The sequence below is a fragment of the Curtobacterium sp. PhB191 genome, from assembly GCF_004346515.1.
In the GTDB taxonomy this organism is placed as follows: domain Bacteria; phylum Actinomycetota; class Actinomycetes; order Actinomycetales; family Microbacteriaceae; genus Curtobacterium.
In genome coordinates, this window is record NZ_SMBV01000005.1 from 173,014 (window position 1) to 230,684 (window position 57,671).

Annotated in this window: 48 protein-coding genes and 1 other RNA gene (2 of these 49 only partly in view); 25 read left to right on the plus strand and 24 right to left on the minus strand. The window is 71.2% G+C overall.

Annotated elements, in window-relative coordinates; all coding sequences use genetic code 11:
- The 5 genes from EDF48_RS10145 to EDF48_RS10165 all read right to left on the minus strand — a co-directional run.
- Positions 1-333, minus strand: the 5' portion of a protein-coding gene (locus EDF48_RS10145; RefSeq protein WP_123294233.1) for a GNAT family N-acetyltransferase. Its footprint begins 270 nt before the window's first position; 333 of the gene's 603 nt are visible here — the first part of the coding sequence; it begins with the start codon at positions 331-333; the stop codon falls past the left edge of the window.
- 9 nt (positions 334-342) lie between these two features.
- Positions 343-1,026, minus strand: coding sequence for a uracil-DNA glycosylase (locus EDF48_RS10150; RefSeq protein ID WP_131879744.1), 684 nt, complete (start codon positions 1,024-1,026; stop codon positions 343-345).
- A gap of 5 nt (positions 1,027-1,031) precedes the next feature.
- A complete protein-coding gene (locus EDF48_RS10155; protein WP_131879746.1) occupies positions 1,032-1,751 on the minus strand; it encodes a Type 1 glutamine amidotransferase-like domain-containing protein in 720 nt (239 codons plus the stop codon).
- Entirely contained in the window at positions 1,748-2,281 is a 534-nt protein-coding gene (locus EDF48_RS10160; protein WP_173168683.1) for a phosphoribosyltransferase, read from the minus strand. Before EDF48_RS10160 ends, EDF48_RS10155 begins: the two co-directional genes overlap by 4 nt.
- A gap of 69 nt (positions 2,282-2,350) precedes the next feature.
- A complete protein-coding gene (locus EDF48_RS10165) occupies positions 2,351-3,124 on the minus strand; it encodes an SDR family oxidoreductase (protein ID WP_131879748.1) in 774 nt (257 codons plus the stop codon).
- A gap of 144 nt (positions 3,125-3,268) precedes the next feature.
- Between EDF48_RS10165 and EDF48_RS10170 the strand changes: the two genes are divergently transcribed.
- The 6 genes from EDF48_RS10170 (at position 3,269) to EDF48_RS10200 (ending at position 10,921) form a co-directional block, all read left to right on the plus strand.
- Entirely contained in the window at positions 3,269-4,357 is a 1,089-nt protein-coding gene (locus EDF48_RS10170) for an acyltransferase family protein (RefSeq protein WP_123294229.1), read from the plus strand.
- A gap of 279 nt (positions 4,358-4,636) precedes the next feature.
- A complete protein-coding gene (locus tag EDF48_RS10180) occupies positions 4,637-5,968 on the plus strand; it encodes a bifunctional o-acetylhomoserine/o-acetylserine sulfhydrylase (RefSeq protein ID WP_111086406.1) in 1,332 nt (443 codons plus the stop codon).
- A gap of 271 nt (positions 5,969-6,239) precedes the next feature.
- Positions 6,240-7,442 (plus strand): homoserine O-acetyltransferase, encoded by a 1,203-nt coding sequence (locus EDF48_RS10185; RefSeq protein WP_131879750.1) that lies wholly within the window; start codon positions 6,240-6,242, stop codon positions 7,440-7,442.
- 240 nt (positions 7,443-7,682) lie between these two features.
- Positions 7,683-8,840 carry an ATP-binding protein gene (locus EDF48_RS10190; protein WP_131879752.1) on the plus strand — a complete coding sequence of 386 codons (1,158 nt, stop codon included), beginning with the start codon at positions 7,683-7,685 and terminating at the stop codon, positions 8,838-8,840.
- A complete protein-coding gene (locus tag EDF48_RS10195; RefSeq protein ID WP_123339799.1) occupies positions 8,837-10,162 on the plus strand; it encodes a hypothetical protein in 1,326 nt (441 codons plus the stop codon). The genes EDF48_RS10190 and EDF48_RS10195 overlap by 4 nt, the downstream gene beginning before the upstream one ends.
- Positions 10,163-10,249: 87 nt before the next feature.
- Positions 10,250-10,921, plus strand: coding sequence for a response regulator transcription factor (locus EDF48_RS10200; RefSeq protein ID WP_111086410.1), 672 nt, complete (start codon positions 10,250-10,252; stop codon positions 10,919-10,921).
- A gap of 331 nt (positions 10,922-11,252) precedes the next feature.
- Here EDF48_RS10200 and EDF48_RS10205 read toward each other — a convergent pair whose 3' ends face one another.
- Positions 11,253-12,518 carry an MFS transporter gene (locus tag EDF48_RS10205; RefSeq protein WP_131879754.1) on the minus strand — a complete coding sequence of 422 codons (1,266 nt, stop codon included), beginning with the start codon at positions 12,516-12,518 and terminating at the stop codon, positions 11,253-11,255.
- 306 nt (positions 12,519-12,824) lie between these two features.
- The gene (locus tag EDF48_RS10210) at positions 12,825-13,010 is read right to left on the minus strand and encodes a hypothetical protein (RefSeq protein WP_131879756.1); all 186 of its coding nucleotides are present in this window, start codon (positions 13,008-13,010) and stop codon (positions 12,825-12,827) included.
- A 124-nt stretch (positions 13,011-13,134) separates the two neighbouring features.
- Here EDF48_RS10210 and EDF48_RS10215 point away from each other — a divergent pair, with 124 nt between their 5' ends.
- The gene (locus EDF48_RS10215; protein WP_131879758.1) at positions 13,135-13,329 is read left to right on the plus strand and encodes a hypothetical protein; all 195 of its coding nucleotides are present in this window, start codon (positions 13,135-13,137) and stop codon (positions 13,327-13,329) included.
- Between the two features lie 36 nt (positions 13,330-13,365).
- Here the strand turns inward: EDF48_RS10215 and EDF48_RS10220 are convergent, their stop codons facing one another.
- Both EDF48_RS10220 and EDF48_RS10225 read right to left on the minus strand, forming a co-directional pair.
- On the minus strand, positions 13,366-13,674 hold the full coding sequence (locus tag EDF48_RS10220) for a thiamine-binding protein (RefSeq protein ID WP_123294222.1): 309 nt from the start codon (positions 13,672-13,674) through the stop codon (positions 13,366-13,368).
- On the minus strand, positions 13,671-14,936 hold the full coding sequence (locus tag EDF48_RS10225) for a glycosyltransferase 87 family protein (protein ID WP_131879760.1): 1,266 nt from the start codon (positions 14,934-14,936) through the stop codon (positions 13,671-13,673). Before EDF48_RS10225 ends, EDF48_RS10220 begins: the two co-directional genes overlap by 4 nt.
- A 105-nt stretch (positions 14,937-15,041) precedes the next feature.
- On the opposite strand from EDF48_RS10225, the gene EDF48_RS10230 reads away from it, so the two are divergent.
- Positions 15,042-15,752, plus strand: a complete 711-nt coding sequence (locus EDF48_RS10230) for a YceI family protein (RefSeq protein WP_243698084.1) — start codon at positions 15,042-15,044, stop codon at positions 15,750-15,752.
- Between the two features lie 265 nt (positions 15,753-16,017).
- On the opposite strand, the gene EDF48_RS10235 is transcribed toward EDF48_RS10230, so the two are convergent.
- Positions 16,018-16,878 (minus strand): ADP/ATP-dependent (S)-NAD(P)H-hydrate dehydratase, encoded by an 861-nt coding sequence (locus EDF48_RS10235; RefSeq protein WP_131879762.1) that lies wholly within the window; start codon positions 16,876-16,878, stop codon positions 16,018-16,020.
- Positions 16,879-16,902: 24 nt separating this feature from the next.
- On the opposite strand from EDF48_RS10235, the gene EDF48_RS10240 reads away from it, so the two are divergent.
- The 4 genes from EDF48_RS10240 to EDF48_RS10255 all read left to right on the plus strand — a co-directional run bounded on the left by EDF48_RS10240 (position 16,903) and on the right by EDF48_RS10255 (position 21,214).
- Complete coding sequence (locus tag EDF48_RS10240; protein ID WP_131879764.1) at positions 16,903-17,535, plus strand: HAD family phosphatase; 633 nt, start codon at positions 16,903-16,905, stop codon at positions 17,533-17,535.
- 10 nt (positions 17,536-17,545) lie between these two features.
- On the plus strand, positions 17,546-18,628 hold the full coding sequence (locus EDF48_RS10245; RefSeq protein ID WP_131879766.1) for an NADH:flavin oxidoreductase/NADH oxidase: 1,083 nt from the start codon (positions 17,546-17,548) through the stop codon (positions 18,626-18,628).
- 157 nt (positions 18,629-18,785) lie between these two features.
- On the plus strand, positions 18,786-20,180 hold the full coding sequence (locus tag EDF48_RS10250) for a hemolysin family protein (protein WP_131879768.1): 1,395 nt from the start codon (positions 18,786-18,788) through the stop codon (positions 20,178-20,180).
- A complete protein-coding gene (locus EDF48_RS10255) occupies positions 20,177-21,214 on the plus strand; it encodes a hemolysin family protein (RefSeq protein ID WP_131879770.1) in 1,038 nt (345 codons plus the stop codon). The genes EDF48_RS10250 and EDF48_RS10255 overlap by 4 nt, the downstream gene beginning before the upstream one ends.
- Positions 21,215-21,571: 357 nt before the next feature.
- Here the strand turns inward: EDF48_RS10255 and EDF48_RS10260 are convergent, their stop codons facing one another.
- On the minus strand, positions 21,572-23,011 hold the full coding sequence (locus EDF48_RS10260; RefSeq protein WP_131846431.1) for a GuaB1 family IMP dehydrogenase-related protein: 1,440 nt from the start codon (positions 23,009-23,011) through the stop codon (positions 21,572-21,574).
- A gap of 166 nt (positions 23,012-23,177) precedes the next feature.
- Between EDF48_RS10260 and EDF48_RS10265 the strand changes: the two genes are divergently transcribed.
- A complete protein-coding gene (locus EDF48_RS10265; RefSeq protein ID WP_207913246.1) occupies positions 23,178-26,936 on the plus strand; it encodes a multifunctional oxoglutarate decarboxylase/oxoglutarate dehydrogenase thiamine pyrophosphate-binding subunit/dihydrolipoyllysine-residue succinyltransferase subunit in 3,759 nt (1,252 codons plus the stop codon).
- Positions 26,937-27,013: 77 nt separating this feature from the next.
- Here EDF48_RS10265 and EDF48_RS10270 read toward each other — a convergent pair whose 3' ends face one another.
- Genes EDF48_RS10270 through EDF48_RS10280 form a run of 3 tightly spaced genes read right to left on the minus strand, consistent with a single transcriptional unit; the run spans position 27,014 to position 28,512 of the window.
- Positions 27,014-27,454, minus strand: a complete 441-nt coding sequence (locus EDF48_RS10270) for a GNAT family N-acetyltransferase (RefSeq protein WP_111086422.1) — start codon at positions 27,452-27,454, stop codon at positions 27,014-27,016.
- Positions 27,455-27,505: 51 nt separating this feature from the next.
- Positions 27,506-27,748: a zf-HC2 domain-containing protein gene (locus EDF48_RS10275; protein ID WP_111086426.1), complete on the minus strand. Its 243-nt coding sequence runs from the start codon at positions 27,746-27,748 to the stop codon at positions 27,506-27,508.
- The gene (locus tag EDF48_RS10280; protein WP_131879772.1) at positions 27,745-28,512 is read right to left on the minus strand and encodes a sigma-70 family RNA polymerase sigma factor; all 768 of its coding nucleotides are present in this window, start codon (positions 28,510-28,512) and stop codon (positions 27,745-27,747) included. The genes EDF48_RS10275 and EDF48_RS10280 overlap by 4 nt, the downstream gene beginning before the upstream one ends.
- A gap of 111 nt (positions 28,513-28,623) precedes the next feature.
- Between EDF48_RS10280 and aroA the strand changes: the two genes are divergently transcribed.
- From aroA to hisN, 4 genes are all read left to right on the plus strand, one after another.
- Positions 28,624-30,003, plus strand: a complete 1,380-nt coding sequence (gene aroA, locus EDF48_RS10285) for a 3-phosphoshikimate 1-carboxyvinyltransferase (protein ID WP_131879774.1) — start codon at positions 28,624-28,626, stop codon at positions 30,001-30,003.
- A 3-nt stretch (positions 30,004-30,006) separates the two neighbouring features.
- Entirely contained in the window at positions 30,007-31,074 is a 1,068-nt protein-coding gene (gene rsgA, locus EDF48_RS10290; RefSeq protein WP_131879776.1) for a ribosome small subunit-dependent GTPase A, read from the plus strand.
- Positions 31,075-31,421: 347 nt separating this feature from the next.
- Positions 31,422-32,594 (plus strand): hypothetical protein, encoded by a 1,173-nt coding sequence (locus EDF48_RS10295; RefSeq protein ID WP_131879779.1) that lies wholly within the window; start codon positions 31,422-31,424, stop codon positions 32,592-32,594.
- A gap of 18 nt (positions 32,595-32,612) precedes the next feature.
- The gene (hisN, locus tag EDF48_RS10300) at positions 32,613-33,395 is read left to right on the plus strand and encodes a histidinol-phosphatase (protein WP_131879781.1); all 783 of its coding nucleotides are present in this window, start codon (positions 32,613-32,615) and stop codon (positions 33,393-33,395) included.
- A gap of 59 nt (positions 33,396-33,454) precedes the next feature.
- Here hisN and EDF48_RS10305 read toward each other — a convergent pair whose 3' ends face one another.
- Entirely contained in the window at positions 33,455-34,945 is a 1,491-nt protein-coding gene (locus EDF48_RS10305; protein ID WP_131879783.1) for an MFS transporter, read from the minus strand.
- Between the two features lie 487 nt (positions 34,946-35,432).
- On the opposite strand from EDF48_RS10305, the gene EDF48_RS10310 reads away from it, so the two are divergent.
- From EDF48_RS10310 to EDF48_RS10320, 4 genes are all read left to right on the plus strand, one after another.
- Positions 35,433-38,129 carry a LuxR family transcriptional regulator gene (locus tag EDF48_RS10310; RefSeq protein ID WP_131879785.1) on the plus strand — a complete coding sequence of 899 codons (2,697 nt, stop codon included), beginning with the start codon at positions 35,433-35,435 and terminating at the stop codon, positions 38,127-38,129.
- A gap of 412 nt (positions 38,130-38,541) precedes the next feature.
- Positions 38,542-40,356: a glutamine--fructose-6-phosphate transaminase (isomerizing) gene (gene glmS, locus EDF48_RS10315; protein WP_123294776.1), complete on the plus strand. Its 1,815-nt coding sequence runs from the start codon at positions 38,542-38,544 to the stop codon at positions 40,354-40,356.
- Positions 40,356-40,469 carry a Rax2 family protein gene (locus tag EDF48_RS19435; RefSeq protein WP_240347339.1) on the plus strand — a complete coding sequence of 38 codons (114 nt, stop codon included), beginning with the start codon at positions 40,356-40,358 and terminating at the stop codon, positions 40,467-40,469. Before glmS ends, EDF48_RS19435 begins: the two co-directional genes overlap by 1 nt.
- A gap of 168 nt (positions 40,470-40,637) precedes the next feature.
- Positions 40,638-41,351, plus strand: a complete 714-nt coding sequence (locus tag EDF48_RS10320) for a M50 family metallopeptidase (protein WP_165900965.1) — start codon at positions 40,638-40,640, stop codon at positions 41,349-41,351.
- Between the two features lie 90 nt (positions 41,352-41,441).
- Here EDF48_RS10320 and EDF48_RS10325 read toward each other — a convergent pair whose 3' ends face one another.
- The gene (locus EDF48_RS10325; protein ID WP_131879789.1) at positions 41,442-42,704 is read right to left on the minus strand and encodes an amidohydrolase family protein; all 1,263 of its coding nucleotides are present in this window, start codon (positions 42,702-42,704) and stop codon (positions 41,442-41,444) included.
- Between the two features lie 135 nt (positions 42,705-42,839).
- Here EDF48_RS10325 and EDF48_RS10330 point away from each other — a divergent pair, with 135 nt between their 5' ends.
- A complete protein-coding gene (locus EDF48_RS10330; RefSeq protein ID WP_131879791.1) occupies positions 42,840-44,237 on the plus strand; it encodes a PLP-dependent transferase in 1,398 nt (465 codons plus the stop codon).
- Between the two features lie 3 nt (positions 44,238-44,240).
- Positions 44,241-45,548 (plus strand): LLM class flavin-dependent oxidoreductase, encoded by a 1,308-nt coding sequence (locus EDF48_RS10335; protein ID WP_131879793.1) that lies wholly within the window; start codon positions 44,241-44,243, stop codon positions 45,546-45,548.
- On the opposite strand, the gene EDF48_RS10340 is transcribed toward EDF48_RS10335, so the two are convergent.
- The 8 genes from EDF48_RS10340 to EDF48_RS10375 form a co-directional block, all read right to left on the minus strand.
- Entirely contained in the window at positions 45,545-47,212 is a 1,668-nt protein-coding gene (locus tag EDF48_RS10340) for an APC family permease (RefSeq protein WP_207913247.1), read from the minus strand. The two genes, EDF48_RS10335 and EDF48_RS10340, sit on opposite strands and share 4 nt — an antisense overlap.
- A 129-nt stretch (positions 47,213-47,341) precedes the next feature.
- Positions 47,342-48,139: a hypothetical protein gene (locus EDF48_RS10345; protein WP_131879795.1), complete on the minus strand. Its 798-nt coding sequence runs from the start codon at positions 48,137-48,139 to the stop codon at positions 47,342-47,344.
- 160 nt (positions 48,140-48,299) lie between these two features.
- Positions 48,300-48,676: a transfer-messenger RNA gene (gene ssrA, locus EDF48_RS10350) on the minus strand.
- A 101-nt stretch (positions 48,677-48,777) separates the two neighbouring features.
- Complete coding sequence (gene smpB / locus EDF48_RS10355; RefSeq protein WP_123294782.1) at positions 48,778-49,254, minus strand: SsrA-binding protein SmpB; 477 nt, start codon at positions 49,252-49,254, stop codon at positions 48,778-48,780.
- 89 nt (positions 49,255-49,343) lie between these two features.
- A complete protein-coding gene (ftsX, locus tag EDF48_RS10360; RefSeq protein ID WP_111086440.1) occupies positions 49,344-50,258 on the minus strand; it encodes a permease-like cell division protein FtsX in 915 nt (304 codons plus the stop codon).
- Complete coding sequence (gene ftsE, locus EDF48_RS10365; protein ID WP_111086441.1) at positions 50,255-51,010, minus strand: cell division ATP-binding protein FtsE; 756 nt, start codon at positions 51,008-51,010, stop codon at positions 50,255-50,257. The genes ftsX and ftsE overlap by 4 nt, the downstream gene beginning before the upstream one ends.
- A 61-nt stretch (positions 51,011-51,071) precedes the next feature.
- Positions 51,072-52,181: a peptide chain release factor 2 gene (gene prfB, locus EDF48_RS10370; protein ID WP_111086442.1), complete on the minus strand. Its 1,110-nt coding sequence runs from the start codon at positions 52,179-52,181 to the stop codon at positions 51,072-51,074.
- A 60-nt stretch (positions 52,182-52,241) separates the two neighbouring features.
- The gene (locus EDF48_RS10375; protein WP_131879797.1) at positions 52,242-53,423 is read right to left on the minus strand and encodes a cysteine desulfurase family protein; all 1,182 of its coding nucleotides are present in this window, start codon (positions 53,421-53,423) and stop codon (positions 52,242-52,244) included.
- Between the two features lie 59 nt (positions 53,424-53,482).
- Between EDF48_RS10375 and EDF48_RS10380 the strand changes: the two genes are divergently transcribed.
- Both EDF48_RS10380 and EDF48_RS10385 read left to right on the plus strand, forming a co-directional pair.
- Positions 53,483-55,567, plus strand: a complete 2,085-nt coding sequence (locus EDF48_RS10380; protein WP_131879798.1) for an alpha-amylase family glycosyl hydrolase — start codon at positions 53,483-53,485, stop codon at positions 55,565-55,567.
- A gap of 171 nt (positions 55,568-55,738) precedes the next feature.
- Positions 55,739-57,671: the 5' portion of an alpha-1,4-glucan--maltose-1-phosphate maltosyltransferase gene (locus EDF48_RS10385; protein ID WP_173168709.1), read on the plus strand. Its footprint extends 68 nt past the window's final position; the window shows 1,933 of its 2,001 coding nt (coding positions 1-1,933); its start codon is at positions 55,739-55,741; its stop codon lies beyond the right edge, outside the window.

A 57,671-nucleotide genomic window follows, 5' to 3' on the forward strand; every position in this document is an offset into this window, starting at 1 on the left:
GTCCTCGACCACCCGGTTCGACCGGTCGCGCGGGTTCCAGGCGTCCACGAGCGCGTAGCCGAGGATCTGCCCGGCGGGGTTCTCGGCCACCAGGAAGGGCAGCTTGCGCTTCCGGATGTCGTCGTAGCGCTGCTTCCACCGGGCGAAGGTGAACGCCGACGGGTCGAAGGTCACCGACGAGTTGCGGACGTAGTGCGTGTGGATCTCACGGACGTCGGGCAGGTCGCTCGCCTCGGCTGCACGGATCCGGTACTCGAACGCGGTCTCGCTCGCCGGCCGGGCACGCAGGTGTCGCGGCAGGACCCGCCGTCGCTGGTATTCCTCCTCGAGCACGTGCCGAGCCTACTGAGCGGACAGCGACCAGTCGACCGGTGCCGCGCCCTGTTCCTGCAGCAGCGCGTTGACCTGCGAGAACGGCCGGCTGCCGAAGAAGCCCCGCGACGCACTCAACGGGCTCGGGTGCGCCGACGCCACCACCGGGGTGTCGCCGAGCAGCGGCCGGACGGACGCGGCCTGCGCGCCCCAGAGCACGGCGACGAGCGGGGTCCCCCGGGCGACGAGTGCGCGGACCGCCTGGTCGGTGACGGCTTCCCAGCCCTTGCCGCGGTGACTGCCGGCGTCGCCCGCACGGACCGTGAGCACACGGTTGAGCAGCAGCACGCCCTGGTCCGACCACGCGCGCAGGTCACCGTGCGCCGGTGGGGTCACGCCGACGTCGGCGCTGAGCTCCTTGTAGATGTTCGCCAGGCTGCGCGGCACCGGACGAACTGCCGGGTCGACGGCGAACGACAGCCCGATCGGGTTGCCCGGCGTCGGGTAGGGGTCCTGCCCCACCACGAGCACCTTCACGGCGTCGAACGGCGTGGTGAAGGCCCGGAGCACGTCGGCGCCGGCCGGCAGGTAGGTGCGGCCAGCCGCGGTCTCGTCACGCAGCCAGGCACCCATGCGGTGCACGTCGGCCTCCACCGGAGCGAGCGCCGACGCCCAGCCCGGGTCGACCAGGTCGGCGAGCGGTCGTGGTTCCACGACGGCTACGCGCCCATCGTGGCGACGGCCACCGACTCCTCGCCGGCCATGACCCGCCAGACGCTGCCGGTGCCCCGGACCTCGAGCGCGCCCTCGCCGACGACGAGGGCGGTGTCCTCGTCGATCGCCAGGCCGGCGGTGACGAACTCGGCCTCGGCGCTCGCGATCAGGCGGGCGAGGGTGCCGGCCTGCACCGCGTGGACGTCGATGGTCAGGTCGACCAGGCCGAGCCCTTCGCGGAGTTCGACCTCGTCGAGGCCTTCAGAGGCTGCCTCGGGGCAGATCTCGACGCCGCCGATGCGCCAGCCACCCACGAGCGCGCGGTCGGCGGCGATCATCGCACCGGCCGAGTAGCCCAGGTAGGGCAGGCCATCGGCGACGAGCAACCGGAGCTGGTCGACGAGTGGGGCGATCGCGCCCAGGTAGTCGGGGGTGACGCCGCCGCCGACGACGAGCGCGTCGACGTCGCTCATGACGGTCGTGTCGAACACCTGGCCGGCCGCGACCTCGGTGACGACGACCTCGGCCGTGCGGGCACCACCGAGCACCTCGGCGATGTCGGCGGTCGACGACGGACTGCCGCCGTCCGGGCCGGCGACGGAGAGCAGGGCGATGCGCGGGACCGTCCGGCCGACGGCGGCCGAGCGTGCGGTGGCCTCGGCGAGGAAGGGCGCTGCGGCGTCCGAGGCGGCGAAGAGTCCGCCGCCGACGAGGTGGATGCTCACGACTCGGCCGTCACCGGTGCGAGGGCGCTCCACGGGAACGTGATCCAGCCGTCGACCCGGCGCCACACGTGGTCGGGCTCGAGGACGGTGCCGGGCTTCGAGTACAGGCAGGCGCTGCGGACGTCGGCACCGGCGTTCCGGATGATGTCGACCACCAGGCGCAGGGTCCGACCGGAGTCCGACACGTCGTCGACGACGAGCACGCGCTTGCCGGCGAGGCTCGGGGCGTCGAGCGCGGGTGCGAGCACGACGGGCTCGTCCAGGCGCTGCTCGACGTCGGTGTAGAACTCGACGTTGATCGAGCCGCACTCCTTGGTGCCGAGCGCGTAGGCCACGGCACCGGCGATGATCAGCCCGCCGCGGGCGACGGCGACGACGACCTCGGGCTCGAAGCCGGAGGACAGCACGTCCTTCGCGAGCAGGCGTGCGGCGTCACCGAACTCCAGCCATCCGAGCACCTCGGGCCCGCTCGTCACGGTCACGGTCGACTGAGCCGGGGCCGTGGGCTCGGGTTCGCTGCTGATCGGCATCCGTCCACGGTACCGGCAGGGACCCCGCGCCCGCGACCCGTGGCCACCGCCCGGGCGCTGCGCAGGCGATCAGCGCGGCGAGAGCGTCCCGCGCGCGAGCTTGTGCTGCGCCGACTGCGCGACCGGTCGGATCGTGACGAGGTCGAGGTTCACGTGCGGCGGCAGTTCCACCGCGTGCACGATCGCCTCGGCGACGTCGTCGGCCACGAGCGGGTCCGGCACGTCGTCGTAGACCGCAGCGGCCTTCTGCTCGTCGCCTCGGAAGCGGGTGAGCGCGAACTCGTCGGTCTTCACCAGGCCGGGGGCGATCTCGACGACGCGGATCGGTTCGCCGTTCAGCTCGAGCCGGAGCGCGCCGACCAGGGCGTGCTCGGCGAACTTCGCGGCGTTGTAGCCGCCGCCGTTCTCGTACGCCACGAAGCCGGCCGTGCTCGTCACCGTGACGATGTCCGCTCCCCCGGTGTCGCGTGCACGGTCCCGCAGGTGCGGCAGCAACGCGGCGACGACGCGCTTCGTGCCGATCACGTTCACCTCGAACATGGCCCGCCAGTCGTCGACGTCGGACTCCTCGACGCTGGCCGAGCCGAACGCGCCACCGGCGTTGTTGACGAGGACGTCGGCGCCGCCGAGCTCGGCGACGCGGGCGGCGAGCGCCTCGACGTCGGCAGCACTCGTGATGTCCGCCACCAGGACCTCGGCCCCGGTCTCCGCGGCGAGCGCCTCGAGCTTCGACGCCCGGCGGGCGACGGCGAGCACGTCCCAGCCCCGCGAGCGGAACAGCCGGACGGTGGCCGCTCCGATGCCCGAGCTCGCTCCGGTGACGACTGCGCGCCGTGCTGCCATGTGATCTGCCTCCTGCGTCGGTGTCGGGGCAACGGATCGCCCCGGTGTCGGGACGACGGTTCGCTCCGCTGTCGGGGCGACTGCTCGCTCCGGGTCCCCACCGTACCGACCCTCTCAGGTCACGATCCGGTAACGTGACCGACGATGACGACGGATGCCGCCCCTCCCGCACCCTCGGCCCCGGCGACGCAGCTCGAACCCGGCCGGGCACCGCGCCGTATCCCGATGTGGGACACCGCGCGGTTCGTCGCGGTGACCCTCGTGGTGATCGGCCACGCGATCCAGCGCCAGACGACGGCGAGCGAGCACGCCCTGGCGCTCTACACGTTCATCTACGCGTTCCACATGCCCGCGTTCGGTGTGATCAGCGGCTACTTCTCGTCGGCCGACACCCCGACTGCGAAGCGCATGCGCCGGACGATCACCGACATCGTCGTGCCGTACATCATCATGCAGACGATCTGGACGGTGGTGCAGGGCATCGTCGAGGGCGGCAAGGACTTCAACCCGACGCAGCCGACCTGGACCCTGTGGTTCCTGCTGGCCCTCGGTATCTTCAAGCTGATCCTGCCGTACCTGGCGCAGCTGCGGTGGCCGTTGTTCTGGGCCGTCGTGTTCAGCATCGGCGTCGGCTACTTCGACAACGTCGACTCCACGCTGTCGTTGTCCCGCGCGATCAGCCTGCTGCCGTTCTTCCTGCTCGGGTGGCAGGTCAAGCAGTGGGGGCTCTTCGACCGCTGGTACGAGGCCTCGCGCCGCACCGTGGTCCGGGTGCGCGTCGCCGCCGGCGTGGTGTTCGCCGCGTGGGCCGTGTCGTGCGCGGTGTGGATCCCGCAGTTCAAGGAGTTCGACCTGCACCACTGGTTCTTCTACGACGACTCGTACTCGGGTCTCGGCGAGGACGCCTGGTGGGCGGGTGCCGTCCGGTTCGGGCTGATGCTGCTCGCGACACTGCTGACCGCGTCGTTCCTGGTGCTCATCCCCCGCCGGAACATCTGGCTCACGCAGTTCGGTGCGGCGACGATGTACGTGTACCTGCTGCACACCTTCGTGCTCTACCCGATCCGCGAGTCCGGCGTGCTCGCCGGTCCGCACTCCGCGTGGCCGTTCGTGCTCCTGATGGTCGCGATCGCCTGCGCGGTCAGCCTCTTCCTGGCGCAGCCCTTCGTGCGGCGCGGGATGCGCTGGCTGCTCGAACCGAACGTCGGTTGGCTGTTCCGTCGCGACAATTGACATTTCCGCGCAAGCAGTCGTCTTCGCTGCGCTCAGTCGGCAGCGCGCGACGTCGCGGCAGGCCGCGACCGATCCCCGTGGTCGCCGCCGTCAGACGAGCGCGCAGGCTCGACCGGGAGGCCCGTGGTGCGTCGGGCGTGCGCGTTACGCCCCGAGGCGGGTGCGCTGGTACCAGCGCGACCACCTGCGTACCGTGACACCCGACGCACAGACGCGCCGCGCCTCCAGGCCGAGCGCAAGGCGACCCGACGACCAGCCGCACCGGACAGGAGCACCAAGATGACCGAGCACGACGCCGCGCAGTGGCGGTTCGAGACCACGCAGGTCCACGCCGGCGCACAGCCGGACCCGACCACGGGCGCCCGCGCCACCCCGATCTACAAGACGACCTCGTACGTCTTCGCGAACTCGGACGAGGCCCGCGACCTGTTCGCCCTCGCCAAGCCGGGCAACATCTACTCCCGCATCATGAACCCGACGAACGACGTCGTGGAGCAGCGCATCGCGGCACTCGAGGGCGGCAGCGGCGCACTCCTCGTGGCGTCCGGCCAGGCGGCGGAGACCTACGCCGTGCTGAACATCGCGGGTGCTGGTGACCACATCGTGTCGTCGTCGTCGATCTACGGCGGCACGTACAACCTGTTCAAGTACACGCTGGCGAAGCTCGGCATCGAGACCACGTTCGTCGAGGACCAGGACGACCTCGAGGAGTGGCGCCGCGCCGTCCGCCCGAACACGAAGCTCTTCTTCGCCGAGACCATCGGCAACCCGCGGATCAACGTCCTCGACATCACCGGCGTCAGCGACGTCGCGCACGAGTCCGGCGTCCCGCTGATCGTCGACAACACGATCGCGACGCCGTACCTGATCCGTCCGTTCGAGCACGGGGCCGACATCGTCGTGCACTCGGCGACGAAGTTCCTCGGCGGCCACGGCACGGTCATCGGCGGCATCATCGTCGACGGCGGGAAGTTCGCCTGGTCCCAGCACCCGGACAAGTTCCCGGAGTTCAACACGCCCGACCCGTCGTACCACGGCGCGGTCTTCGCCGAGGCCGTCGGCAACGAGCTCGCCTACATCGTGAAGGCCCGCGTGCAGCTGCTCCGCGACCTCGGCGCGTCGAACTCGGCGGACACCGCGTTCGCACTCCTGCAGGGCATCGAGACGCTGTCGCTCCGCATCGAGCGCCACGTGTCGAACGCCCAGGAGATCGCCGAGTGGCTCGACCAGCACCCGGACGTCGCGACCGTCGCCTACGCCGGCCTGCCGACGTCGCCGTGGTACGCCGCGGCGAACCGGTACGCGCCGAAGGGCGTCGGCGCCGTGCTGTCGTTCGAACTCAAGGGCGGGGTGCCCGCGGGCAAGGCGTTCGTCGACAACCTGCAGCTGTTCTCGCACCTGGCGAACATCGGCGACGTGCGCTCGCTCGTGATCCACCCGGCGTCGACCACGCACTCGCAGCTCACGCCCGAGCAGCAGCTCACCACCGGGGTCACGCCGGGCCTGGTGCGCCTGTCCGTCGGCATCGAGAACATCGAGGACCTGAAGGCCGACCTCGAGGCCGGGCTCGCCGCGGCCCGTGCGGTCTCGCAGGAGGGGCAGCGCGCCTAGCGTTCCTCCCGCCCGGGCACCGAGGCACGGCGCGCTCGATGCCTGTGCATGTTGCGACGTCCCACGAGTCGATCGACTCGTGGGACGTCGCTCGTTTCGCACGCATCCGGTACGTGTGCATGGTGCGACGATCCACGAGTCGAACAACGCGCACGATGTCGGAACATGCGCACGCACGCAAACGGCGAGCGCGGCCCGGGACCCGGCCACGGGGCGGGCGTGACGTAACACGGCGGCGGCGACCCGCGCCTCCCGGCAGACTGGACGCACCATGGACTGGCAGACGACCCCCGAGGACTCCGTGCCGTCCACCCTGGTGCCCGGTGCCGAACTCGGCACCATCGGCAAGCCGCCGGTCACCGGCGCCTGGCGCCCCGGCGACCACCCGGGTGCGCGCCACTTCGCGTCCCTCGGCGAGCAGTGGGTGCGCGGCGGGCGGCTGCCGGCCGTGCGGGTGGCGTACGAGTCGTGGGGCACGCTCAACGCGGCGCGCGACAACGCCGTCCTGCTCTTCCACGCGCTGACCGGCGACTCGCACGTCGCGGGCGCACCCGGTCCGGGGCACCGCACCGCCGGCTGGTGGGGCGACGTCGTCGGACCCGGCCTGGCGATCGACACCGACCGCTGGTTCGTGATCGCGCCCAACATGCTCGGCGGCTGCCAGGGCACGACCGGGCCGTCGTCGGTGGCACCCACCGGGGTCGAGTGGGGCTCGCGGTTCCCGTTCGTCACCGTGCGCGACCAGGTCGAGGTGCAGCGCCAGCTCGCCGACCGACTCGGCATCGACGTGTTCGCGGCCGTCGTCGGCGGGTCGATGGGCGGGATGCACGCCCTCGAGTTCGCGGTGTCGCACCCCGCACGCGTCCAGCGGCTGGCGGTGCTGGCCTCGACGGCGCAGACCACGGCGGACCAGATCGCGGCGAACTCCCTGCAGCGCTCGGCGATCCAGATGGACCCGGCGTTCGCGGGCGGCGACTACTACGAGGCCGACGCCGGCGAAGGCCCGCACCGCGGGCTGGCGCTCGCGCGGCGGATGGCGTTGATGACCTACCGGGCGTCCGACGAGCTGAACAGCCGGTTCGCCCGGTCGTGGCAGAGCGACGTGTCCCCGCTCGGCGACGACGGCCGGTTCTCGGTCGAGAGCTACCTCGACTTCCACGGCAACAAGTTCACCCGGCGCTTCGACGCGTCGTCGTACATCACGCTCACGCACGCGATGGACTCCCACGACGTCGGGGCCGGGCGGGGCGGTGTCGCTGCCGCGCTCGAACTCGTGGTGGCCCGCACGCTCGTCGTGGGGATCTCGAGCGACCGGCTGTTCCCGATCGAGGACCAGCATCGGATCGCCGCCGGGGTCCCGGACACGCTCGACGGGGACACGGCCGCGGTGATCGAGAGCGAGTTCGGGCACGACGGGTTCCTCATCGAGCACGAGCAGGTCGGCGCGCACCTGCGGCGGTTGCTCGACGGCTGAGCGCGACACGGCACGCGGCGGGGCGGCGGCACGCACAGGGGCCGCGGCACGCACCGGGGCGGCGGCGGCACGCGCGGCACCCGCGGCGGCACGCACCGGTGTGACGGCACGCGCGGCACGGCGCGCCGAACACCCCCCAACGGGTGTCGCCCGTGGTTGGATGGCTGCGAGCCCGGACTGAACGAGGCTCGGTTTCCCCGCACGACCCGTCACACCAGCTCGTCACCAACCAGGACATCGATGGAATTCATCGCACAGGAACGCGACCGCTTGCTGCGGGCGACGACCCGTGTCGTGGGCATCGTCTGCGCGCTCATCAGCGTCGTCGGCGTGGTCTCCGCCGCCGCGGTCTCCGCCCTGCCGCTCGTGGGCGCCCTGCTGTGCATCGCCGCGATGGTCGCCGCGTTCGTGTTCTTCGGGCGCAGTGGCAGCGTGTGGTGGACCGCCGCGATCCTCGTCACGGGCCTCGCCTCGCTCGCGCTGCTGTTCTCCGGCGTGGACGAGTCGGTCCGCCCGCTCGTCGCCAGTGCCGTCATGCCGCTCGCGGGCGGCTCGCTGTCCGCCCCGCTGATGGCGCAGCGCGGCCAGCCGTTCGGCCTCGGACTCACGATCGGCACCGGCGCGATCGTCGTCGTCGTGATGGTGTGGGCCACCGGCGGGCTCCTGTCGACGCCCGTCAGCGGCGCCCTGCTCGGCTGGGTGCTCATCGCGGTCGTGGCCGTGTGGATCTCGCGCAGCATCCCCCGCGTCGCCCGACGGATCTACAGCATCGGCACCGCGCACCGCGCCGAACGCCAGGCCAGCGAGACCGAGGCACAGCGGCGGCAGGGGGCGCGGCTGCTGCACGACACGGTCCTCGCGACGCTCACGCTCCTCGCCCACTCCGGCGTCGGGGTCTCCGAGCAGGCCATGCGCGAGCAGGCCGCCGAGGACGCCAGACTCCTGCGCCACCTGCGACTCGGCGCGACCCCGCAGCCGTCGCAGTCCGGCGACTACTCGCTCACCCGCGAAGAGGAGTCGCCGCTCGGCCAGACCCTCGAGTCGGTGAAGCAGCGCTTCGGGCGGATGGGCCTCGAGGTCAGCTGGCACGGCACCGGCCAGGTGCTGCTGCCGTCGCACGTGCTCGACGCCTTCCTGCTGGCGCTGGGCGAGTGCCTCGAGAACGTCCGCCGGCACGCCGGTGTCGGCGAGGCGCACGTCACGATCGTCCACGACAACGACATGGTGCGGGCCATGGTCACGGACTCCGGCGTCGGGTTCGACCTGACCACCGTCAGCGCCGAACGCCTCGGTTTCAAGGAGAGCGTCGTGAGCCGGCTGCGCGAGGTCGGCGGGGACGCCAAGCTGTTCTCCGCGCCGGGCTCCGGCACCACCGTCGTCCTGGAGGCACCGCGATGACCCGGGTCCCCGAGGACACCATCAGCCGCGGCCTGCCCGGCGAGTCGACCGGCCAGCAGCCGCCCCGCACCCGTCGCGAGGCGCGCGAGCGCTACCGCACCAGCGAGCGTCGGCAGGCCCGCGGGCTCCCCTCGACCTCGACCGGCGCACGATCGCTCCGCCAGGCCGCCAAGCCCGGCGCCTCGCTCGGAGCCGGGTACCTCGGCCTCGGCGCAGCGGTGCTCACCGCCATCGAGGCCGTCTCCGGCATCGTGTACTTCCTGGTCCGCTGGTCCGACTTCTCGGACCCGTGGTTGCCCGCGGCCGCCTGGATGCTCTACATCGTCGCTGCAGTCGGTGTCGGCCTGAGCGTGCTGACCTACGGCGAGCGGCTGACCGGGCTGGCCTTCGTGCTGATCTGCGTCGTGCTCGCGTGCGTCGTGACCCTCGACTTCATCGGCATCTGGCCCGAGCACGACATCGCCCACACGGCGTCGGCGTCGATCGCCGCGGGCTTCGCGCTCCTGCCGATCGCCACGCTCCGACCGGCCCGCGAGGTCGCCGCCGCCATCGCGGTCCTCGGCCTGGCGTTCGTCGGCATGAGCGTCGCCTCGACCCCGATCACCAACGACACGCTGCCGGGCATCGTGTCCCTGCTGGCCCTGGTCGTCGTGCCGCCGTCGATCGCCCTGTACGTCGTGCAGCGGTTCCGGCAGCTCGTGCAGCGGGAACTCGACCGGGTGCTCGTGCAGAGCAACGTGCAGGCGCCGCAGTTCGCCGTCGGCATGCTCGCCTCGGACGAGCTCGCCCGACTCGACCTGGCCGCCGAGAAGCTGCTCGACGCCGTCGCGAACGGCACCGATCCCCTGCCGCTGTCGGACGCCTCGAGCTCCGTCGCGGCCTCACTCGCGACCGAGCTCCGCCTGCACCTCATCGAGGGACGGCGCGAGACCTGGCTGTACCACGCGATCACGGAGTCCGACCACCTCGGCCGTTCGGTGAGCGTCGCCGACCCGGGCGCCCTGGCCGGACACCTCTCGCCCGCCCAGCGCGACGGACTGCTGCAGGCCCTGTGGCAGATGGTCGGCGACGGCCGCACCGCCACCCCTGGACTGCCGGTCGTCTCGGTCACGCTCGGCCCGGTCGGGTCCGACGGCCACCCCGTCACCGACGAGCGGATGGACGTGCCGGTCGTGATCGAGTCTCGCGGCGTCCAGCGCCGACGCCTCGGTCCCACCGCCTGGAGTGCCCTGCAGCGCATCGGTCCGTACACCGAGACCGTCCGCGACGGCGCGCTCCACATCGTCGCCCACTGCGTCGTGGACCGACATCCGTCGATGTAGCTGCCGGACACCCGGACAGCCTGCCCGTGCCACGTGCCCCTCCCTCCTAGGATCGGGCACGAACTGCCCCCGAGAAAGGACGCCCGCATGGCGACTCCAGAGGAACCCATCCGACTCGCACTGGTCGACGACCACAGGATGCTCCTCGGCGCGCTCACGGAGTGGATCCGGAGCGCCGCCGACGACATCACGCTGGTGGCCGCGGTCACGACCTGGCCCGAGCTCCTGACGAGCCCGGCGTTCCCGGTGGACGTGGTGCTGCTCGACCTGGACCTCAAGGACTCCATCCCGGTGTCGCTGAAGATCTCGACGCTCAAGACCGCCGGTGTGAAGACCGTCGTGATGAGCACCTACTCGGAGCCGAACGTCGTGCGCGAGGCCCTGGCGGCCGGCGCACTCGGCTACCTGGTGAAGAGCGAGGACGCCGACATGATCGTCGAGGCGATCCGCTCCGCCCAGCGCGGCGAGCAGTACGTCTCCGCCGAGCTCGACCTGGCCATCAACAGCGGCGACGTCGGTGGCGTCCCGAAGCTCAGCGCCCAGGAGCGCCGCGTGATGGCCCTGTACGGCGGTGGCGAGCCCGTGAAGAGCGTCGCGTACCAGCTCGGCATCTCCGAGGAGACCGCGAAGAGCTACCTCAAGCGCATCCGCGAGAAGTACCGCGTCGCAGGCTTCGACGTGGGCACGAAGGTGGCGCTCCGGAAGCGGGCGATCACCGACGGCATCATCGTGCAGGACGGCGGCCCGCTGGGCCTGTAGCGCGCGGCGCACGTGGGCGCTTGCCCGCTTCGTGAGCAGAAATGGTCGGGTCCCGTCACGGGACCCGACCATTTCTGCTCACCATGGGCGGTCTGCCGCACCCACATCGGACGGGAGGCCCGTGGCGGCGTCGCCACGGGCCTCCCGTCCGGTGCGTGGGCGCGCCTACCGCGCGCGGTCAGTGGATGGGGACCGGCCTGCGGTCTGTCCCGCCACAGCGACACGGTGCCGCCGATGCCGGCGCTCCGTTCCACGAAAGCGGCACTCTGCCGCGAACGGTTCGCGGCAGACTGTCGCTTTCGCGAACCGCGCTGGCGGCGCCCGCTCGCGATCAGTGGATGGGGACCGGCGCGGTGATCGGGCCGGTGCTCGGCGACGGGGAGCGCAGCGCGGCACGGCGCGTGGTGCGACGCTCGACCGAGTAGCTGAACATCGTGACGAGGACGCCGAGCAGCGCGAGGACGATGCCGAGCCAGCCCGGTGCGACGAACCCGTAGCCGGCAGCGATGACCGCACCGCCGAGTGCCGCGCCGAGCGAGTTGCCGATGTTGAACGCCGAGTGGTTGAGCGCCGCGGCGATCGTCCGGGCGTCGCCGGCGACGTCCATCAGGCGGGACTGCACCGCCGGCGGGATCGCCGACGAGGTGGCCCCGAGCAGGAAGGCGCCGAGCAGCATGCCCCACAGCCACTGCGCGGTCAGCACCGTGAGCAGCAGCGCGCCGATGAGCGAGAACATGCCGAAGTAGATCGTGCGCTTCACGCTGTGGTCGGCGAGGTGTCCGCCGAGCACACCGCCGACGACCATGCCGATGCCCACGACCACCAGGACGATCGGCACGAACGACTCCGGCATGCCGGTGACGTGCTGCACGAGCGGGGAGATGTACGAGTAGACGGCGAAGAACCCACCGAACCCGACGGCGCCGAGGCCCATCACGATCCAGACCTGCGGCACGCGGAAGGCGCGGAGCTCCCGGCCGATCGTCGCGTGCTCGTCACGGGCGCTCTTCGGCACGAAGGCCGCGACGGCGAGGAACGTGAGCGCGAACAGTGCGGCGACGACGCCGTAGGCGATCCGCCAGCCGGCGAGCTGGCCGACCCAGGTGATCGCGGGGACACCGACGACGTTCGCGACCGACAGTCCGAGCAGCACCATCGCGATGCCCTTGCCGCGCTTGCCCGGGCCCATCATGTCGCCCGCGACGATCGAGGCGATGCCGAAGTAGGCGCCGTGCGGCAGACCCGCCACGAACCGGGCGACGAGCACCAGTCCGAACGACGGCAGCAGCGCACTCGCGATCGTCGCGAGGACGAACCCGACGAGCAGCACGAGGATCAGGCCCTTGCGCGGGAACTTCGCCGACATCGCCGCGATGGTGGGAGCACCGACGACGACCCCGAGGGCGTAGGCGCTGACGAGCCAGCCCGCGTGCGCGATGCCGGCGTCCGGGTCGAGGCCGTACTGCTGCGGCAGCAGCGCCTGCGCGATGTTCGGCAGCAGGCCCATCGCGACGAACTCGGTCGACCCGATGGCGAAGCCGCCGAGGGCGAGCGAGATGAGCGCGGCGGTGCGACGCGCAGGCGTGAGCTGTGACATGGGGCCTGTTCTCGGACGACGTCCTGCACGGGCGGCGTCGGATCGGGGTGTCGGCTGGACGGTGTCGCCTGGGCGACGGTGGTGACGGAGGCGTCCCGCGGTCGTCGCGGTCCACGTGCCGATCGGCATCGCGGCTACGCCCGAGCGGGGTGCCGGTCCGGGTTCAGCAGCGAACGGGACGGTCCGGGTGGCGACGACCATCCGGTCCGAGCAGTGTAGACCGCTCCAAAGGACGAACGGAAGTCGCCGTGCGCGGCCAGCTCGGGTCGCACCGGGCTGGCCCGGTCGTACCCGATGAGAACCGGGTCAGGCCGCCTGACGCTCCGTGTGGGCGGGACGCATCGACGCGGGTGCGAGATCGGGCAGCTCGTCGCGGTGCGTCCAGCCGGCGCCGCACTCGGCGCACGTGGCCCAGGCGTCCTCGCCCTGTTCGTCCGTGTCGATGACGACCGTTCGCAGGTCGCAATCAGGGCACCAGCCGTCGTGGGTCATCACGCGCTCCTCGTCGTCTCGGGGCCACCGGATGTGGCTCGACACGGGCCATGAGACACCCGACCACCGACATCCGCGGGAGGGCGTCGGCGTGTCGCGCGGGCCCTCGTTGTTCAATGAGCACGTGACCCTCGCCGCCACCGTGCTCGCCTCGTGCCGCGCCGGCGCGCCCGTGAACTGCGAGGACGCCACCGACCCGATGGGCATGGTCATCGTGCTCATCGCGGCGCTCGCCGGCATCGCGCTGCTGACGGTGTTCGTGGTGCTCGGACCGGACCCCCGCCGTCGGACCCGGGCACGGCGGCGCGACAAGCGCTGAGCGCTGCAGCCGCAGCGCGCGCCAGCGGGTTCAGCGCTACTCGCCGAGCGCAGCCTCGAGCCGCTCGAGCTTGCCGTCGATCTCGCCGGTGTGCCCCGGTCGGATGTCGGCCTTGAGCACGAGCGACACCCGCGTGCCGTAGACGCCCACGGCCTCGGTGGCGCGCTTGACGACGTCCATGACCTCGTCCCACTCCCCCTCGAGCTCGGTGAACATCGACGACGTGCGGTTCGGCAGGCCGCTCTCACGGACCACCCGCACGGCTGCGGCGACGGCGTCGTGCACGGAGCCGTCCGCCTGTTCGGAGGGACCACCGGACGGAGCAACGGAGAAGGCGACGATCATGCGTCCATCCTGCCCGCGCCCCGGCCCATCCGCACCAGCTCGACCACGGTCCACGCCAGGATCGCCACCTCGAGCACGTTCCGCAGCGTCAGCACCACGAGCATCCACGGCTGCAGCGTGAGCACCTGGTCGTAGTAGGCCGGGTAGATCAGCTGCGTCAGCACGGCGGTGGGGAGCGCGGCGATCGCGATCGGCACGAACCGGCGCACACTCGGCGTCCCGGCGGCCAGTCCCCACACGATCGGCACGGCGAGCCACCCGATGTACTGCGGCGACCCGACCTTGTTGGTGGCGATGAGCGTGGCGACGAACAGCAGCGCGAGCACGGGAGCGAGCTCGGCCCGACGGGCGCCACGGCGTGCGGCCCACAGCGCGAGCACGACACCGGCGACGACCACGAGGGCCATCAGCGGCGTCGAGACCGCGGCAGCGGCGTGCGTGCCGGCCCCGGAGACCTCGAACGTCAGGATCTGCTGGTTGTAGAACACGGCCGCACCGGGAGCCCCGAACGCTGCCGCCCACATGAACGGCGTCGCGAGCGGTGACTCGATCTGCAGCGCCCGACCGGTCTGCTCCCCGATGAACGACAGCAGGTACGGCGCTCCGCCCCAGAGCACGTCGACGAGCACGATGAGCGCGCTGAGCACGAGGGCACCGGCCAGCACACCGCGGCGGTGCCCCTTGCGCAGGAGCAGCAGCACGGCGACGAGGGCGGCCGGCCAGACCTTCGTCCACGCACCGGCGGTGAACAGCGCCGAGGCGACCGCCGGCCGCGAGGCGACGAAGGCCACCCCGACCAGCGCGAACACCGTCGCCACCGTGTCGATGCGACCGAGCGCGATCGGCCCGAGTGCGAGCAGGAACGCGAGCCACCACCACACGACCCGCACGCCACGCGACGACGAGCCGTCCGCACGCGAGCCGAACGCACCGCGCGCCCGGAACCGCCACAGGAACGCACACGCGACGGCGTCGAGCAGCACCATCAGCAGCAGCCACCCAGAGCCGATCGACGCGATCCCACCGAGTGCTGCGGCGGCCATCGGCACGATCGCCAGGATCGGGTAGACCCACTCGCCGTCGATCCCGACCCAGAAGTCCGCGCTCCGCCCGGTCTCGATCCACCGGCTGTAGGTGATGGTGACGTCGCCGAGCGGCAGGTTCGCCGAGATCGCGGTCAGCCACCACAGCGCCGCGTGCACGGCGGCGAACGCCAGGACGAACCCGACGCGTTCGATCCACGGGTTCCCGGTCCTGCGCACCGAACGAACGTACCGGCAGGGAGCGCACCCGAACCCGCAGCGAGCGCACCCGAACCGGCTGAGAATCCCAGGCTCCCCCAACCATGACGTGTCACCGTCTTGCTCGTGACCACCGAAACCCCGCGCGGGCGCCGCAAGGCCGTCATCTGGATCTCCGTCATCGCCGCCGTCGTCGTGCTCGGCGTCATCGGGGCGATCGTCGCGACGAACGTCTACACGAGCAACGAGAACGCGAAGGCGTCGGCGGCACCGTCCGTGGCCGCCAGCCGCGAGGCCTCCACCCTCGACGACTCCGACCTGTCCGGCGCGTGGACGGTCGGCGGCGACTCCGAGGCCGGATACCGCCTGCACGAGGTCCTCAACGGCTCCGACGTCACCGTCACCGGCCGCACCGACAGCGTCTCCGGCAGCGCCACCGTCGACGGCACGAGCATCACGAAGGCGACGATCACGGTGCAGGTCGCCGACATCGCCACCGACTCCGACCAGCGCGACTCCTACTTCCGCGACTCCGCGATGGACACCGCCGCCTTCCCCGAGGCCACGTTCGAACTCACCGAGCCGATCGCCGACGCGGTCCCGAGCGGCTCGGACACGACGAAGGTCACCGCTGCCGGCAAGCTCACGCTGCACGGCGTCACGAAGGACGTCACCGCCGACCTGCAGGTCGGCCTGAACGGCGACGGCGTCGACATCTCCGGCTCGATCCCGGTCACGTTCTCGGACTACGGCGTGCAGGCGCCGAGCCTCGGCTTCGTGAAGGTCGACGACTCCGGCACGGTCGAGTTCCTGGTGCACGCGACCCCCGCGAGCTGACGTCCGCGACGCGCGTCACGCCCGTGACGTGCGCGACAGGCGGACGGGAGGCCCGTGGCGGCCCCGCCACGGGCCTCCCGTCCGTCCCCTGCTCGCGTCCCAGGCCGCGCCCGCGCACGCATGCGTGCGCATGTTGCGACCTTCCACCTGTCGAACCCGCGGTGTCCCGTCGGAACATGCGCACGTACCCATTGCGTGCGCATCTTCCGACAGAACACGCGTCGATCACCTCGTGGATCGTCGGAAGGTGCACGCGCACCGACCGCTACCCGCGCGCGTCGCCGTCGATGACCAGGTCCCGCACGACCCCGGGCAGCTCGGCGATGAGCCCGGTCATCGGGAACGGCCCGCCACCGGAGGCCCGCCGCGCCGCGAGCCCGTGCACCACCGCGGCCGACGCGGCCAGGTGCGCGAGGTCCGACGGCGTCAGGGACGACCCCGCAGCCTCGACGGAGCCCTGCCGCGACGCCACGAGCGCGCCGAGCACCCCGCCGAGCACGTCCCCGGCACCGGCGGCGGCGAGCCACGGCGTCGCCGACGACGCCACCAACCGGACCGACCCGTCGGGCGTGACCACGTGCGTGCGCTCGCCCTTGAGCAGGACGACGCTGCCGGTCTGCGCGGCGGCACGGAGCGCTGCTGCGGCCGGGTCCTGCTCGATCGACTCGCGGGAGACGCCGAGCAACGACGCGAGCTCCCCCGCGTGCGGGGTCAGGACGGCGAGCGGGCCGAGGTCGACGAGCGGGATCGCGCCCGCGTCGACCACGACCGGGACGCCGTCGTCCGAAGCGTGCGTGAAGGCCGAGGCGGTCGTGTCGTCCAGGTCACCGAGCGATGACGCCGAGATTCCTGAGCCGACGAGCCAGGCCTGCACCCGACCGACGCCGGCGACGGACTCGGGGCGACGCGCCAGGACGTGGTCCGACGCCCGCGACGGCCCGACGTACCGGACCATGCCGACACCGGTGTGGATCGCGGCGTCGACCCCGAGCACCGCGGCACCCGGGTACTGGTCGGAGCCGGTCGCGATGCCGAGCACCCCGCGGCGGTACTTGGTGGACTCCCCCGTCGGCGCGGTGACCCACGCGGCGGCATCGGACGGCTGGACGGGCACGAAGTCGTTCACCGGCCCCACGTTACGGTGGAGCGCATGAGCCTGTTCCTGCCTGGTCGCGTGGTGGTCTTCGACTACGGCGAGGTGATCAGCCGGACGCCGCACGCGTCGCGCGACGCCCTCGTCGAGCTGACCGGGGTGCCCGCCGACGAACTGTTCCCCTCCTACCAGGAGCTCCGCCACGACCTCGACCGCGGCGACCTGTCCGTGGTGGCGTACTGGCGGGCGATCGGCGAGCGCGTCGGGCGGACCTGGAGCATCACCGACATCCACCGGTTCTGGGCGGTCGACTTCACCGGGTGGTTCGAGGTCGAACCGGAGACCCTGGCGATCGTCGAGGAGCTGCACGACGCGGGGACCCGGGTGGCGCTGCTGTCGAACGCCGGCTTCGACTTCGGTGACCCGTACCGACGCTCCCCGATGGGCTCGCTGTTCGAGACGGTGGTGGTGAGCGCCGAGGAGCACGTCCTGAAGCCCGACGCATCCATCTACCGCGACACGTGCGCACGTCTGGGAATCGAGCCGCAGCAGATGGTGTTCGTGGACAACAGGGCCGAGAACGCCACCGGCGCGGAAGCGATCGGGGCGGTCGGCCACCACTACACGTCGTCGGCGTCACTGCGGTCGTTCCTGACGGAACTCGCGGCCGAGCCGGCGCCCGTCCCCTGAGGAGTCCCGCGTGACGCACGCCCTGTTCGAGCCGATCACCATCCGCGACCTGACGGTCCGCAACCGCATCTGGGTCTCCCCGATGTGCCAGTACTCGGCCGAGGAGCAGGACGGCGTGCCGACCGCGTGGCACCTCGTCCACCTGGGCGGCTTCGCCAAGGGCGGTGCCGGTGCGGTGGTCGTCGAGGCGACCGGCGTGGTGCCGGAAGGCCGGATCAGCCCGCAGGACCTCGGGCTCTGGAACGACCAGCAGCGCGATGCCTTCAAGCCGATCGTCGACTTCCTGCACGCGCAGGGCGCTGCCGCCGGTGTCCAGCTCGCGCACGCCGGCCGCAAGGCGTCGACGTTCCGCCCGTGGGAGTCCACGCACGGTTCGGTCCCCGTCGACCAGGGCGGCTGGTCCACCGTCGCCCCGTCCGCCGTGGCCTTCGACGGCTACGCGGTCCCGCGCGAGCTGGAGACCGAGGACATCCGGGTCGTCGCACTGGCGTTCGCGCAGTCCGCTCGCCGCGCCGTCGAGGCCGGGTTCGACCTGGTCGAGATCCACGCCGCCCACGGGTACCTGCTGCACCAGTTCCTCTCGCCGTTGAGCAACCACCGCACCGACCAGTACGGCGGGTCGCTCGAGAACCGTGCCCGGGCGCTGCTCGAGGTCCTCGACGCCGTCCGTGCCGAGGTCGGCGAGGGCTTCCCGATCGTCGTGCGGTTCTCGGCGACCGACTGGGTGGACGGTGGGGTCACGCTCGACGAGACAACGCATGTCGCTCGGTGGGCCGCGGAGCACGGCGCGGACCTGGCCGACGTCTCGACCGGCGGCAGCGTCGCGAGCGCGCCGATCCCGGTCGGCCCCGGCTACCAGGTGCCGCACGCCGCGGCGATCAAGCGCGACGCCGGCATCGGCACCATCGCGGTCGGCATGATCTCCGAGGGCTTCCAGGCCGAGCAGATCGTCGCGACCGGCCAGGCCGACGTGGTGATGGTGGGCCGCGAGTTCCTGCGCGACCCGGGCTTCCCGCTGCGCGTGGCCGTCGAGCTCGGCGTGACCGTCGACTACGAGCCGCAGCAGTACCACCGCGCGCGGGTCACGGCGTAGACGCGCGGCCTTCCTGAACGGATTCTCGGTCGGCCCCTCGGGCAGGCAGTACGATTGGCAGCACTGTGGACGATCCCCCGAATAGTTCTTCGCCTCACTCATCCGCCGCTCACTCGGTGAGCTGCACGTCATCCCCGTGCGCGGACGGGGGTGAATCATGAGTCCGATCGACATCGTCATGCTCGTCGGCGGCATCCTGCTGACACTCGGCACCGGGGTCTTCGTCGCGTCCGAGTTCGCGCTGGTCAACCTCGACCGCGCCGACGTCGAAGCGCGTCGTGACCGCGGTGAGCCGGGCCTGGCACCCGTCATCGGGGCGTTGAAGGTCACCTCGACGCACCTGTCCAGTGCGCAGCTCGGCATCACGCTGACCACGCTGCTCACCGGCTACCTGCTCGAGCCGTCCATCGCGAAGCTGCTCGAAGCGCCGTTCCTGGCGATGAACCTGCCCGAGGGCATCGTCGAGACCGTCGGATCGATCATCGCGCTCGTCATCGCGACCCTGCTGTCGATGATCCTCGGCGAGCTCGTGCCGAAGAACTTCGCGCTCGCGCTGCCGCTGCAGACCGCGAAGCTCGTCGTGCCGTTGCAGATCGCCTTCACGACCGTGTTCAAGCCGGCGGTCGCGGTGCTCAACGGCACCGCGAACGCCGTGCTGCGGTCGATCGGCATCGAGCCGCAAGAGGAACTGTCCGGTGCTCGCAGCGCCGAGGAGCTCACCTCGCTGCTCCGCCGTTCGGCGTCCGAGGGGTCGCTCGAGCAGGACACCGCGACGCTCCTCCAGCGGACGATCTCGTTCTCGGAGCTCAGCGCCAGCGACGTCATGACGCCGCGCCCGCGGCTCTCCACCATCCGGGTGTCCGAGTCCGCGCAGGACGTCATCGCCCTCGCCCGCAAGACCGGCTTCAGCCGCTTCCCCGTCATCGAGGAGGACGCGGACGACGTCGTCGGCATCGTGCACGTCAAGCAGGCCGTCGCCGTCCCCCGCGAGAAGCGCCCGGAGGTCCCCGTCGGAGCGCTCATGACCGACGCCGAACGCGTGCCCGAGACGATGCCGGGCGACACCCTGCTCGCCGAGGTCCGCGGCCGCGGCTACCAGATGGTCATCGTGGTCGACGAGTACGGCGGCACCGCCGGGGTCGTCACGCTCGAGGACCTCATCGAGGAGATCGTCGGCGAGGTCTCCGACGAGCACGACCGCGCGCGCATCGACGTGGTCCGTTCCCGCGACTGGCTGACCTTCCCCGGCCTGCTGCGTCCCGACGAGCTCGAGGACCGCGCCGGCGTGAGGGTGCCGGAGGACGGCCCGTACGAGACCGTCGGCGGCTTCCTCATGTCGACGCTCGGCCGCCTGCCCGTCGTCGGTGACGAGGTCCCGCTCGACAGCGGTGTCTTCCGGGTCGAACGTCTGGACGGCCGCCGGATCGACCGCATCCGCTGGACCCCGACGCCCCCGCCGACGGACACCGCGGCGACCGCCATCATCATCCCGGCCACGAAGACCGGCACCAAGACCGCGAAGCGGTCCGAGACGAAGGAGAGCACCCGATGAGCTCCGACTGGTGGGGGATCTTCTGGCTCTTCGTGCTGCTGCTCGGCAACGCGTACTTCGTCGCCGCCGAGTTCGCCGTCATCTCCGCCCGCCGCTCCCAGATCGAACCGCGCGCAGAAGAAGGCTCGAAGGCCGCGCAGATGACCCTGTGGGCGATGGAGCACGCCACCCGCATGCTCGCGACCACGCAGCTCGGCATCACGGTCTGCTCGCTGCTCATCCTGAACGTCTCCGAGCCGGCGATCCACCACCTGCTCGAGGTGCCGCTGCACCTGACGGGCTGGAGCGTCGAGGTCGTCGGCACCGTGGCGTTCGTGGTCACGCTGCTGCTCGTCTCGTTCCTGCACGTGGTGTTCGGCGAGATGGTCCCGAAGAACATCTCGTTCTCGATGCCGGACCGCGCAGCGCTGCTGCTCGTGCCGACGCTCTGGTACATCGGCCACGGCCTGCACTGGGTCATCGTCGGCCTGAACGAGGTCGCGAACGCCGTGCTGCGCCTGTTCCGCGTCGAGCCCAAGGACGAAGCCGTCAGCGCCTTCACGGTGGAAGAGGTGCAGACGATCGTGGAGCAGTCCCGCCGCGAGGGCACCCTGACCGACGACGGCAAGCTCGCCCTGGCGTTCGAGTTCACCGAGAAGAAGGTCCGCGACGTCGCCGTGCCGATGGCCGAGCTCGTCACCCTGCCCGAGGACGCCATCCCGGCGGACGTCGAGCGTGCGGTGGCGCAGCGCGGGTTCTCGCGGTACGTGCTCGTCGGCGAGGACGGCTCCCCCACGGGCTACGTGCACGTGAAGGACGTCATCGACCTGCGGCCGGACGAGTTCGACGACCCGGTGCCGCCGAAGCGCATCCGCCAGCTCATCTCGCTCTACACGGAGATGGACCTGGAGGACGCCCTGGCCACCATGCGGGCTGCGGGCCGCCACGTCGCGCGGGCGTTCGACGCCGATGGCCGGACCCTCGGCGTGCTCTTCCTCGAGGACATCCTCGAGGAGCTCGTCGGCGAGGTCGAGGACGCGACCCGACGCCGGTAGCCGCACCGCCAGTCCCGCCAGTTCCGCCAAAGCGACAGATTCCCGCGAACGTTCCGCAGGGATCTGTCGCTTTCGCGATGGCGGACGGGAGTCCCGCGGCAACGCAGCCACGGGCTTCCCGTCCGCCCCGCGGCCAGCCGCGAGACTCGGCGTGAGCGACCGATCTCACGGCCGGCGCTACAGATTCGGTCGCCCAGCCGAGACTCGGTGCCGCCAGTCCCGCCAAAGCGACAGATTCCCGCGAACGTTCCGCAGGGATCTGTCGCTTTCGCGATGGCGGACGGGAGGCACGTGGCGGTCTCACCACGGGCCTCCCGTCCGTTCGTGGTCGCGACCAGGGCCGCGCCCGCCGGCGCGCTACCAGCTGACGGGGAGCGGCTTGCCCTCTTCGTAGCCGGCGGCGGACTGGATGCCGACCAGGGCACGCTCGGAGAACTCGGCCAGCGACGCGGCGCCCGCGTAGGTGGCGGAGCTCCGGACGCCCGTGGTGATCATGTCGAGCAGGTCCTCGACGCTCGGGCGCTCCGGGTCGAGGTAGATCGTCGACGACGAGATCCCCTCGGCGAAGAGCTCCTTGCGGGCCCGCTCGTACGGGTCGAGCCGCTCGAAGCGCTCGCGGACGGCCTTCGCGGACGCCATCCCCCAGCTCTCCTTGTAGGCCTTGCCGGCGGCGTCGCGACGGAGCACGCCCGGCGCTTCGAGGGTGCCGGCGAACCACGAGCCGATCATCACGGCCGAGGCGCCGGCCGCCAGTGCGAGGGCGACGTCGCGCGGGTAGCGCACCCCGCCGTCGGCCCAGACGTGCGCGCCGAGGGACCGGGCGGCGGCGGCGGTCTCGAGGACGGCGGAGAACTGCGGCCGACCGACGGCGGTCATCATGCGCGTGGTGCACATGGCGCCGGGTCCGACACCGACCTTGATGATGTCCGCGCCCGCGTCGACGAGGTGGGCGACGGCGTCGGCGGTGACGACGTTGCCGGCGACGAGCGGGATGCCGAGCCGGAGCCCCGCGACGGTGCGGAGCGCGCGGAGCATGCTCTCCTGGTGGCCGTGCGCCGTGTCGAGCACGAGCACGTCGACCCCGGCGGCGGCGAGGGCCTGCGCCTTGGCGGCGACGTCGCCGTTGATGCCGATCGCGGCCGCGACGCGCAGGCGACCAGAGACGTCGACGGCCGGCGTGTAGATGTCCGAGCGGATGGCGCTGGTCCGGCTCGTGGTGCCGACGACCTTGCCGTGCCGCACGACGGGCGCGAAGTCGACCTCGGCGCCGCTCAGGACGTCGTAGACGTGGCGGGGCGTGCCGGCGTCCTCGGCGTCGATCGCGGTCGAGGCGCCGTGCAGCAGGTCGCCGAGCGTCGCGTCGGGACCGGCGTCGCCGAGCCGGCTGGCGGGGACGCACCCGAGGTACTCCCCGGCGGCGTCGCGGACCACCACGCCCCGACCGGCGACGGGCAGCAGCTGCTCGAGCGCCTCGGCGACGGTGGTGGACGAGCCCATGTCGTAGGCGGTGTCGTAGTCGACCGGCTGGTCCTTCACCCAGCGGATCGCGGCGTCGAGGTCCTGCAGGTGCATGTCCTGCGGCAGGACGCCGAGGCCCCCGCGCCGGGCCAGGGTCGCGGCGAGGCGCGGACCCGTGACCGAGTTCATGTTGGCGCTCACGATCGGGATCGTCGCACCGCTGCCGTCGTTCGACGCGAGGTCGACGTCGAAGCGGCTCGTCACGCCGGATCGGCTCGGGACGAGGAAGACGTCGGAGTAGGTCAGGTCGTGTGTCGGCCGCGTCTCGTAGAACCTCATGGGCCCCACTGTACGGCTCCGCCCGGAGGCCGGACCGGGCCCCGACTCGCGCCGCGGCTGACACCGAACGGACATGTGCGAGCGGCTAGGCTTGGCACCTGTGCGGGGCAGGGTTGCACCGCACGACACACACGAGCATCTATCGACGGAGAGTGGGCGATCGGCTGTGTCGAGCCATCTGACCGGAACGGACGAGACCGCGGGCGAATTCGGGGCGAACGAGTGGCTCGTCGACGAGCTCTACGAGCAGTTCGTCGCGGACAAGGAGTCGGTCGACAAGTCCTGGTGGCCGGTCCTCGAGAGCTACCACCGCACGCAGGTCGGCGGCGCTCCGGCAGCTGACCAGCAGTCCTCGACGCCCGCGCAGTCGACCACGCAGCAGCCCGCGACCGGCGACGCGCCGGCCCCGCAGCAGGCAGCGCAGGGTGGTCCGATCCAGGCGAAGACCACGTCGCGCCAGCCGACCCCGCCGCCGATCCCGGCCGAGGCCAACGACGCCGCCGACGACCACGAGGAGACCCACGAGGACGTGGCGACCCCGCTCCGGGGCATGGCGAAGACCCTGGCGTCGAACATGGACGCCTCGCTGACCGTCCCGACGGCAACGAGTGTCCGGACGATCCCGGCGAAGCTCATGATCGACAACCGGATCGTCATCAACAACCACCTGCGCCGTGCCCGCGGCGGCAAGATCTCCTTCACCCACCTCATCGGGTGGGCGATGGTGCAGGCACTCAAGGACTTCCCGAGCCAGAACGTGTTCTACGAGGAGCGCGACGGCAAGCCGTTCGTCGTCGCCCCGGCGCACGTGGGCCTCGGCATCGCGATCGACGTCCCGAAGAAGGACGGCACCCGGTCGCTCCTCGTGCCGAGCATCAAGCGTGCGGAGACCCTGACCTTCGGCCAGTTCCTGTCGGCCTACGAGGACCTGGTCAAGCGGGCCCGCGACAACAAGCTGACGCCGGCCGACTTCCAGGGCACCACGATCTCGCTCACGAACCCGGGCGGCATCGGCACCGTGCACTCGGTCCCCCGCCTGACCAAGGGGCAGGGCGCGATCATCGGCGCCGGCGCCCTCGAGTACCCGGCGCAGTTCCAGGGCTCGGCGTCGAAGACCCTCGTCGAGCTCGGCATCGGCAAGACCATCACCCTGACGAGCACCTACGACCACCGGGTGATCCAGGGCGCCGGCTCGGGCGAGTACCTCAAGCACGTGCACGAACGCCTCATCGGCGAGCACGGCTTCTACGACGGCATCTTCGCGGCGCTCCGGATCCCGTACAAGCCGATCCAGTGGGCGAACGACATCAACGTCGACCTGGCACACCGGGTCAACAAGACCGCACGCGTGCAGGAGCTCATCAACAGTTACCGCGTCCGCGGGCACCTGATGGCCGACATCGACCCGCTCGAGTACCGCCAGCGCACGCACCCCGACCTCGAGATCGAGAGCCACGGGCTGACGTTCTGGGACCTCGACCGCGAGTTCGTCACGGGCGGGCTGGCCGGCACGACGAGTGCTCCGCTGCGCGACGTCCTCGGGATCCTGCGCGACGCCTACTGCCGCACCGTCGGCATCGAGTACATGCACATCCAGGACCCGGAGCAGCGCCGCTGGGTGCAGGAACGCATCGAGGTCCCCTACTCGAAGCCGTCGAAGGACGAGCAGCTGCGCGTCCTCGGCAAGCTCAACGAGGCCGAGGCGTTCGAGACCTTCCTGCAGACCAAGTACGTCGGGCAGAAGCGCTTCTCGCTCGAGGGCGGCGAGTCCACCATCGCCTTCCTCGACACGCTCATCCAGCACGCCGCCGGTGTCGGCCTTGCCGAGGTCGCGATCGGCATGGCCCACCGCGGTCGCTTGAACGTCCTGACGAACATCGCCGGCAAGACCTACGGCCAGATCTTCCGTGAGTTCGAGGGCTCGTCCCTGCCGGGCTCGGTGTCCGGTCAGGGTTCCGGCGACGTGAAGTACCACGTCGGCACCGAGGGGCTGTTCCGCACCTCGGACGGCTCGAGCATCCCCGTGACGATCGCGGCGAACCCGTCCCACCTCGAGGCCGTCGACGGCGTGCTCGAGGGCATCGTCCGGGCCAAGCAGGACAAGCAGGGCCCCGGTTCGACCAACGTCCTGCCGGTGCTCGTGCACGGCGACGCGGCGATGGCCGGTCAGGGCGTGGTCGTCGAGACGCTGCAGATGTCCCAGCTCCGCGGCTACCGCACGGGCGGCACCGTGCACCTGGTCATCAACAACCAGGTCGGGTTCACCACCCCGCCCGAGTCGGCGCGCAGCTCGGTGTACTCCACCGACGTCGCGAAGACGATCCAGGCGCCGATCTTCCACGTGAACGGCGACGACCCCGAAGCCGTCGCACGCGTCGCCGACCTGGCGTTCGCGTACCGCGAGGCATTCCACCGTGACGTCGTCATCGACCTCATCTGCTACCGCCGCCGCGGGCACAACGAGGGCGACGACCCCTCGATGACCCAGCCGCTCATGTACAACCTGATCGAGGCGAAGCGGTCCGTCCGCACGCTGTACACCGAGGCCCTCGTCGGCCGCGGGGACATCACGCAGGAAGAGTACGACGAGGCGCACCGCGACTTCCAGGACCGTCTGGAGCGTGCCTTCGCCGAGACGCACGAGGCGCAGACCGGCACCATCCCGGTGATCCAGGTCGACGACGACGGTGCCGTGCAGGGGCTCGAACGCCCGGCGGCGCAGCAGGACGACTCCGAGGTCGAGGTCCGCGAGACCGCAGTGTCGGAAGAGCTCGTCCGCTCCATCGGTGACGCGCACAGCAACCCGCCGGCCGGGTTCTCGATCCACCCGAAGCTGCAGCAGCTGCTGTCGAAGCGCACCGACATGACGCGCAACGGCGGCGTGGACTGGGCGATGGCCGAGCTCATGGCGATCGGTTCGCTGCTGGTGGAGGGCAAGCCCGTCCGGTTCGCCGGCCAGGACGCCCGCCGCGGCACCTTCGTCCAGCGCCAGGCGGTGTTCCACGACCGGTCGAACGGCCAGGAGTGGCTGCCGCTGTCGAACCTCACCGAGGACCAGGCCCGGTTCACCATCTACGACTCGCTGCTCAGCGAGTACGCGGCGATGGCGTTCGAGTACGGCTACTCGGTCGAGCGGCCCGAGGCACTCGTGCTGTGGGAGGCGCAGTTCGGCGACTTCGCGAACGGCGCCCAGACCGTCATCGACGAGTTCATCTCGTCCGCCGAGCAGAAGTGGGGGCAGCGCTCCGGCCTCGTCCTGCTGCTGCCGCACGGCTACGAGGGCCAGGGACCGGACCACTCGTCCGCCCGCATCGAGCGCTACCTGCAGCTGTGCGCCGAGGACAACATGGTCGTCGCCCGCCCGTCCACTCCGGCGTCGTACTTCCACCTGCTGCGCCGCCAGGCGTGGGAGCGTCCGCAGAAGCCGCTGATCGTGTTCTCCCCGAAGGCCATGCTCCGCCTGCGCCAGGCGACGAGCGCGGTCGAGGCCTTCACGAACGGCACCTTCCAGGAAGTGATCGACGACGACCGTCTGCGCTCATCCGACCACCCCGACAAGGCGGCGGTGCGTCGGGTGGTCCTGCACTCCGGCAAGGTGCACCACGACCTGCGCGCCGAGGCGGACAAGCGCGGGGTCACCGACGTCGCCCTCGTCCGGCTCGAGCAGCTCGCACCGCTCCCCCTCGAGCGGATCCTCGAGGTGCTGGCCGGCTACCCGGACGCCGACGTCGTGTGGGCGCAGGAGGAGCCGGAGAACCAGGGCGCCTGGCCGTTCGTCTGCATGAACCTGTCGCCGCACCTCGACGGTCGGCCGCTGTCCGTCGCCGCCCGTGCCGCGAGTGCCGCGCCGGCCACCGGGTCGTCGAAGCGCTCCGCACAGGAAGCCACCGAGGTCATCGAGAAGGCGTTGAGCGCGTCGGCCTGAGCGTCAGGAAGCGCCCCGTGCAGGAGTCCAAGGGGCTCCTGCACGGGGCGCTTCAACGTTCGCGAGGAACGTGACGGCTACGCGATCTTCGTGTAGCGCACACCCGCGTCGTGGTACCCGCGCTTCTGGTAGAACCGGTGCGCGCTGTCCGTGGCAGCCGCACTGACGGCGCTCAGGCGACGCGCGCCCTGCTCGACGGCCCACGCTTCGAAGGTGCCGATGAGCGCCGAACCGGTGCCGAGCCTCCTGGCCGTGTCGTCGACCACCAGCAGCAGGAGCTGCGCCGTCGGCTCGTCGCTCGCGTACGCCCAGGTGACCTGCGCGCCCGCGACGGCGACCGGCCGTCCGTCGTCCCCACGCACCACCCAGGTGCGGTGTCCGGCCTCGGGCGTGAGCCGTTCGAGGCGTGCGCGCATCGCCGCGTCGTCGACCTCGTGGCCGAGCAGGCGGACGAGGGCAGCGACGTCGGAGACGTCCGTGTCGGACCAGGTGGTGATCGACTCGACGAGGAGGGTCATGTCCGTGACACTACCGACCCGACCCGTCGTGTGACGACGGAGCGGAGGACCTCAGTGGGTCGACTGCTCCAGCCGGATGCGCGCGAGGATCTCGCCACGCAGTTCTTCCGGAGCGGTCTCCTTGCACGCGCGGCGCACGGTCTCGATCAGGACGACGCCGACGCGGTGTTCGGTCGTGCAGTCCTCGCAGTCGTCCATGTGCTCACGGATGTCCGCCGCGTCCTCGCGGCAGAGCTCCCCGTGCAGGAACTCCTCGAGCTCGGCCTTCGCCTTGGAGCAGTCGCAGCCGCTCATCGTGCTTCCTTCCCATCGACGCGACCCTCGGTCGCGGCAGTCTTCCGGCCTCGTCCGCGCATCGTCGCCGTCGACGCTGCGTCCGGGACGATGCCGGTCTCACGGGCGTGGTCCGCCAGGAGCCCCCGGAGGAGCCGGCGACCACGGTGCAGGCGGCTCATGACCGTCCCCACGGGGGTCTTCATGATGTCGGCGATCTCCTGGTACGAGAAGCCCTCGACATCGGCGAAGTACACGGCCATCCGGAAGTCCTCGGGGATGGCCTGCAGGGCGTCCTTGACGGCGGACGACGGCAGGTGGTCGATCGCGTCGGCCTCGGCGGACCGTGCGGAGATCGACTGGGTGACGCTCTCCGCGCCGCCGAGCTGCCAGTCTTCGAGCTCGTCGATGGTGCCCTGGTACGGGTTCCGCTGGTTCTTGCGGTACGTGTTGATGAACGTGTTCGTCAGGATCCGGTACAGCCAGGCCTTCAGGTTGGTGCCCTGCTTGAACTGGCGGAACGCGGCGAACGCCTTGACGAAGGTCTCCTGCACGAGGTCCGACGCATCGGCCGGGTTGCGGGTCATCCGCATCGCCGCACCGTAGAGCTGGTCCATGAAGGGCAGTGCCTGGGTCTCGAAGAGGGCCCGGAGTTCGTCGGCCGACACGGTCTTGGCGTCGACGAAGGACTCGTCGTCCGCTTCTTCCGCCTCGACCGCGTCGAGCTGCTCCTCGGTCGCCTCGACCAGGTCGTGCGGTGCTGCCTGCGGCTCGTCGGTCGTCATCGCGGGCCAGTCTAGAGCGAGCGACGTGGACACGCCGGGTAGGCGCGTCCGCGAGGGTGCGAGTGCTGTCGCCAAGGGTCCTCCCGATCGTTTCAGTAGTCTTGTGAACCGATGGCAGACACGACGCATTCCCAGAGCGGTGCACAGGCCGCCGCGGACCCGGCCCCCTGGATCGCCCCGCTCGCGCGCGGTCCCCTGCGTGGCGACGTCGCGCTGCCCGGCTCGAAGTCGCTGACGAACCGCGAGCTCGTGCTCGCCGCCCTCGCCGACGGCCCCTCCGTCATCCGCCTGCCGCTGCACTCGCGCGACTCGGCGCTCATGATCGCGGCGCTCCGGCAGCTCGGCGTCGGGATCGACGAGGTCGAGCCGGCACCGGGCGCGCAGCCGAACCCCTACGGCCCCGACCTCCGGATCACCCCGGCACCGATGCACGGCGACGTCCGCGTCGACTGCGGCCTCGCCGGCACCGTGATGCGGTTCCTGCCGCCGCTGGCCGCCCTGGCGGTCGGCCCGGTCGTCGTCGACGGCGACCCCTACGCCCGCAAGCGTCCGATGCACGCGATCATCGGGGCGCTCGTCGACCTGGGCGTCGACGTCACCGACGACGGCGACGGCTCGATGCCGTTCGCGTTCACCGGCACCGGTTCGGTGCGCGGTGGCGCCCTGTCGATCGACGCGTCGGCGTCGTCGCAGTTCGTGTCGGGCCTGCTGCTCTCCGCGCCGCGCTTCGACGAGGGCCTGCACCTCACCCATGTCGGAGAGCGCCTGCCGAGCCTGCCGCACATCGAGATGACCGTCGCCGCGCTCCGTGCCCGCGGCGTGACCGTCGACGAACCCGCGGTCGGCGAGTGGGTCGTCCACCCCGGTCCGATAGCCGCGCGCGACGTCACCATCGAGCCCGACCTGTCGAACGCCGCGCCGTTCGCGGTCGCCGCGCTCGTCGCCGGCGGCACCGTCCGCATCCGCACCTGGCCGCGCGAGACCACGCAGGTCGGCGCCGACCTCGAGACGCTCCTGCCCCTGTGGGGCGCGACCGTGGCCCGGGACGGCGACGACCTGGTCGTCGACGGCGGCGTCGGGATCCGGGGCGGGGCCTCCTTGCCGGGTCTCGACCTGGACCTCAGCCGCGGCGGCGAGCTCGCACCGGCGCTCGTCGCGCTGGCCGCGCTGGCCGGCGGGCCGACCGAGATCACCGGGATCGGCCACCTGCGTGGGCACGAGACGGATCGTCTCGCCGCGCTCGCGGCGGACGTGAACCGGTCGGGAGGCGCGGTGCACGAACTCGACGACGGCCTGCGCATCGAGCCTGCCGCGCTCCACGGCGGCGGCTGGGCCGCGTACGACGACCACCGGATGGCGACGGCCGGCGCCGTCGTGGGCCTCGTCGTCGACGGCGTCGCCGTCGACGACATCGGGTGCACGGCCAAGACGCTGCCGCAGTTCCCCGAGCTGTGGGCGGCGCTCGTGTCGACCGGGGACGCGGGGGCCTGACGCATGAGCTGGTGGGACGACGTCGACGGTGACGACTCCGACGCGGACGAACCGTACGGACAGTACGACGAGTCGAGCGTGCGGGTGCGTCCGAACCCGAAGGGCAACCGGCCCCGAACGAAGACCCGGCCGACGTACGACGACGCGCCCGTGGGATGGGTCACGAACGTCGACCGTGGGCGCTTCGGCGTGCTGGTGGGGACGGGGTCCGGCTCCGATTCCGAGCACGTCATCACGGCGACGAAGGCGCGCGAGCTCGGCAAGAAGTCCGTCGTCACCGGCGACCACGTGTCGCTCGTCGGCGACGTCTCGGGTGACCCCGGATCGCTGGCGCGCATCGTGAAGGTCGCCGAGCGCACCACGCTGCTCCGCCGCAGTGCCGACGACTCCGACGAGGTCGAGCGCGTCATCGTGGCGAACGCCGACCAGATGCTCATCGTCGTGGCGGCCGCCGACCCCGAGCCCCGCACCCGGCTCATCGACCGGTACCTGGTCGCCGCGTTCGACGCCGGGCTCGACCCGATCCTCTGCATCACGAAGACCGACCTCGCCGACCCGGCACCGTTCCTGGCGCACTTCGCCTGCCTCTCCTTGCGGATCGTGACGAGCCGGTCCGACGACGTCCCGTTCGAGGCCCTGCACGACCTGCTCGACGACAAGGTCACCGTGACCGTGGGGCACTCCGGTGTCGGCAAGTCGACGCTCGTGAACGCCCTGACCGGGTCGACGCGGGCGATCGGCGTCGTCAACTCGGTGACTGGTCGTGGGCGGCACACCTCGTCGTCGTCGATCGCGCTGCGGGTCCGTGACGGCGGGTGGATCATCGACACCCCGGGCGTGCGGTCGTTCGGCCTCGGGCACGTCGACCCCGCGAACGTGTTCCGCGCGTTCGCCTCGCACGCGATCCCGGTGCGCCCCGCTCGGGACGGCATCCCCCTGGCGCAGGCGCACGACTGGGAGATCGTCGACCGGGTGCAGGACGGCGAGCTCGGCGCCACCGGTGTCGAACGGCTCGACTCGTTCCGCGCACTCCTGACGGGCATGGGCGCCTCCGACCCCGGCCTGGAGTAGCCCGGCGCGCGCCCGCGCCCGCTCCCGCGCCCGTCGGCGTGCGCCGATGGGTCACGAACTGTCGCCTGACGGAGCAGCATTCGACGGTTCGTGGCCGCTCGACCTCCGACGCACGGCATGTCGTGACCACTCCGGCGCCCCGACCCGCCCGTCGAGGTTCCGAAATCTGCACATCTCGGCGGTGGTTCGGGCCGTTCGTGGAACCTCGGCGAACGGCGCGCGGCATGTTGTGGAACCTCGGCGGAGAGTGCTCGGGCGTGGCACCTCGTCCCACCGCGCCCGGCCCGACCGCACCCCCACCCAGCACGCGTCGACAAGTGTGCAGCGGTGTTGTACAGTGGACCCTCGTGTCTGAAGTTGCAAAGTACAACTTTGCGCCGACCCCCGCCGTCGACGCCCCGTCCTCGAGCACGACAACGACGTCGCACGCGCACCACTCCCCCACCCACAAGTCCTCCCGAGCACCGCGACCGCAGCGCACCGACAGCGTCCTGCGCCCGGCCGGCCTCGGACGGGTGCTCCTGACCTTCGCCACGCACATCCTCGTGCCGCTGTTCCTCGCCGCCGGCATGGGCCTGGCGTACCTCGGCGCCTTCCACGCCCCCGCGCCGAAGGAACTGCCGGTCGGCATCGTCGGGCAGTCCGCCGCCACCCAGGTGTTCGCACAGACCGTCACCGACGAGTCCGACGGCGCCCTCGTCGCCCACGTCGTCGCGTCGACCAAGGACGCCGAGCGGCAGATCCGCGACCGCGACCTGGCCGCCGTGTACGCCCCGACCACCACGGGCGCGACGCTCTACGTGTCGACCGCGGCATCGGAGACGACCGCGAGCGCCGCGCAGAAGGTCTTCCTGCCGATCGCGTACGAGCAGCACGTGCCGTTCCGGGTCGTCGACGTCGTCCCCACGGGCGAACAGGACAGCACCGGCCAGGGGCTGTTCTTCCTGCTCGTCGCCCTGAGCGTCGGCGGCTACGCATCGGCGATCGCGGTGGCGTCCGTCGCGACGAAGCTCCGCGCGGTGTGGACCGCGGTGGTCGGCCTCGCCACCGCCGGGGTCGTCGCCGGCATCGGGATCATCGTCGCCGGGCCGATCTACGGCGTCATCACCACGCACCACTGGCAGGTGTTCCTGTTCGCCTGGCTGTACGACGCGATCATCGTCGCGATCGGCGTCGGCCTGCACCCGGTCCTCGGGCGGTGGACGACACCCGTGCTCACCATGCTGTTCGTGATGCTCAACTTCACGTCGTCCGGCGGCATCTTCCAGGCGTCGTTCGTGCCCGGGTTCTTCTCCGCGCTCCACTCCTTCTGGAGCGGCGCCGCGTGGCTGCAGGCGGCACAGGACCTGCAGTACTTCCCGGACGCCTCGCTCGGCCGGTCGTCCCTGGTGCTCGCGCTCTGGCTCGCCGCAGCCGTCCTGCTCTGCGTGGTCGTGCACGGTCTCGTCGCCCGCCGCACCCGCATCGCCCGCGAGCGTGAGGTCACCCGGCTCGAAGAGGAAGAGGTCGTCGCCGCGTAGCCCCGCTACGCTCGACCCGTGGACCTCAGCGCCGACCTGGACTTCGCCCGCTCGCTCGCCGACATCGCCGACACGATCAGCCTCGAGCGGTTCCGCGCCGCCGACCTGCACGTGTCGAAGAAGGCCGACAGCACGCACGTGACCGACGCCGACCAGGCCGTCGAACACGCCCTCCGCGAGCGGATCGCGACGGAACGCCCCGACGACGCGTTCCTCGGCGAGGAGACCACGGCGAACACCGGTGCCGAGGCGACCAGCGAGGGGCACCGTCAGTGGGTCATCGACCCGATCGACGGCACCGCGAACTACCTGCGCGGTGTGCCGGTGTGGGCGACGCTCATCGCCCTGGCGGTCGACGGCCGCCCCGTGCTCGGCGTCGTGAGCGCCCCCGCGCTCGGCAAGCGCTGGTGGGCGGCCGAGGGCCTCGGCGCGCACTCGTTCGACGGCGACCTCCGCGTCTCCGGTGTCGCGGACCTGTCCGACGCGAGCCTGAGCTACAACAGCATCCAGCAGTGGGACGACGACGACCGGCTCGAGTCCCTCGTCGACCTGTCCCGCAAGGTCTGGCGGACGCGCGCCTACGGCGACATGTGGTCGTACATGCTGGTCGCCGAGGGGATCATCGACATCGCGGGCGAACCCGACCTGAAGCCGTGGGACATCGCGGCCCTCGTGCCCATCGTGGAGGAAGCCGGCGGGCGCTTCAGTTCACTCGACGGCGACCCCGGGGCCTGGCACGGCAGTGCACTCGCGACGAACGGCCTGGTGCACGACGCCGTCGTCGAGGTCATCCGCCGCTAGCACGACCCCGAACGACACGCTCGACGTCGGATGACGTCGCGGGTGTCGTTCCGAGTCGATCAGGCGGCCGCAGCCGCCGCCTCACGCCGAGCCGCACGCCGCCGCACCACCAGGTCGCCGACCGCCAGCACGAGCGCGAGGGCCATCAGCGACACCGTGAACGTCGTGCCGCTCCGGAACGCGTCGTGGTACGCATCGAGCCGACTCCCGCCGGAGCCCCCGGCAGCAGCACCCCGCACGATCCCGTAGAAGATGCTCGTCGCCACCGCGGTCCCGATCGCGGTCCCGACGCGCTGCCCGAGCTGCTGCATCGACCCGGCGACCCCGGACTGCTCCACGGGGATCTCGGCCAGGGTGAGCGTCTGGTTCGGTGACACCACGAACCCGCCGCCGAGCCCGCCGACCAGGAACGCCCCGGCCATCGCCCACGGCGTGACCTCCGGCGGGGTCAGCACCGCGGCGAGCATGAGGAGCACGAAGCCGACGACGACCATGAAGAGCCCGAAGACCACCAGGGCCCGTCCGACCCGGTCGACGATCCGTCCGCCGATGTAGGACCCCACGGCGCTCGTGGCCGCGAACGGGATGCTCACCATGCCGGCGAACAGCGGTGACAGCCCGAGCCCCTCCTGCAGGAACAGCGTCACCATCAGGAAGGACGCCGGGATCGCCGCGAAGTAGACGGCCACGATCGACAGCCCGTTGCGGTACGACGACAGCCGGAACAGCTCGAAGTGCACCACCGGTGACTTGCCCTGCTGCTTGTACCGGACCTCCCAGAGCACGAACAGGCCGAGGAACACGACGAAGGCGATCAGCCAGAGCCACCGGGCACCGGAGTCGCCGGCACCCGTGGTGAGCACGAACGGCAGCATCAGCGTGATGATGGCGGCGCCGAGCAGCAGGATGCCGACGATGTCCAGCTCGCGGTCCTTCGCCTGTCCCTGCGCCCCCTTGGGCAGCAGCCGCATCGCGAAGAACAGCGCGACGAGTCCGAGCGGCACGTTCATCCAGAACAGCAGCCGCCACCCGTTCTCCTCACCGCCGATCGCGATGAGGCCACCGCCGATCGTCGGGCCGAGCGCCGTCGAGATGCCGATCATGGCGCCGAACAGCCCGAAGGCCCGTCCGCGCTCCGGGCCCCGGAACAACTGCTGCACGAGCCCGATCACCTGCGGCATCTGGGTGCCCGCGGCGAAGCCCTGCAGGATCCGCGTGACCATGAGCACCTCGATGGTCGGCGCCACGGCGCAGAGCAGGCTCGACACGGTGAACGCCACGAGTCCGATGATGAACAGGGCACGGCGGCTCTTCAGGTCGCCGAGCCGACCGGCGGGCACGAGGGCGAGGCCGAACGCCAGCGCGTACCCCGCCACGATGAGCTGCAGCGACGAACTGGTGGCGCCGAGGGACTTCTCGATCGACGGCAGCCCGACGTTGACCTTCGACAGGTCGAGGATCGTCAGGGCAGCCACCGCGACGCACACGGCGAAGGCCCTCCAACGCGTGCGGTCGTCGAGGCGGGCGTCGGTCGGGTCAGCGCTGGACATCACCATCGTTCGTACACCGACCGGCCTCCGGGCGGGCGAGACCCACCCCCCGGGTGGGTGACACCCCCTCGTCATGGCCCCCCGGACTGGGGGCACCGTTGCCGGATACGCGGTGCGCGGGGCGGCTCAGATGGTCAGGACCTGAGTTATCGTGCTCGTACGGAAGGTCACGCAAGCACCTGGATTCCCTAGATCCGAGTGCACGTGCACGGCCTCCCGTGTTCGTCCGAAGACCCTAACCCGAGGGGTGATACAGACGATGACATCATCGTTCCCGAGCGGAACCGAGTGCACCCTCACTCGTCGACCGCATTCAATCCACGACAGCTCCGGCGCGCGCGCAGTCGCCGCCATCCGTCCGCACTCCGACACGGCCACCCACCGTGCAGCAGTCCGGTCCGCCTCACGGCGCCCCGTCGCAGCGCTCGCAGCGTTCGCCGACGACCTCTCCGCAGGATCCGCTTCCGGGCCCGGAGGCCGGTGAGTCATGGCACTCACCGGTCGACGTCTCGAGGTCGACCGGATCGCGACCCTCGCTGTACTCCCTCGGGAGTCCGCGATGGTCGTGGTCGGCGACCCTGGTTCCGGACGCAGCAGCGTCCTCGACGCGGTCTCGAACCGCGTTTCCCTCCCCGTCGTGCGGGTCGGTGTCAACGGGAGTGAATCCCGTTGGCCGCTGGCCGGCGTGACCTCCTTGTTCACCGCGCTCGACGACCCTCGTGCGACGGCCCACATCGCCCATCTCCTGCAGACGGGTGAGACGGCGGTCCCCGTGACCGCCGGACTGGCGGCGGCGCACGACTTCCTCGACGCCGTGCACGCCCTCACCCTGCCGCCGACGCTCGTGCTGATCGACGACCTCGACCGCATGGACGTCGAGAGCCAGGAGCTCATCGCGTTCCTCGCCGGCCGACTCGCAGGCACCGCCCTGCGCGTCGTGGCGACGGTCCGTTCGGTGCCGTCGGACGGTCCGCTCGCGGCCCTGCCGGCGCTCCGCATCGAGCCGCTGCCGTCCGACGAGGCGCTCATCCTCGCCCGGACCATGGCACCGGAAGAAGCGAACGACGGCGTCCTCGCCGTCCTCGCCGCGGAGACCGGTGGCAACCCCGGCGCGCTCCGCGAACAACTCGCGGTGCTCAGCCGCGAGCAGCTCACCGGTGCGGAGCCGATCGTGCTCCCGCTCCGACCCACTCCGACGACCGAGGCCCTCGCAGCCCTCGCAATCGGGTCCGCCGCGGGACGAGATCTGGACGTCCTCGCGAAACTCGCCCTGGTGCCGGTCGCGAAGACCACGGCCTGGGACCGCGACGAGTTGGACGACCTGGTCGGAGCAGGCCTCGCCACCGTGCGGGGCCAGAGCGTGACGGTCCGCGACCCCCTGGTCCGGTCCGCGCTGTACTGGCGGATGCCCGCCCGTGACCGCCGCGCGGCGCACGCCGCGCTGGCCACGGCGAGCGCCGAGTCCGACCCGCGGGCAGCCGCGTGGCACCGGAGCTTCGTCGACGACGTCCCCGACGTGGTCGCGTTGCTCAGCGCCGCACGGTCCTACGTGGTGGACGGCAACGTGCACGCCGCGATCGCCCTCACCGAGCGTGCCCTGCACGTCGGTGGTGGCACCGAGGACGAGCTCGTCGCGCTGCTCGGGGTCGCTGAGGCCCTGCTCGGCAACCGGCTGCTCGGCTTCGCCGCGCGTTACCTCGCCGCGCTCCGTCCGTTCCGGACGACGGCGCACGAGGTCCGCCGGCTGCGCCTGCAGTACTCGGCGCAGTACCTCAGTGGCGACGCCGTGCACGCGGACGAACTCCTCGTGTCGGTGGACGCGACCGAGCCGGCCGACGTGGACGCGGTCGCCGGGCTGATGGCCATGGTGGCGTGCTTCCGTGCCGAGGCGTGGGAGCTCGACCAGGCGAAGGACCTGCTGCACCGCGTCGAGCCCCTCGAGGCGTCGGCGTCTCCGCACACGTTGGAGATCACGACGACCGCGCGGGAGCTCATCGCCGCGATCGACGGCACCCTGCCGTCGGACACCGACCTGCACGACGGGCTCGCGACGTCGGTGCTGCTGGCGATGTCCGACCCGGCCCTGCTGCTCCTCGCCCACGCGCTGAGCATCGCCGAGCGGTACCGGAGCGCGCGTCGGGTGTTCGCACTCGTCCTCGCCCGTGGCCCGCAGACGGCGCCGGTGTGGACCGAGGCAGCCCGCTACCTGACCGCCGAGAACGAGGTGCGCTCCGGGAACTTCCGGCAGGCGCTCCGCGCGATCGACGTCTGGGAGGCCGGTTCCTCGGTCGTCGAACGGCTCCGTGAGCCGTCGCGGGCCATCGCAATCGCCTGGCGGCACTTCGCCGAGGGGCGCTCCGCCGATGCCCTGGCGGTCGTGGACCGGTGCCTCGAGCACCGTTCGACGAGCCGCCTGTGGGGTGCGACGGCGAAGCTGCACGCGCTCCGCGGTCGGGTCCTGCTGCTCGATGGCCGACTGGAGGAGGCAGCCGCCGCACTCGAAGCGGCGGACGCCATCGGTCGGTCCCTGCGGAACCCCGCGGTGCTCCGGCACCTCGGCGACCTGGTCGAGGCGTACGCACGCCTCGGACGGATCGACGACGCCCGCACCATCACCGCGCGGCTCGCTGCGGACCACCACGCCCGACCGGGTCGCTGGGGTGCGCTCGTGCTGGCGAGGAGCCTCGCGCTCGTCGCCGACGACACCACCCGGGACACCGCCCGTCGCCGCGCGTTGGAGCTGTTCCAGCCGCACGACTCGCAGTTCGAGCGGGCACGGACGTTCGCGGCCCTCGCGACGGTCGGCAACCCCGCCGAGCGTCCGCGTCTCGGTGCGGCAGCAGCGGCGGCGTACGAGGCGGCCGGCATGCGCCGTCCCCTCGTCACCCCCGCACCGGCAGCGGCCATGCCGCCGTTCGGCACGGGGCCGTCGCTCCGGTCCGCACCGGTGCTGTCCGCGTCGATGCCGGGGACGCCCCGGAGCGCTCCGGACGCCTCCGCGGTGCTCACCTCGCTCACGGCCGAGGAGCGCGCCGTGGTGCAGAAGGTGACGGAGGGCTACCGCAACCGCGAGATCGCGTCGTCGCTGTTCATGTCGCAGCGCACGGTGGAGCTGCGGCTCACGCAGATCTACCGCAAGGTGGGCGCGCGGTCGCGCTCCCACCTGGTCGCGCTGCTCACGTAGTCGAAGCGACCACGAGGCGGACGGGAGGCCCGGTACCAGCTGGTACCGGGCCTCCCGTCCGCCTTTTCCCTGTCCAGGACGCGGCGCGCGTTGCGGGAGTCCGCACGCGACCGCACCGCGGCGTCCCCCGCACGCGGGGAACCGCAAGAGCAGTCGACGACTGTTGCCGTGGCGGCGTCGCCGGGTGAGGCTTCTCATGCACCGACCGCCGTGCCCCTCCCGAGGGGCCAGACCGCGGTACCCCGTCCGGTACCCGAACCTCGTGGCCCACCCACTCCGTCGTCCGTCCTCGCCTGATCCGAGGACGGGCGCCGGTCAGGACCGCGAGGGCCCGGACGCGCGGCAGACCCGACGGCGGTCGGTGCCGAACCCCGCTCCACTCCCCCACCCCGTTCCCCCGAAGGGACAGCCGATGTGCGGCATCATCGCGGCCCGCGTGTCTGACGACGCGACGCCCTACCTGCTCGACGGACTCGAACGACTCGAGTACCGCGGCTACGACTCCGCCGGCATCGCCGTCCGGACCGCCGCCGGACGCACCGAGACGATCCGCTCGGTCTCCCGCGTCGGGGACCTGCGCACGCTCGTCGCCGCCCGGTCCGGCGACGCTCTGACCGGCGTCGGCATCGGCCACACCCGCTGGGCCACGCACGGTGCCGTGCGCGAGGCGAACGCCCACCCGCACGCCGACTGCTCGCGCCGGATCAGCATCGTGCACAACGGCATCATCGAGAACGCCGACCGCCTGCGTGACATGCTCACGGCGCAGGGCCACCGGTTCCGCTCCGAGGTCGACTCCGAGGTCATCGCGCACCTCGTCGAGCGTGCCCTGGCCGTCGACCCGGACCTGATGCTCGCCGTGCAGATCGCGACCGCGCAGCTCGAGGGGTCGTGGGCGATCGTCGTCCTCGACGCCCGCGACGGGCGGATGGTCGTGGCCGCGGACCGTTCCCCGCTCGTCGTCGCCCGGTCCGCCCGCGGCGACTTCGTGGCGAGCGACATCGGTGCGATCGCCGAGTGGTGCGAGACCTTCGTGGCGCTCCGCGACGGTGACGTCGTCGAGCTCGGCGAGGCCTGGACCTGGTCGTCGAACGGGATCACCGTCCCCGTGCCGTTCCCCACCCCGTCGCCGTTCGCCGCCACCGCGCTGGACCTCGGCGACCACCCCGACCACATGGCGAAGGAGATCGGCGAGCAGGCCGACGTCGTCAGCACGATCCTGGACCGCATCGCCCGCCGCACCGCGGACGGCAGCATGTGGGTCGGCCTCGGGCTGCCCGCCTTCCAGCGCCTGGCGATCGTCGCCTGCGGCACCTCGCTCAACGCCGGCCAGGTGATCGCCACCGCGCTGCGCGGCATCGGCGGCGTCCCCACCGACATCGTCGTCGCCAGCGAGGCCGACCAGGCCGTCCTCGGCCCCGACACCCTGGTCGTCGCGATCAGCCAGTCCGGCGAGACCGCCGACGTCCTCCGCGCGCTCGACCGCTTCGAGGACCGCCACCCGGTGCTCGCGCTCACGAACAACATGCACTCCTCGCTCGCCCGTCGCGCCGACGCCGTGCTCGACTGCCACGCCGGTCCGGAGATCGGCGTCGCCGCGACGAAGACGTTCACCGCGCAGGTCGTCGTCGGCGTCGCCGCGGTGATCTCCGCGCTCGTGGCGTCCGGCCGCATCGAGGTCGCACGTGCCCACGCACTCGTCGACGAACTGCTCGACCTGCCGGCACGCATCGAGCACGCCACGCAGGTGTCCGCCGACCGGATGCCGCTCCTGGTGTCGAGCGTGAAGGAGGCCACCGGCTTCCTGTTCCTCGGCCGCGGTGCCGGCCTGCCGTACGCCGCCGAGGGCGCACTCAAGCTCAAGGAGCTCAGCTACCGCTGGGCCGAGGCGTACCCCGCGGGCGAGCTGAAGCACGGTCCGCTCGCCCTCGTCGACGAGGGCACCCCCGTCGTCGTGATCGACCACGGCGAGCCGAAGATCCAGTCGGCGATCGCCGAGGTCCGGGCCCGCGGCGGGTTCGTCATCACCATCGGCGGCGAAGGCTCCGACATCCCGGCGCTCGGTAGCCGCGGCACCGGCGGACTCGCCTGGGGCGCGATGGCGGCGCCGTGGGGTCCGCTCGAGGCCGTCGTGCCGCTGCAGATGCTCGCCCGCGAACTCGCGCTGCAGCTCGGCTGCGACGTCGACAAGCCGCGCAACCTGGCGAAGTCGGTGACGGTCGAGTGATGCGCGGCCGGATGAACCACCTGACGACGTTCCTGGTCGTGCTCACGGCGTTCGCGATCGCCATGACGACGGTGCTCGTCGTCGTGGTGGCCGGGCCGACCGTCCTGGGCTGAGCCGGGGCGGGCGCGGGCGGGCGGGCGGGCGTCGACTCGGCGCGCGCGGGCCGGGCGCCGACTCGGATCGACGTTCTCGATGTCGTACGACCTCGAGGATGTCGTTCCACATCGTCCTGGCCGCCGGGTCTCGGGCAGTTCGCGGGACACGACTGCGATGCTGGTCCCTTGACCACCGCAGCCCCGCCCCTCGTGTTCGTCGCGCTCGTCGTCGGCGCGCTCCTGCCGTTCCTGCCGCTCGTCGGACGCGTCGCCCGGATCGCCGCGACCATCGCCCACGAGGTCGGACACTGCATCGTCGTCGTCCCGTTCGGCGGCCGCATCCAGCGCATCGACCTGCACCCGGACGGCTCCGGCGAGGCCTGGGTACAGCTCGGCCGGGTCCCTGGCGGCATCCGCTGGCTCGTCCGGATCCTCAACCTCTACGCCGGGTACAGCGCGCCGCTCTGGGCCGGGGTGCTGCTGGTGACCGGGGTGCTGCACGGCTCGCGGTGGCTGCCCGTCGCCGTGCTCGGGGTCATCGGGCTCGTGGCGCTGGTGTTCGTGCGGAACTGGTTCGGGCTGCTCGTCGTGCTCGGGTTCGACGTCCTGGCGCTGTGGGTGGCACTGCGTCCGTCCGAGACCACGGTGCTCGTGGTCGCCGCGGTCGGGGCGTTCTTCGTCGTCGACGGACTGCGGTCCGTCGTGCAGGTCGCACGGTGGCTGCTCACCGGCGCCCGCGTGCAGACGGACTTCCACATCGCCGCGGCCGAGATGCGCGTGCCGGCCGGGGTCTGGTTCGTGCTGTTCGTGCTGGTGAACGGCCTCGCGGTGTGGCTCGCACGGGTCCCGCTGCTCGAGGTCTGGGACACCGTGGTGGCGGGCGTGCGCGCACTCTTCTGACGATGCCAGATCGTGCTCGCACCACGTCCGCGACGATCCACGCGGTGATCGACTGGTGCAATGTCGCAGAACGGGTGCGCAGCCCCGCGCTTACTCCCAGGGGCGCTGCGCGAGCTCGGCGGGGTCGAACACCCGGCCGCCGGCGACGACGAGCGACCGCGGCACCCGTCGCACCAGGGCGTCCAGCGGGTTCTCGGCGTCGAGCAGCACCACGTCGGCACGCGCCCCCGCCACGAGGTCGTGCGCCTCGTCGGTGACGAACCGGGCACCGTCGCGCGTGGCGACCTCCACCACGCGGGTCAGGTCCTCGTCCCGCACCACACCGCCGGCCCGCGCGTACTGCCACGCGATGCCGAGCAGGTCCCCGTCGCCGTAGGGGCTCCACAGGTCACGGATGCCGTCGGTGCCGAAGCCGAACCGCACGCCGGCCTCGTCGAACTCGTGCAGGGGAAGCTGTCGCATCCGCACCGGGGCGACGGTGGTCATCGTGACGCCGAGCGACGCCATCCGGGCGAGCAGGTCGCGGCGACGCACGGGATCGACGTCGACGATCGCGAACCCGTGGGCGATGTTGACCCTGCCCGGTGCGATGCCGAGCCGCTCCACCCGGTCGAGCACCAGGTCGAACGCGAACGCACCGAGCTCGGCGGGCTCGTGCAGGTGGATGTCGATGCCGCACCCGGTGTCGGCGGCGATGGCGAACAGGCCGTCGAGCTGCCCGACCGGGTCGCGGTCGATGAGCGACGGGTCGAGCCCGCCGATGTGGTCCGCTCCGGCCGTCGCCGCCTGCCGCAGCAGGTCGAGCACACCGGGCCGCCGCAGCACGCCGTCCTGCGGGAAGGCGACGATCGACACCTCGACCGCACCGTCGAGCGCGTCGGCCGCCGCACGCACGGCCTCGATCCCCCGCAGCCCGACGCCGAGGTCGACGTCGACGTGCGTGCGGACCCGGGTGGTGCCGGTGCGCAGCCCTTCGCGCAGCACCCGCGTGGCGACGGGTTCGCTCGGGATCCCGAGGGCGTCACGCCGAGCCCGTTCGTGCGCGATGCGCCCCTGCGTGCCGGGCTCGCCGCCGTACGACTCCCACTCGTGCCCCCACCAGCTCTTGTCGACGTGGGCGTGCGTGTTGACGAGCCCCGGCAGCGCGAGCTGGCCGCGCCCGTCGACGACCCGAGCACCAGCACCGGCACCGGCACCGGCACCGCCACTGGCACTGGCACCGCCCGCGACGCCGTCGCCCGCTCCGGTCGCGGTGACCGAGACGATGCGGCCGTCCGCCACCCGGATGTCCGACCGTGCACCACCCCACGGACGGACATCGCGGATGATCAGGGTCGCTTCGTCGGTCGCCATGCCCCCATCGTGGCAGCCGCCAGGGCCCCGCCGCGACCCCACCGCACCCCGGTTCCGCGTAACGGAACGCCGCAATCGCCTGTCCACGCAGCGAAGGCTGCGAGGCTACCGCCAGACGACTCCCGGAGGTGTCCCATGGCGAACGACGATCACGGTTTCTCGACCGAACAGGTGCACGGCGGCTTCGTGCCCGACGCAGGGCACGGCGCACGGATCCCGGCCATCCACATGTCCTCCGGCTTCCTCTTCGACGACTTCGACCAGGCGCGCGACCGCTTCGCCGGCACCGAGGACGGCTACACCTACACCCGCCTCGGCAACCCGACGAACGCCGACGTCGAGCGCCGCGTCGCCCTGCTCGAGCGGGGCGTCGAGGCGATCCTGGTCGGCAGTGGCCAGGCGGCCGCCACCATCGCGTTCCTCGGGCTCCTGCAGGCCGGCGACCACGTCGTCGCCGCCCGCAGCATCTACGAGGGCACCAAGGGGCTGCTCGTGCAGAACCTCGGCCGCCTCGGCATCGAGGTCGACTTCGTCGCCGACCAGCGCGACCTCGACGAGTGGGCGCGGCTCGTCCGCCCGAACACGAAGGCGTTCTTCGCCGAGACGATCCCGAACCCGAAGAACGACGTCCTCGACATCACCGGCGTCGCCGACACCGCGCACCGTGCCGGGGTCCCCTTGATCGTGGACAACACCCTGGCGACGCCGTACCTGGTCCGCCCGGTCGAGCACGGCGCCGACATCGTCATCCACTCGGCATCGAAGTTCCTGTCCGGCCACGGCGCGGGCCTCGGCGGCGTGGTCGTCGACGGCGGCACGTTCGACTGGTCCGCCTCCCCCGAGCGCTGGCAGCACCTCACCAGCCCGGAGCGGTCGCTCGGCGGCGACAGCTACGTCGAGCGCTACGGCAACCGGGCGTTCGTCGTCTTCGCGCGTGACGTCGTCGCCTCGCGCATCGGCCCGACCCCGTCGCCGTTCAACGCGTTCCTGATCCGTCAGGGCATCGAGACGCTGAGCCTGCGCGTGGAACGCCACAGCGCGAACGCGCTGGCGGTGGCGCAGTGGTTGGAAGCACAGCCGGAGGTGACGAGCGTCGACCACGCGGGTCTGGCCTCCAGTCCGTTCCACGACCTCGCCCAGCGCTACCTGCCGCGCGGAGCCGGCTCCGTCTTCGCGTTCACGCTGGCGGGCGGCGAAGCCGCCGCGCACACCTTCATCGACAGCGTCCAGCTGTTCAGCCGGATGACCCACCTGGGCGACGTCCGCTCGCTGATCCTGCACCCCGCGACGACGACGCACGCCGGCAAGACCGCCGCGGAGCGCGCCGACCAGGGCATCGACGACGGCCTGATCCGACTGTCGGTCGGCATCGAGGACGTCGCGGACCTGCTCCGCGACCTGGAACGCGGGTTCGCCGCGTTGCGTTCTGCAGACGGCAGAGTCGGTCTGGAGGCCCGTGACGCGTCCGACGCGGAGCGTGCGTCCCTGGAACACTCGGTCCCGGGCACGCACGTGATCTCGGAGGAGCTCTAGACGATGGCACGACCGCAACACTTCGGGTACTTCTTCTCACGCGGGTTCGGCCCGCAGGCGTGGGGGCGCTCGGACTGGGACTGGGGCCACGACTGGACCAAGCCCGACCTGTACCAGCAGTCCGTCCGCACGCTCGAGCAGGCCGGCATGGACCTGGTGATCGCGGAGGACGCCATCTCGCTCGGCAACCCGTCGACGCTCGACCTGCGCATCCGCCAGGCGTACGGCGGCCCGAAGCACGACCCGTTGCTGCTCGCGCCGTACCTGTTCGCGGCGACCTCGCACATCGGCATCGCGCCGACCGTGAACGCCGGCTTCACGCCGCCGTACCTGGCTGCACGACAGTTCGCCACGCTGGCGCACCTGTCCTCCGAGCGGCTCGGCATCAACGTCGTGACCGACGTCGGCAGTGCCCGGCACGCCGGTCTGCCGCCGCTGCCGCACGACCAGGCGTACGACCGGGCCGAGGAGTGGATCACGCTGCTCCGCCGGCTCTGGGGGTCGTGGGGGTCGTCCGGGTACGTCGGGGACCCCTCCGACTGGAGTTTCGCCGACGGGGACGCGCTCGATGCCTTCCACCACGAGGGCGCGTACTTCACCGCCGACGGCCCGCTCAACGCGCTGCCGCTCGACTCGGACCCGGTGGTCGTCTCCCCCGGTGGCTCCGGTCGGGGCCTCGCGTTCGCCGGCACCCACTCGGACGTGCAACTCGCGCTCGCGCCCCTGTCGGCCGCCGCGGTGGCGGACTACCGCGGTCGCGTGATCGCCGCAGCGCAGGCCGCCGGACGCACGGCCGCCGACCTGCGCATCCTGTTCGTCCTCAAGCCCGAGATCGTCTCGTCGTCCGACGAGGCCGACCGGATCGTCGAGGCGTCCCGGCACCCGTCCGACGACGACCTGCGGACCGCGGCGATCGCGTGGTCGAGCGACTCCGAGACGGACCTGCTCGCGCTCGACCTCGACGCGCCCGTGCCGGACGGGACCTTCGGCGACCACGTCTCCGCCGGCACGATCCGCGGGCTGCTCGGCGACACCCCGGACGCTCCCCTGCGCGCGCTCCTGGAACGCAAGGCCCGCAAGGGGCGGGTGTCCTCGCGCGAGGGCTTCGTCGGCACCGCCGACGAGTTCGCCGACTTCATCGAGGAGCTCGGGTCGGACGCGGACAACGACGGCATCATCTTCTCGGGCGACCTGCACCCGGCGCAGATCCACCGGATGTTCGGCGACCTGGTGCCGGTGCTCCGGCGCCGTGGGCTCCTGCGGCGGGAGTACGGCGCCGGGGGCATCCGGGCGAACCTGTTCGACTTCTAGTGGTGGACCGGCTCGACCACGCCTGATTCCTCGACGTCACGCACGTCGTCGGCCGTGCGGAGGATCTCCGCACGGTCCGAAGCGGAGTTGATCGCCCAGTAGTAGATCACCAGCGAGAACACCGCGACGACGACGATGTCGATCCACAGCGGGAACACCGGGTGCGTCAGCGGACCGAAGTCACTGAGGAACACGATGAGCCCCATGCCGATCAGGTAGGGCAGCAGCCACTGCGCCGCCTTCCAGTCCCAGCGCGGCCGGACGCTCGAGGCACCGCGGAACACGTTGTTCAGGATGATCACCACGGCACCGATGAGGATCGCGACGCCGAGCTTCCAGTCGGTGTCCCACCCGGTCCACAGGATGATGAGGTTCGCGACGATGAACGCGATCGGCGACAGCACCGCGGCGGCGGGCATGCGGTAGGGGCGCTCGATCTCCGGGATCCGCTTCCGGAAAGCCCCGAGCGCCAACGGGGCGCCGGCGTACATCAGGACCGACGCGCTGGTGATGAGGCTCACCAGCCCCTGCCACGAGGGGAACGGTGCGAAGCACGCGCAACCGACGACGAACGCCGTGACGAGCCCGACCCACGGCACACCCTGCTTCGTCGTCCACTCGAACGCCTTCGGGAAGTACCCGTTGCGACTGAGTCCGTAGGAGATGCGGCTCGTCGCGGTCACGTAGATCAGCCCGGTCCCCGCGGGCGAGATGATCGCGTCGATGAAGATGACCACCGCCAGCCAGGTGATGCCCGCGGCCATCGCGATGTCGGCGAACGGCCCCGTGTACTTCGTGAAGTCGGCGGTGGCCCAGGACCCCTGGATCGCATCCGACCGGAGCACCCCGAGGAACACGACCTGCAGCAGCAGGTAGATCACCAGCCCGATGAGCACGGAGCCGATGACGGCGCGCGGGATGTCCCGTCGCGGGTTCTTCGCCTCACCCGCGAGCTGGTCGGCCTGCTCGAAGCCGAGGAAGGCGAAGATGATGCCGGAGGTGGACACGGCCGCCAGGACCCCCTTGGCCCCCTCGGGCATGAAGCCGTCGGCCGCCGTGAAGTTCGAGCCGTGGAACCCGCTGAACGCCAGCACGACGATGACCAGCAGCGGGATGGCGACCTTCCACCACGTCGCCGCCGAGTTCGTGTTCGCGAGGATCCGGACGCTGAGCAGGTTGATCACGGTGACCACCGCCATGAGGACGACGGCGACCGCGATGCCCGCGCCGGTGAGCAGCTGCTGCGTCTCCCCGTCCACCGTCGTGGTGTGCAGCCACGGGTGCGCGAACTGCCAGTGCTGCGCGTATTTGATCATCGCCTCGACCTCGATCGGGGCGACGGTCACGGACTGCAACCAGGAGAACCAGCCGAACGACGCACCGGCGATGCCGCCGAACGCGATGTGCGGGAACCTGGCCGTCCCGCCCGCGATCGGGAACATGCCGCCGAGTTCGGCGTGCACGAGGGCGAGGACGAGGATCGCCACACCGCCGATGAGCCACGAGATGATCGCGGCCGGGCCGGCGGTCTTCAGGGCCTCCTGCGACCCGAAGAGCCACCCGGAGCCGATGATCGACCCTGTCGAGGCCCAGATGAGCCCGATGAAGCCCACGTTCCGCTTGAGGCCGGAGTCCGGCAACGTCGTCGTCGTCGTTGTAGCCACTGCTGCTCCCGTCGAGTGAGCGGACCCCACGAACGGGGGTCGCGCTCATCGACTCTGGCACCAGGACAGCGACTTGGCCGGATTCTTTAACATGCCGGAAACAATTGTGCTGTATAAGCACTCAGGCTGCTACTTCTTGGACTTCTTCTTCTTGCCGTCGTCCTTCTTGTCCGACTTCTTCTTCTTGTCGGACTTCTTCTTGCCGTTGTCCTTCTTGTCGGACGGCTTCTTGTCGTCCTTCTTCTGCTTCTCGCGGTCGCCCTTCTGCTGCTTCGGCTTCGCTTCCCCCGAGGGCAACGGCAGGACCGGTGCCTGCTCCGGCGACTCGACCCCGTCGATCGGCTCGACGACCACGGCGGAACCCGTGTCCAGCGCGACGTCGACCGCGTGTTCCTCGAGCACGGGCGCGAGCGCGTCCGTCACCCGCTCAACGGTGAGCACGGCGTCGTCCTCAGCGAGCCGCAACAGCGCCTGCGCGGTCCGCACCCGGGTCGTGGTCTTGCGTGCCAGGACGTCGGCGCGCGCACCCTCGATGAACGTGCGGAGCGTGCGCTCGACGACCGACCGTCCACGCGGTGCAGCGCGGTCCAGGCGGTCCAGCTCACCGGCGACCCCGGCCACGTCATCGGCGACGTGCTCGTGCCGCACCGACTCGATCAGCGCCGCGATCGCTGCTGCACCCCGTTCGACAGCAGCCGAACGCTGGTCGAGCACGACGAGCATCTCGACGACCGAACCGTAGGTGACGGTCTCGAGGCGGACGGGTTCGGCACCCCGGCCGCGGACGACCAGGCGGGCGTCGGGCGTGGGCAGCCAGGCGACGAGGGCAGCGACCGTCGCGACGGACCCGACGATCCGCTCGTAGTCGGCGAGCACCACTCGCTCCTGCTCGCGCAGACGGACTCGGATCGCGATCTCCTGCACCACGTGGGGGCCTTCCGTTCGGGGTCGGCGCGAGCGTTTCCCTGCGCCTCCTCCGGAGCGTAGTCCCCTGACGTGGCGAGACAGCGAACGCCCCGGCATCGTCCAGGGACGGTGACGGGGCGTTCGTGCAACAGGTGGTGACAGCGGCTCGACGACCGGCGAATGGTGGAGATGGGGGGAATCGAACCCCCGTCCATCGCTGCAATTCGACGTCTTCTACGGGCGTATCCGGATAGTTCGTTCTGCTCGGCCCCGTCCTTTGCTACCGGCTTCTAGGACGACGGGCCCAGTCTCAGTGCAAGTCCCGCACGGCCCTGAGGCGCAACCGTGCAGCAAGTCCTCTGGATGACGCCGGGATCAGGTTAGGGGACGGTCACCTGGCCGACGGACTTCATGTGCTGGGCTGCTTACGCAGCGAGAGCGAAGTCAGTGCGCTTGGAATTGGCACTTGTTGTTTTCCACGGATCGTTCACGAGATAACCGTGGGTCCTCGGCCCGCTTCCCGTCGGCACACAGGCAATGTCGAAACCGATCATCCCCATGCGGGCCGGACGTGCGAGCCGCTGTCACGCTGTTGAGTTGTGTTGCCGCTGCTCCGATCGGAGCAGTCCCACAGTCTAGCTGACCGAGGTGTGAGGCCGCTACTCGCCGACGCGGTTCTTCGTGCGCATGGCCCGCTCGGCCTCACGCTTGTCGGTCTTCTCCCGCATGGCCTGACGTTTGTCGAACTCGCGCTTGCCCTTGGCGACCGCGATCTCGATCTTGGCCCGACCGTCGTGGAAGTAGATCTGCAGCGGCACGAGGGTGTAGCCGCCCTGGGCCGTCTTGTGCGAGATCTTCACGATCTGCTGCTTGTGGAGGAGCAGCTTGCGCTTGCGCCGAGGTGCGTGGTTGTTCCAGGTGCCCTCGGTGTACTCGGGGATGTGCACCGCATCGATCCAGGCTTCACCCCGGTCGATGTAGGCGTACCCGTCGACCAACGAGGCACGACCCATGCGCAGGGACTTCACCTCGGTGCCGGACAGGACCATGCCGGCCTCGTACGTGTCCTCGATGAGGTAGTCGTGTCGGGCGCGACGGTTCGTCGCGACGATCTTCTCACCGCGTTCCTTCGCCATGACGACTCCTCTCGTACCGGGCACTGCGCTGCGCAGCCCTACAGACTACCCAACAGCAGGCGCCTCACGCACCTTCCCGGCGCGGCGGATCAGACCTTGAGGTAGCGGCGGATGGCGATCGACGCCGACACCGCGGCGAGCAACACCCCGATGACGATCACCGACGGCACCACGATGGCCGCGTCGCCCATGCCGATGAACGCCGTGCCGGTGAAGCGCTCGGCCAGGAAGTTCCGGACGAAGAACCACACCACCGCGGTGATGGCACCACCCGCCAGGACGGCTCCGATGGCGGCGGCGATCACCCCCTCGAGCACGAACGGCGTCTGGATGAACCGGTTCGACGCACCGACCAGCCGCATGATGCCGAGCTCTCGCCTGCGACTGAAGGCGGACAACCGGATCGTGGTCGCGATGAGGAGCACGGCGGCGACGAGCATGAGCGCCGCGATGCCGATCGCCGTGTACGACGACGCGTTGAGCAGGTTGAAGATCGGTTGCAGGTAGCCGCGTTGGTCGACGACGCTCTGCACACCGGCCACCTTCGACAGGCTCTCGACGAGGACGTCGGCCTGCGACGGGTTCTTCAGGTTCACCCAGAAGGTCTCGTTGAGGTACTCGGGCTTGACGAACTCGGTCGCCGCGGAGTCCTTGAACTGCTCCTTGAAGCGGGTGAACGCCTGGTCCTGGTCCTCGTAGTACGTCTTCTCGATGTACGGCTTGAGGGTGGACGACTCGAGCTGGGCCTGGACCTGCTTCCGCTGGTCCTCGGTGGCCTTGGCACCCGTGCAGTTGCCGGTGGTGTCGGTGTCGGTGCACAGGTAGACGGCGACCTGCGCCCGGTCGTACCAGTACCCCTTCATCTGGTTGATCTGCATCTGGAGCAGGATCGCTGTCCCGACGAAGGTGAGCGAGATGAAGGTCACGAGGACGACGGAGACGACCATCGACGCGTTGCGCCGCAGGCCCGAGCCGACCTCGGACATGACGAGCCCGAGCCTCATCGGATGAGCCCCGGGATGGTCTGGATGCCGGTGGTGTTCGACACGGTGCCGCGCTGGATCGGGACCGCCTGGGTCTGGTAGCCACCGGACTGCTCGTCACGGAGGACCGTGCCGTTCGACAGCTCGATGACCCGACGCTGCATCTGGTTCACGATGCTGGCGTCGTGGGTCGCCATGAGCACGGTGGTGCCTCCCTGGTTGATGCGTTCGAGGAGCGCCATGATGCCGGCGGACGTGGTGGGGTCCAGGTTGCCGGTGGGCTCGTCGGCCAGCAGGATCGCCGGCTTGTTGACGACGGCGCGGGCGATCGCCACGCGCTGCTGCTCACCGCCGGAGAGCTCGTGCGGCATGCGGGTCGCCTTGCCCGCGAGTCCGACGAGCTTCAGCACGTCGGTGACGGCCTCGCTGATGAAGCCCTTGCTCTTGCCGATCACCTGCAGCGAGAACGCGACGTTGTCGAAGACGTTCTTGTTCGGAAGGAGTCGGAAGTCCTGGAACACGACGCCGAGGTTGCGCCGGAAGTACGGGACCTTCCGCGACGCCAGGGAGCCGAGGCGCTGCCCGAGCACGTGGATCTGGCCGCGGGAGGGCTTCTCCTCCTTGAGCACGAGGCGCAGGAAGCTGGACTTGCCGGAACCCGAGGCGCCCACGAGGAACACGAACTCGCCCTTGAGGATCTCGAGGGTGAGGTTGTCGAGCGCCGGACTCGGGTTGCCCGAGTAGACCTTGGTGACCTGGTCGAATTTGATCATGACCGGATCAGGGTAGGTCGCCCCGCTTGGAAAGCAAGCGAGGCGCGCGGCTCACGAACCCCTACGCGTCGACGGATTGCTTGCGCCAGCGGATGCCGGCGTTGATGAACCCGTCCAGGTCGCCGTCGAACACGGCTGAGGGGTTGTTCACCTCGTGCTCGCTCCGCAGGTCCTTGACCATCTGGTACGGCGCCAGCACGTAGGACCGGATCTGGTCGCCCCAGCTCGCCGTGATGTTGCCGGCGAGCTCCTTCTTCTTCGCGTTCTCCTCTTCCTTCTTCAGGAGGAGCAGGCGCGACTGCAGCACGCGCATCGCGGCCGCACGGTTCTGGATCTGCGACTTCTCGTTCTGCATCGAGACGACGGTGCCGGTCGGGATGTGCGTCAGGCGCACCGCGGAGTCGGTCGTGTTGACGGACTGTCCGCCGGGGCCCGACGAGCGGAAGACGTCGACGCGGATGTCGTTCTCGGGGATGTCGATGACCATCGTCTCCGGCATGAGCGGGATGACCTCGACCGCGGCGAACGAGGTCTGCCGCTTGCCCGCAGCGCCGAACGGCGACATGCGGACGAGTCGGTGGGTGCCGGCCTCGATCGACAGGGTGCCGAAGGCGTGGGGCGCGTCGACCTCGAACGTGGCGGACTTGATGCCCGCTTCTTCGGCGTAGGACGTCTCCATCACGGTGGTCTTGAAGCCGTGCTGCTCGGCGTACCGCAGGTACATGCGCATGAGCATCTCGGCGAAGTCCGCGGCGTCGACGCCACCGGCCCCGGCACGGATGGTGATCACGGCGGGGCGGTCGTCGTACTCGCCGTCGAGGAGCGTCTGCACCTCGAGGTCGCCCATGGTCTTCTGGATCGCCTTGAGCTCGGCGACGGCTTCGTCGGCCGAGTCCTGGTCGTCGCCCTCGTTCGCCATCTCGACGAGCACCTCGAGGTCGTCGATGCGACGCTCGGTGTCGGTGATCTTCTTGAGCTCCGACTGCCGGTGCGAGAGCGCGCTCGTCACCTGCTGCGCGTGCTCGACGTCGTCCCAGAGGTCCTGGGCGCCCGCCTGCTCGCTGAGGTCGGCGATCTCACGCTGCAGGCGGTCGACGTCGACCACCGAGCGGATGTTGCCGAAGGTCTCTCGGAGGGCGGAGAGCTGCTCGGTGAAGTCCAGTTCGACCATGGTCACCGATCCTACCGGCGCGGCAGGCCCGTCGGCGTCGCACCCCCGCCGGAGGGCGCTCTAGCGCCCGAGCAGCGGCTCCCGCGACGCCATGCCGGCAGCCCCGGCCCGCGCCACCGCGTCGGGCAACGCCGCCAGGAAGGCGTCGACGTCCGCATCGGTCGAGGTGTGCCCGAGCGTGATCCGGAGCGCGCCGCGGGCGTCCTGCTCCGACAGGCCCATCGCGAGCAGCACGTGCGACGCCTCGGGCACGCCGGCCTGGCACGCGGATCCGGTCGAGACGGCGACCCCGGCGGCGTCGAGCAGGAACAGGAGCGAATCGCCCTCGCAGCCCGGGAACGTGAAGTGCGCGTTGCCGGGCAGCCGGTCGTCGGGGTCCCCCATCAGCACGGCGGACGGCACGGCCGCGCGGACACCGGCGACGAGCCGGTCGCGCAGGGCGATGAGCGACGGGTGCGGCATCGGTTCGGCGGCGACCATCGTGGCCGCGACGCCGAACGAGGCCGCAGCGGGGGCGTCCTGGGTGCCGCTCCGCACCTGGCGCTGCTGCCCGCCGCCGTGGATGAGGGGCTCGACGGTGGCCTTCCGCCCGAGCACCAGCGCACCGATGCCGACCGGTCCGCCGACCTTGTGCGCGGAGACGCTCAGGGCGTCGAGGCCGGACGCGGCGAACGACACCGGCACCTGGCCGTAGGCGGCGACGGCGTCGCTGTGCACGGGCACGCCGGCGGCGTGCGCCAGCTCCACGATCCGTGCCACGGGCTGGATGGTGCCCACCTCGTTGTTCGCCCACAGGAACGTGACCAGGGCGACGTCGTCGGCGGAGGCGAGCCGTGCCTCCAGTCCGGTGAGGTCGACGCGACCCTGCGCGTCCAACGGGACCACGTCGATGACGGCCCCCTCGTGCGTCTCCAACCAGGTCAGGGTGTCGACGGTGGCGTGGTGCTCGCCCCCCGGCACGACGATGCGGGGGCGGGCACGGTCGCGCTGACGAGCCCAGAACAGGCCCTTCACGGCGAGGTTGATGCTCTCGGTGCCGCCGGAGGTGAACACGACCTCGACGGTGTCGGCGTCGAGCGACCGGGCGACCGCGGCGCGACCGTCCTCGAGCAGCATCTTCGCGCGCTGCCCGGCGCTGTGGATCGAGGACGGGTTGCCGACGGTTCCGAGCGCGTCGGTGAACGCGGCGAGCGCCTCCGGCAGGATCGGCGTCGTCGCGGCGTGGTCGAGGTAGACCGGCATCTGCACCCCCTGGAACGAGCGGTGTCCAGGATACGCGTCGGTCCTCGTACCCTTGTCGGGTGCACGAGACAGCGATCGACCACACCCCGGGGTTCGACCTCGGGGCCGACGTCCCGCGGTTCTCCCTGCGGTCCGCCACCGCCACGGCCGTCGTCGTGGTCGTCGAGCGAGCGGGCGGGCAGCCGGTCCGGTACCCGCTCGAGCGGCTGCCGGCGACCGACCTGTGGACGGCCGAGACCCCAGGCGTCGCCCCGGGCGACCGGTACCACCTGCTCGCCGACGGGCCCGTCGGACCGCGGAACGAGTTCGACCCGACCCGGCCCCTGCTCGACCCGTACGCCCGCGGCATCAGCGCGGTCGGCGCCGCCGAGACGGGACCCGGTGCCGGGACGCCCCGCTGGACGAGCGTCGTCGTGGACGACGCCTTCGACTGGGGCGGCGTCGTCAAGCCCACGGTCCCGCTCGACCGCGCCGTGGTCTACGAGGCGAACGTCCGCACCCTGACCGCCGCGAACCCGCACCTGCCGGAGCACCTGCGCGGCACGTACGCCGGGGTGGCGCACGAGAGCACCATCGCGCACCTGCACCGGATCGGTGTCACGACGCTCGAGCTCCTGCCGGTGCACGCGTTCGACACCGAGAACTGGTTGCGGGACGCCGGCCGCGAGAACGCCTGGGGCTACAACACCCTCGGGTTCTTCGCGCCGCACGCCGCGCACGCTTCCGCACCCGCACGGGCCGAGGGCGCGTCCGCGGTCCTGCGCGAGTTCAAGGGCATGGTCCGGCTGCTGCACGAAGCGGGCATCCAGGTGGTGCTCGACGTCGTCTACAACCACACGGCGGAAGAGGGCCTCGGCGGGCCCACCACCAGCCTGCGCGGCATCGACGGTGCGGAGCGGTACCGGTGGACCCAGGCCGCGCCGCCGTTCCGGGACACCTACTACGACACCACCGGCTGCGGGAACACCCTGGACACCTCGGTGGAGTCCACGGCGGACCTGATCGTCGACAGCCTGGTCTACTGGGCGCGCGAGGTGCAGGTCGACGGCTTCCGCTTCGACCTGATGGCCGCGCTCGCCCGCGACGCCCACCACGTCTTCGATCCGCAGCACCCCCTGCTCGAGCGGATCCGGAACCACCCCGACCTGCAGGACACCCTGGTCATCGCCGAACCGTGGGACGTCGGACCCGACGGTTGGAAGACCGGCTCGTTCGGGGCGGCCGGCGACCGGACCAGTGAGTGGAACGACGGCTTCCGCAACACGGTCCGCCAGTTCTGGCTGACGGACATCGCCGAGGAACGCCGCAACGGCATGCCCCGCACCGGCATCGGCGCCCTCGCCGGCGCCCTGACCGGCTCGCGCCACGTCTTCGGTGCCGACCGCGGTCCGCTCGCGAGCGTCAACTTCGTCACCGCCCACGACGGCTTCACGCTGCTCGACCTGGTGTCGTACGACGGCAAGCACAACGAGGCGAACGGCGAGGAGAACCGCGACGGTTCGAACGACAACCGCTCGTTCAACCACGGCATCGAGGGCGACACCGCCGACCGCGGCGTCCGGGCAGCGCGCGGCCGGTCGATGCGGAACCTCGCGGCGACGCTGCTGCTCTCCGCCGGCGTGCCGATGCTCACCGCGGGTGACGAGCGGAGCCGCACGCAGCACGGCAACAACAACGCGTACGTCGTGTCCGACGACCTCACCCCGGTGGACTGGTCCGACGACGAGGACGCCGAGTCGATGACCGAGGCCGTCGCCGCGCTCGCCCGGTTCCGGCAGGCGCACCCCGCACTCCGGCCGACGCGCTTCGGCGTCGAGGGGCAGGAGACCCCGGGTGCCTCGCGGATGTCCTGGTACGGGCCGGACGGGCACCCGATGACCATCGAGGGCTGGGACCAGCCGGTGCACCGCGTCCTGCAGTACTTCGCCGAGTCGACGCCCGAGCACGAGCCGTACGACCGCGTGCTGGTCGTGGTGCACGGCAGCGGGCGCACCCGTGACCTGACGCTGCCGGTGCGCGAGGACGTGCTCGGCTACCGCCTCGCGTGGTCGAGCGAGAAGCACCGTGACCACGAGCGGCTCCGCCCCGCCGGTCAGGTGTTCACCGCCTACGGCCCCGGCATCCACCTGTTCGAGCCGGCGTAGCGCGCGATCCGGCCCGCGCCCGGCACGTGACCGGTGGGCGGACGGGAGGCCCGTGGCGGCCCCGCCACGGGCCTCCCGTCCGGTTCCTCCACAGGTCCACGGCGCGCCCGACCGTCCACAGGGGGCGGATTCCGGGGAACGCGGAGGCGCTCGCCGGGTAGCGTCGGCTCCGTGGCCACCGCAGACCGACCCCGCCGACCGAAGATCGGGCGCATCCCGATCACCGAGCTCGCCCCGAGGACGCCGAACGGGTTCCCCGGCAAGGCGTTCGACGGCGAGGTGATCACGTTCGGTGCGACCGTCTTCCGAGAAGGACACGGCATCATCGGCGCCGACCTCGTCCTCGAACGCCCGGACGGGGGCACCAGGACCGTCCCCCTGGCCCTCGGCGCGCCCGGGACCGACCGGTACGAGGCGACCGTCCAGGTCGACCACGTCGGCGTCTGGACCTGGCACGTCGAGTCCTACTCCGACGACTGGGCCACGTGGCTGCACGCCGCACGGCTGAAGATCGCGGCCGGGGTGGACACCGAGGCGACGCTCCTCGACGGCGCCCTGCTGCTCGACCGCCTCGCCGACGAGACCGACTCCCCCGCCGCCACCCGTGCGGCAGCGAAGGTGCGCGACACCGACCTCGACCCGGCCGAGCGCCTGGCCGCCGTCGACGACCCGCGCATCGTGGCCGAGGTCGAGGAAGCCCCGCTCACCTCGCTCCGGACGCACTCCCCGACGCAGCTGCTCGACGTCGAACGCACCCGCGCCGGCGTCGGTGCCTGGTACGAGTTCTTCCCCCGCAGCGAAGGCGCGAAGAAGAACCCGGACGGCTCGTGGAAGAGCGGCGACTTCCGGACCTCGGCTCGCCGTCTGCCCGCCGTCGCCCGGATGGGCTTCGACGTCGTCTACCTGCCGCCGATCCACCCGATCGGCACGACCGCGCGCAAGGGGCCGAACAACACGCTCACGCCGGGGCCGCACGACCCCGGCAGCCCCTGGGCGATCGGCTCCCCCGAGGGCGGGCACGACGCGATCCACCCCGACCTCGGGTCCGAGGACGACTTCCGCGACTTCGTCGAGACCGCGAAGAACACCGGCATGGAAGTAGCGCTCGACTTCGCGCTGCAGTGCTCCCCCGACCACCCCTGGGTCACCGAGCACCCGAACTGGTTCACGCAGCGCGCCGACGGCTCGATCGCCACGGCCGAGAACCCGCCGAAGCGCTACCAGGACATCTACCCGATCCAGTTCGACTCCGACCCCGAGGGCCTGGTCGCCGAGGTCCTGCGCGTCCTGCGGCACTGGATCGACTTCGGCATCCGGATCTTCCGGGTCGACAACCCGCACACCAAGCCGCTCTGGTTCTGGGAGCGCGTCATCCGCGAAGTCCGCGACGAGCACCCGGACACCGTGTTCCTGGCCGAGGCGTTCACCCGTCCGGCGATGATGCGTGCCCTCGCCGAGGTCGGGTTCCAGCAGTCGTACTCGTACTTCACGTGGCGGAACACGAAGGAAGAGATCGAGTCCTACTTCGAGGAGCTGTCGCACGAGACGAGCGACTACCTGCGCCCGAACCTGTTCGTGAACACCCCGGACATCCTCACCGAGTACCTGCAGTTCGGCGGTCGCGCCGGCTACAAGGTGCGTGCCGCGCTCGCTGCGACGGGCGCCCCGACGTGGGGCATGTACTCCGGGTACGAGCTGTTCGAGGACGTCGCCCGACCGGGCTCGGAAGAGAACATCGACAACGAGAAGTACGAGTACAAGCCGCGTGACTTCGCCCTGGCCGAGGCCGAGGGCGCGTCGCTCGCCCCGTACGTGACGATGCTCAACCGGCTCCGTGCCGCGCACCCCGCCCTCCGCCAGCTGCGGAACCTGCACGTGCACGCCGCCGACGACCCGGCGACCGTCGTGTACTCGAAGCACCTGTCCGGTGAGTTCATCCGCTCCGGACACGCCGACACCGTGATCGTCGTCGCGAACGTCGACCCGCACTCGGCGCGTGAGACCACCGTGCACCTGGACCTCGCTGCGCTCGGCCTGCCGGCCGACAGCCGGTTCGACGTCCGTGACGTCGTGACCGGGCAGCGCTGGGTCTGGGGCGCGTCGA

What these genes read in the sequence shown, in the direction of transcription:
- EDF48_RS10180 (WP_111086406.1), top strand. Translation starts at nt 4,637, where the DNA reads ATGACCGAGCACGACGCCGCGCAGTGGCGGTTCGAGACCACGCAGGTC.
- prfB (WP_111086442.1), bottom strand. Translation starts at nt 52,181, where the DNA reads ATGGTCGAACTGGACTTCACCGAGCAGCTCTCCGCCCTCCGAGAGACC.
- EDF48_RS10375 (WP_131879797.1), bottom strand. Translation starts at nt 53,423, where the DNA reads ATGCCGGTCTACCTCGACCACGCCGCGACGACGCCGATCCTGCCGGAG.
- EDF48_RS10200 (WP_111086410.1), top strand. Translation starts at nt 10,250, where the DNA reads ATGGCGACTCCAGAGGAACCCATCCGACTCGCACTGGTCGACGACCAC.
- EDF48_RS10190 (WP_131879752.1), top strand. Translation starts at nt 7,683, where the DNA reads ATGGAATTCATCGCACAGGAACGCGACCGCTTGCTGCGGGCGACGACC.
- smpB (WP_123294782.1), bottom strand. Translation starts at nt 49,254, where the DNA reads ATGGCGAAGGAACGCGGTGAGAAGATCGTCGCGACGAACCGTCGCGCC.
- EDF48_RS19435 (WP_240347339.1), top strand. Translation starts at nt 40,356, where the DNA reads ATGCGCGGCCGGATGAACCACCTGACGACGTTCCTGGTCGTGCTCACG.
- EDF48_RS10210 (WP_131879756.1), bottom strand. Translation starts at nt 13,010, where the DNA reads ATGACCCACGACGGCTGGTGCCCTGATTGCGACCTGCGAACGGTCGTC.
- EDF48_RS10310 (WP_131879785.1), top strand. Translation starts at nt 35,433, where the DNA reads ATGGCACTCACCGGTCGACGTCTCGAGGTCGACCGGATCGCGACCCTC.
- EDF48_RS10335 (WP_131879793.1), top strand. Translation starts at nt 44,241, where the DNA reads ATGGCACGACCGCAACACTTCGGGTACTTCTTCTCACGCGGGTTCGGC.
- glmS (WP_123294776.1), top strand. Translation starts at nt 38,542, where the DNA reads ATGTGCGGCATCATCGCGGCCCGCGTGTCTGACGACGCGACGCCCTAC.
- EDF48_RS10325 (WP_131879789.1), bottom strand. Translation starts at nt 42,704, where the DNA reads ATGGCGACCGACGAAGCGACCCTGATCATCCGCGATGTCCGTCCGTGG.
- EDF48_RS10275 (WP_111086426.1), bottom strand. Translation starts at nt 27,748, where the DNA reads ATGAGCGGCTGCGACTGCTCCAAGGCGAAGGCCGAGCTCGAGGAGTTC.
- EDF48_RS10165 (WP_131879748.1), bottom strand. Translation starts at nt 3,124, where the DNA reads ATGGCAGCACGGCGCGCAGTCGTCACCGGAGCGAGCTCGGGCATCGGA.
- EDF48_RS10195 (WP_123339799.1), top strand. Translation starts at nt 8,837, where the DNA reads ATGACCCGGGTCCCCGAGGACACCATCAGCCGCGGCCTGCCCGGCGAG.
- ftsE (WP_111086441.1), bottom strand. Translation starts at nt 51,010, where the DNA reads ATGATCAAATTCGACCAGGTCACCAAGGTCTACTCGGGCAACCCGAGT.
- EDF48_RS10250 (WP_131879768.1), top strand. Translation starts at nt 18,786, where the DNA reads ATGAGTCCGATCGACATCGTCATGCTCGTCGGCGGCATCCTGCTGACA.
- EDF48_RS10260 (WP_131846431.1), bottom strand. Translation starts at nt 23,011, where the DNA reads ATGAGGTTCTACGAGACGCGGCCGACACACGACCTGACCTACTCCGAC.
- EDF48_RS10170 (WP_123294229.1), top strand. Translation starts at nt 3,269, where the DNA reads ATGACGACGGATGCCGCCCCTCCCGCACCCTCGGCCCCGGCGACGCAG.
- EDF48_RS10330 (WP_131879791.1), top strand. Translation starts at nt 42,840, where the DNA reads ATGGCGAACGACGATCACGGTTTCTCGACCGAACAGGTGCACGGCGGC.
- EDF48_RS10240 (WP_131879764.1), top strand. Translation starts at nt 16,903, where the DNA reads ATGAGCCTGTTCCTGCCTGGTCGCGTGGTGGTCTTCGACTACGGCGAG.
- aroA (WP_131879774.1), top strand. Translation starts at nt 28,624, where the DNA reads ATGGCAGACACGACGCATTCCCAGAGCGGTGCACAGGCCGCCGCGGAC.
- EDF48_RS10270 (WP_111086422.1), bottom strand. Translation starts at nt 27,454, where the DNA reads ATGACCCTCCTCGTCGAGTCGATCACCACCTGGTCCGACACGGACGTC.
- rsgA (WP_131879776.1), top strand. Translation starts at nt 30,007, where the DNA reads ATGAGCTGGTGGGACGACGTCGACGGTGACGACTCCGACGCGGACGAA.
- EDF48_RS10205 (WP_131879754.1), bottom strand. Translation starts at nt 12,518, where the DNA reads ATGTCACAGCTCACGCCTGCGCGTCGCACCGCCGCGCTCATCTCGCTC.
- EDF48_RS10280 (WP_131879772.1), bottom strand. Translation starts at nt 28,512, where the DNA reads ATGACGACCGACGAGCCGCAGGCAGCACCGCACGACCTGGTCGAGGCG.
- EDF48_RS10220 (WP_123294222.1), bottom strand. Translation starts at nt 13,674, where the DNA reads ATGATCGTCGCCTTCTCCGTTGCTCCGTCCGGTGGTCCCTCCGAACAG.
- ftsX (WP_111086440.1), bottom strand. Translation starts at nt 50,258, where the DNA reads ATGAGGCTCGGGCTCGTCATGTCCGAGGTCGGCTCGGGCCTGCGGCGC.
- EDF48_RS10185 (WP_131879750.1), top strand. Translation starts at nt 6,240, where the DNA reads ATGGACTGGCAGACGACCCCCGAGGACTCCGTGCCGTCCACCCTGGTG.
- EDF48_RS10255 (WP_131879770.1), top strand. Translation starts at nt 20,177, where the DNA reads ATGAGCTCCGACTGGTGGGGGATCTTCTGGCTCTTCGTGCTGCTGCTC.
- EDF48_RS10160 (WP_173168683.1), bottom strand. Translation starts at nt 2,281, where the DNA reads ATGCCGATCAGCAGCGAACCCGAGCCCACGGCCCCGGCTCAGTCGACC.
- EDF48_RS10305 (WP_131879783.1), bottom strand. Translation starts at nt 34,945, where the DNA reads ATGTCCAGCGCTGACCCGACCGACGCCCGCCTCGACGACCGCACGCGT.